The organism is Mycobacterium sp. 236(2023), from assembly GCF_029623955.1.
Lineage (GTDB): Bacteria > Actinomycetota > Actinomycetes > Mycobacteriales > Mycobacteriaceae > Mycobacterium.
In genome coordinates this window covers 395914-451058 of the sequence record NZ_JARSBP010000003.1, presented here as the reverse complement: position 1 = coordinate 451058, position 55145 = coordinate 395914, and the positions used below count along the sequence as shown (strand labels likewise).

Annotated in this window: 61 protein-coding genes and 4 tRNA genes (2 of these 65 only partly in view); 29 read left to right on the top strand and 36 right to left on the bottom strand. The window is 66.7% G+C overall.

Annotated elements, in window-relative coordinates:
• Positions 1 to 809: the 5' portion of an amino acid ABC transporter substrate-binding protein gene (locus tag P9A17_RS13375; RefSeq protein ID WP_278039121.1), read on the bottom strand. The gene continues 403 nt to the left of window position 1, outside the view; only the first 809 of its 1212 coding nucleotides appear in the window; it begins with the start codon at positions 807 to 809; the stop codon falls past the left edge of the window.
• A 285-nt stretch (positions 810 to 1094) separates the two neighbouring features.
• On the opposite strand from P9A17_RS13375, the gene P9A17_RS13370 reads away from it, so the two are divergent.
• Complete coding sequence (locus P9A17_RS13370) at positions 1095 to 2222, top strand: MFS transporter (protein WP_278039119.1); 1128 nt, start codon at positions 1095 to 1097, stop codon at positions 2220 to 2222.
• A gap of 12 nt (positions 2223 to 2234) precedes the next feature.
• Here P9A17_RS13370 and P9A17_RS13365 read toward each other — a convergent pair whose 3' ends face one another.
• Positions 2235 to 3128 (bottom strand): hypothetical protein, encoded by an 894-nt coding sequence (locus tag P9A17_RS13365; RefSeq protein WP_278039118.1) that lies wholly within the window; start codon positions 3126 to 3128, stop codon positions 2235 to 2237.
• Between the two features lie 99 nt (positions 3129 to 3227).
• Between P9A17_RS13365 and P9A17_RS13360 the strand changes: the two genes are divergently transcribed.
• Complete coding sequence (locus tag P9A17_RS13360) at positions 3228 to 4397, top strand: pyridoxal phosphate-dependent aminotransferase (protein WP_278039117.1); 1170 nt, start codon at positions 3228 to 3230, stop codon at positions 4395 to 4397.
• Here P9A17_RS13360 and P9A17_RS13355 read toward each other — a convergent pair.
• The 5 genes from P9A17_RS13355 to P9A17_RS13335 are packed head-to-tail and all read right to left on the bottom strand — an operon-like array spanning position 4386 to position 7824.
• Complete coding sequence (locus tag P9A17_RS13355) at positions 4386 to 5297, bottom strand: LLM class F420-dependent oxidoreductase (RefSeq protein WP_278039116.1); 912 nt, start codon at positions 5295 to 5297, stop codon at positions 4386 to 4388. The genes P9A17_RS13360 and P9A17_RS13355 overlap by 12 nt on opposite strands.
• Before the next feature lie 49 nt (positions 5298 to 5346).
• Positions 5347 to 5805, bottom strand: a complete 459-nt coding sequence (locus P9A17_RS13350) for an SRPBCC family protein (protein WP_278039115.1) — start codon at positions 5803 to 5805, stop codon at positions 5347 to 5349.
• A gap of 6 nt (positions 5806 to 5811) precedes the next feature.
• Complete coding sequence (locus P9A17_RS13345; RefSeq protein WP_278039114.1) at positions 5812 to 6252, bottom strand: SRPBCC family protein; 441 nt, start codon at positions 6250 to 6252, stop codon at positions 5812 to 5814.
• Between the two features lie 58 nt (positions 6253 to 6310).
• Positions 6311 to 7387, bottom strand: a complete 1077-nt coding sequence (locus tag P9A17_RS13340) for a CaiB/BaiF CoA-transferase family protein (protein ID WP_278039113.1) — start codon at positions 7385 to 7387, stop codon at positions 6311 to 6313.
• Positions 7384 to 7824: an SRPBCC family protein gene (locus tag P9A17_RS13335; protein ID WP_278039112.1), complete on the bottom strand. Its 441-nt coding sequence runs from the start codon at positions 7822 to 7824 to the stop codon at positions 7384 to 7386. Before P9A17_RS13335 ends, P9A17_RS13340 begins: the two co-directional genes overlap by 4 nt.
• Before the next feature lie 202 nt (positions 7825 to 8026).
• On the opposite strand from P9A17_RS13335, the gene P9A17_RS13330 reads away from it, so the two are divergent.
• The 4 genes from P9A17_RS13330 to P9A17_RS13315 are packed head-to-tail and all read left to right on the top strand — an operon-like array spanning position 8027 to position 10490.
• Complete coding sequence (locus P9A17_RS13330) at positions 8027 to 8707, top strand: hypothetical protein (RefSeq protein WP_278039111.1); 681 nt, start codon at positions 8027 to 8029, stop codon at positions 8705 to 8707.
• On the top strand, positions 8704 to 9927 hold the full coding sequence (locus P9A17_RS13325; RefSeq protein WP_278039110.1) for a DUF445 domain-containing protein: 1224 nt from the start codon (positions 8704 to 8706) through the stop codon (positions 9925 to 9927). Before P9A17_RS13330 ends, P9A17_RS13325 begins: the two co-directional genes overlap by 4 nt.
• Before the next feature lie 24 nt (positions 9928 to 9951).
• Positions 9952 to 10305, top strand: coding sequence for a UBP-type zinc finger domain-containing protein (locus tag P9A17_RS13320; RefSeq protein ID WP_278039109.1), 354 nt, complete (start codon positions 9952 to 9954; stop codon positions 10303 to 10305).
• 32 nt (positions 10306 to 10337) lie between these two features.
• Positions 10338 to 10490 (top strand): hypothetical protein, encoded by a 153-nt coding sequence (locus P9A17_RS13315; protein ID WP_278039108.1) that lies wholly within the window; start codon positions 10338 to 10340, stop codon positions 10488 to 10490.
• Here the strand turns inward: P9A17_RS13315 and P9A17_RS13310 are convergent.
• Both P9A17_RS13310 and P9A17_RS13305 read right to left on the bottom strand, forming a co-directional pair.
• Positions 10487 to 12046, bottom strand: coding sequence for an NAD(P)/FAD-dependent oxidoreductase (locus tag P9A17_RS13310; RefSeq protein WP_278039107.1), 1560 nt, complete (start codon positions 12044 to 12046; stop codon positions 10487 to 10489). The genes P9A17_RS13315 and P9A17_RS13310 overlap by 4 nt on opposite strands.
• A 54-nt stretch (positions 12047 to 12100) precedes the next feature.
• A complete protein-coding gene (locus P9A17_RS13305; RefSeq protein ID WP_278039106.1) occupies positions 12101 to 12706 on the bottom strand; it encodes a TetR/AcrR family transcriptional regulator in 606 nt (201 codons plus the stop codon).
• Between the two features lie 83 nt (positions 12707 to 12789).
• Between P9A17_RS13305 and P9A17_RS13300 the strand changes: the two genes are divergently transcribed.
• On the top strand, positions 12790 to 13593 hold the full coding sequence (locus P9A17_RS13300; protein ID WP_278039844.1) for an MBL fold metallo-hydrolase: 804 nt from the start codon (positions 12790 to 12792) through the stop codon (positions 13591 to 13593).
• Here P9A17_RS13300 and P9A17_RS13295 read toward each other — a convergent pair.
• Positions 13574 to 14158: a TetR/AcrR family transcriptional regulator gene (locus tag P9A17_RS13295; protein ID WP_278039105.1), complete on the bottom strand. Its 585-nt coding sequence runs from the start codon at positions 14156 to 14158 to the stop codon at positions 13574 to 13576. The genes P9A17_RS13300 and P9A17_RS13295 overlap by 20 nt on opposite strands.
• Before the next feature lie 10 nt (positions 14159 to 14168).
• A complete protein-coding gene (locus P9A17_RS13290; protein ID WP_278039104.1) occupies positions 14169 to 14738 on the bottom strand; it encodes a chorismate mutase in 570 nt (189 codons plus the stop codon).
• Between the two features lie 116 nt (positions 14739 to 14854).
• On the opposite strand from P9A17_RS13290, the gene P9A17_RS13285 reads away from it, so the two are divergent.
• A complete protein-coding gene (locus P9A17_RS13285; RefSeq protein WP_278039103.1) occupies positions 14855 to 15241 on the top strand; it encodes a VOC family protein in 387 nt (128 codons plus the stop codon).
• A gap of 43 nt (positions 15242 to 15284) precedes the next feature.
• Here P9A17_RS13285 and P9A17_RS13280 read toward each other — a convergent pair.
• The 3 genes from P9A17_RS13280 to P9A17_RS13270 all read right to left on the bottom strand — a co-directional run bounded on the left by P9A17_RS13280 (position 15285) and on the right by P9A17_RS13270 (position 15586).
• Positions 15285 to 15358, bottom strand: a tRNA-Phe gene (locus P9A17_RS13280).
• A gap of 39 nt (positions 15359 to 15397) precedes the next feature.
• Positions 15398 to 15474, bottom strand: a tRNA-Asp gene (locus P9A17_RS13275).
• A gap of 39 nt (positions 15475 to 15513) precedes the next feature.
• Positions 15514 to 15586: transfer RNA gene (locus tag P9A17_RS13270), tRNA-Glu, on the bottom strand.
• Between the two features lie 130 nt (positions 15587 to 15716).
• Here P9A17_RS13270 and P9A17_RS13265 point away from each other — a divergent pair.
• Positions 15717 to 15789, top strand: a tRNA-Lys gene (locus P9A17_RS13265).
• Between the two features lie 282 nt (positions 15790 to 16071).
• Positions 16072 to 16287 carry a hypothetical protein gene (locus P9A17_RS13260; protein WP_278039843.1) on the top strand — a complete coding sequence of 72 codons (216 nt, stop codon included), beginning with the start codon at positions 16072 to 16074 and terminating at the stop codon, positions 16285 to 16287.
• Positions 16288 to 16290: 3 nt separating this feature from the next.
• Here P9A17_RS13260 and P9A17_RS13255 read toward each other — a convergent pair whose 3' ends face one another.
• From P9A17_RS13255 to P9A17_RS13235, 5 genes are all read right to left on the bottom strand, one after another.
• A complete protein-coding gene (locus P9A17_RS13255) occupies positions 16291 to 17025 on the bottom strand; it encodes a PhnD/SsuA/transferrin family substrate-binding protein (protein ID WP_278039102.1) in 735 nt (244 codons plus the stop codon).
• A gap of 114 nt (positions 17026 to 17139) precedes the next feature.
• Entirely contained in the window at positions 17140 to 17829 is a 690-nt protein-coding gene (locus tag P9A17_RS13250; RefSeq protein ID WP_278039101.1) for a hypothetical protein, read from the bottom strand.
• A gap of 121 nt (positions 17830 to 17950) precedes the next feature.
• Entirely contained in the window at positions 17951 to 18847 is an 897-nt protein-coding gene (locus P9A17_RS13245) for a serine/threonine-protein kinase (RefSeq protein ID WP_278039100.1), read from the bottom strand.
• Positions 18848 to 18911: 64 nt separating this feature from the next.
• Positions 18912 to 19568, bottom strand: a complete 657-nt coding sequence (locus tag P9A17_RS13240; protein ID WP_347403841.1) for a L,D-transpeptidase family protein — start codon at positions 19566 to 19568, stop codon at positions 18912 to 18914.
• Between the two features lie 21 nt (positions 19569 to 19589).
• A complete protein-coding gene (locus P9A17_RS13235) occupies positions 19590 to 20543 on the bottom strand; it encodes an oxygenase MpaB family protein (RefSeq protein ID WP_278039841.1) in 954 nt (317 codons plus the stop codon).
• A gap of 164 nt (positions 20544 to 20707) precedes the next feature.
• On the opposite strand from P9A17_RS13235, the gene P9A17_RS13230 reads away from it, so the two are divergent.
• The 5 genes from P9A17_RS13230 to phoU all read left to right on the top strand — a co-directional run bounded on the left by P9A17_RS13230 (position 20708) and on the right by phoU (position 26532).
• Positions 20708 to 21289, top strand: a complete 582-nt coding sequence (locus P9A17_RS13230; protein ID WP_278039099.1) for a TetR/AcrR family transcriptional regulator — start codon at positions 20708 to 20710, stop codon at positions 21287 to 21289.
• Positions 21290 to 21395: 106 nt separating this feature from the next.
• A complete protein-coding gene (locus tag P9A17_RS13225; protein WP_278039098.1) occupies positions 21396 to 22403 on the top strand; it encodes an acyl-ACP desaturase in 1008 nt (335 codons plus the stop codon).
• The gene (gene dusB / locus P9A17_RS13220) at positions 22391 to 23566 is read left to right on the top strand and encodes a tRNA dihydrouridine synthase DusB (RefSeq protein WP_278039840.1); all 1176 of its coding nucleotides are present in this window, start codon (positions 22391 to 22393) and stop codon (positions 23564 to 23566) included. The genes P9A17_RS13225 and dusB overlap by 13 nt, the downstream gene beginning before the upstream one ends.
• Positions 23567 to 23837: 271 nt before the next feature.
• Positions 23838 to 25775, top strand: coding sequence for an LCP family protein (locus P9A17_RS13215; RefSeq protein WP_278039097.1), 1938 nt, complete (start codon positions 23838 to 23840; stop codon positions 25773 to 25775).
• Positions 25776 to 25860: 85 nt separating this feature from the next.
• A complete protein-coding gene (gene phoU / locus P9A17_RS13210; protein WP_278039096.1) occupies positions 25861 to 26532 on the top strand; it encodes a phosphate signaling complex protein PhoU in 672 nt (223 codons plus the stop codon).
• An 85-nt stretch (positions 26533 to 26617) separates the two neighbouring features.
• Here the strand turns inward: phoU and pstB are convergent, their stop codons facing one another.
• The 6 genes from pstB to P9A17_RS13180 all read right to left on the bottom strand — a co-directional run bounded on the left by pstB (position 26618) and on the right by P9A17_RS13180 (position 32398).
• The gene (pstB, locus tag P9A17_RS13205) at positions 26618 to 27394 is read right to left on the bottom strand and encodes a phosphate ABC transporter ATP-binding protein PstB (protein ID WP_278039095.1); all 777 of its coding nucleotides are present in this window, start codon (positions 27392 to 27394) and stop codon (positions 26618 to 26620) included.
• A 14-nt stretch (positions 27395 to 27408) separates the two neighbouring features.
• Positions 27409 to 28326, bottom strand: a complete 918-nt coding sequence (gene pstA, locus P9A17_RS13200) for a phosphate ABC transporter permease PstA (protein ID WP_278039094.1) — start codon at positions 28324 to 28326, stop codon at positions 27409 to 27411.
• Positions 28323 to 29381, bottom strand: a complete 1059-nt coding sequence (gene pstC / locus P9A17_RS13195; RefSeq protein ID WP_278039093.1) for a phosphate ABC transporter permease subunit PstC — start codon at positions 29379 to 29381, stop codon at positions 28323 to 28325. Before pstC ends, pstA begins: the two co-directional genes overlap by 4 nt.
• A gap of 48 nt (positions 29382 to 29429) precedes the next feature.
• Entirely contained in the window at positions 29430 to 30563 is a 1134-nt protein-coding gene (pstS, locus tag P9A17_RS13190) for a phosphate ABC transporter substrate-binding protein PstS (RefSeq protein ID WP_278039092.1), read from the bottom strand.
• Between the two features lie 114 nt (positions 30564 to 30677).
• Complete coding sequence (mshD, locus tag P9A17_RS13185) at positions 30678 to 31595, bottom strand: mycothiol synthase (RefSeq protein WP_278039091.1); 918 nt, start codon at positions 31593 to 31595, stop codon at positions 30678 to 30680.
• A complete protein-coding gene (locus P9A17_RS13180) occupies positions 31592 to 32398 on the bottom strand; it encodes a response regulator transcription factor (protein WP_278039090.1) in 807 nt (268 codons plus the stop codon). Before P9A17_RS13180 ends, mshD begins: the two co-directional genes overlap by 4 nt.
• A gap of 185 nt (positions 32399 to 32583) precedes the next feature.
• On the opposite strand from P9A17_RS13180, the gene lmeA reads away from it, so the two are divergent.
• From lmeA to P9A17_RS13140, 8 genes are all read left to right on the top strand, one after another.
• Positions 32584 to 33381: a mannan chain length control protein LmeA gene (gene lmeA / locus P9A17_RS13175; RefSeq protein ID WP_278039089.1), complete on the top strand. Its 798-nt coding sequence runs from the start codon at positions 32584 to 32586 to the stop codon at positions 33379 to 33381.
• Positions 33378 to 33809 carry a thioredoxin family protein gene (locus P9A17_RS13170; protein ID WP_278039088.1) on the top strand — a complete coding sequence of 144 codons (432 nt, stop codon included), beginning with the start codon at positions 33378 to 33380 and terminating at the stop codon, positions 33807 to 33809. Before lmeA ends, P9A17_RS13170 begins: the two co-directional genes overlap by 4 nt.
• Before the next feature lie 210 nt (positions 33810 to 34019).
• Positions 34020 to 34481: a DUF4395 domain-containing protein gene (locus P9A17_RS13165; protein WP_278039087.1), complete on the top strand. Its 462-nt coding sequence runs from the start codon at positions 34020 to 34022 to the stop codon at positions 34479 to 34481.
• Between the two features lie 20 nt (positions 34482 to 34501).
• Positions 34502 to 35335 (top strand): sulfurtransferase, encoded by an 834-nt coding sequence (locus P9A17_RS13160; protein WP_278039086.1) that lies wholly within the window; start codon positions 34502 to 34504, stop codon positions 35333 to 35335.
• Position 35336: 1 nt separating this feature from the next.
• Positions 35337 to 35639 carry a DUF1416 domain-containing protein gene (locus tag P9A17_RS13155; RefSeq protein WP_104862358.1) on the top strand — a complete coding sequence of 101 codons (303 nt, stop codon included), beginning with the start codon at positions 35337 to 35339 and terminating at the stop codon, positions 35637 to 35639.
• Positions 35640 to 35808: 169 nt separating this feature from the next.
• Positions 35809 to 36129, top strand: a complete 321-nt coding sequence (locus P9A17_RS13150; protein ID WP_278039085.1) for a DUF732 domain-containing protein — start codon at positions 35809 to 35811, stop codon at positions 36127 to 36129.
• Positions 36130 to 36294: 165 nt separating this feature from the next.
• Positions 36295 to 36924, top strand: coding sequence for an FABP family protein (locus P9A17_RS13145; RefSeq protein WP_278039084.1), 630 nt, complete (start codon positions 36295 to 36297; stop codon positions 36922 to 36924).
• Positions 36924 to 37196 carry a hypothetical protein gene (locus P9A17_RS13140; protein WP_278039083.1) on the top strand — a complete coding sequence of 91 codons (273 nt, stop codon included), beginning with the start codon at positions 36924 to 36926 and terminating at the stop codon, positions 37194 to 37196. Before P9A17_RS13145 ends, P9A17_RS13140 begins: the two co-directional genes overlap by 1 nt.
• Here the strand turns inward: P9A17_RS13140 and P9A17_RS13135 are convergent.
• Positions 37189 to 38073, bottom strand: a complete 885-nt coding sequence (locus P9A17_RS13135; RefSeq protein ID WP_278039082.1) for an ABC transporter substrate-binding protein — start codon at positions 38071 to 38073, stop codon at positions 37189 to 37191. The genes P9A17_RS13140 and P9A17_RS13135 overlap by 8 nt on opposite strands.
• Before the next feature lie 271 nt (positions 38074 to 38344).
• Positions 38345 to 39226 carry an aminodeoxychorismate lyase gene (locus P9A17_RS13130; protein WP_278039081.1) on the bottom strand — a complete coding sequence of 294 codons (882 nt, stop codon included), beginning with the start codon at positions 39224 to 39226 and terminating at the stop codon, positions 38345 to 38347.
• Positions 39227 to 39277: 51 nt separating this feature from the next.
• Between P9A17_RS13130 and P9A17_RS13125 the strand changes: the two genes are divergently transcribed.
• Both P9A17_RS13125 and P9A17_RS13120 read left to right on the top strand, forming a co-directional pair.
• Entirely contained in the window at positions 39278 to 40372 is a 1095-nt protein-coding gene (locus P9A17_RS13125; RefSeq protein ID WP_278039080.1) for a folate-binding protein YgfZ, read from the top strand.
• A 148-nt stretch (positions 40373 to 40520) separates the two neighbouring features.
• Positions 40521 to 40706: a DUF3073 domain-containing protein gene (locus P9A17_RS13120; RefSeq protein WP_278039079.1), complete on the top strand. Its 186-nt coding sequence runs from the start codon at positions 40521 to 40523 to the stop codon at positions 40704 to 40706.
• Between the two features lie 31 nt (positions 40707 to 40737).
• Here the strand turns inward: P9A17_RS13120 and purM are convergent, their stop codons facing one another.
• Complete coding sequence (gene purM, locus P9A17_RS13115) at positions 40738 to 41829, bottom strand: phosphoribosylformylglycinamidine cyclo-ligase (protein WP_278039078.1); 1092 nt, start codon at positions 41827 to 41829, stop codon at positions 40738 to 40740.
• A 210-nt stretch (positions 41830 to 42039) separates the two neighbouring features.
• Between purM and P9A17_RS13110 the strand changes: the two genes are divergently transcribed.
• Positions 42040 to 43017, top strand: a complete 978-nt coding sequence (locus P9A17_RS13110) for an NAD(P)H-binding protein (RefSeq protein ID WP_278039077.1) — start codon at positions 42040 to 42042, stop codon at positions 43015 to 43017.
• A 51-nt stretch (positions 43018 to 43068) separates the two neighbouring features.
• Here P9A17_RS13110 and purF read toward each other — a convergent pair whose 3' ends face one another.
• Entirely contained in the window at positions 43069 to 44610 is a 1542-nt protein-coding gene (gene purF / locus P9A17_RS13105) for an amidophosphoribosyltransferase (protein ID WP_278039076.1), read from the bottom strand.
• Positions 44611 to 44734: 124 nt separating this feature from the next.
• Positions 44735 to 45127, bottom strand: a complete 393-nt coding sequence (locus tag P9A17_RS13100) for a sterol carrier family protein (protein WP_278039075.1) — start codon at positions 45125 to 45127, stop codon at positions 44735 to 44737.
• Positions 45128 to 45208: 81 nt separating this feature from the next.
• Between P9A17_RS13100 and P9A17_RS13095 the strand changes: the two genes are divergently transcribed.
• Positions 45209 to 45613: a PPOX class F420-dependent oxidoreductase gene (locus P9A17_RS13095; RefSeq protein WP_278039074.1), complete on the top strand. Its 405-nt coding sequence runs from the start codon at positions 45209 to 45211 to the stop codon at positions 45611 to 45613.
• An 18-nt stretch (positions 45614 to 45631) separates the two neighbouring features.
• Here P9A17_RS13095 and P9A17_RS13090 read toward each other — a convergent pair whose 3' ends face one another.
• From P9A17_RS13090 to P9A17_RS13070, 5 genes are read right to left on the bottom strand one after another with little or no spacing between them, the layout of a single operon-like run.
• Positions 45632 to 46270, bottom strand: a complete 639-nt coding sequence (locus tag P9A17_RS13090) for a CPBP family intramembrane glutamic endopeptidase (protein WP_278039073.1) — start codon at positions 46268 to 46270, stop codon at positions 45632 to 45634.
• Positions 46270 to 47991, bottom strand: coding sequence for an alpha/beta hydrolase (locus P9A17_RS13085; protein ID WP_278039072.1), 1722 nt, complete (start codon positions 47989 to 47991; stop codon positions 46270 to 46272). The genes P9A17_RS13090 and P9A17_RS13085 overlap by 1 nt, the downstream gene beginning before the upstream one ends.
• 16 nt (positions 47992 to 48007) lie before the next feature.
• Positions 48008 to 50317 carry a phosphoribosylformylglycinamidine synthase subunit PurL gene (gene purL, locus P9A17_RS13080; protein ID WP_278039838.1) on the bottom strand — a complete coding sequence of 770 codons (2310 nt, stop codon included), beginning with the start codon at positions 50315 to 50317 and terminating at the stop codon, positions 48008 to 48010.
• Positions 50318 to 50360: 43 nt separating this feature from the next.
• Positions 50361 to 50702, bottom strand: a complete 342-nt coding sequence (locus P9A17_RS13075; protein ID WP_278039071.1) for a VOC family protein — start codon at positions 50700 to 50702, stop codon at positions 50361 to 50363.
• 14 nt (positions 50703 to 50716) lie between these two features.
• A complete protein-coding gene (locus P9A17_RS13070; RefSeq protein WP_278039070.1) occupies positions 50717 to 51973 on the bottom strand; it encodes a M18 family aminopeptidase in 1257 nt (418 codons plus the stop codon).
• A 50-nt stretch (positions 51974 to 52023) separates the two neighbouring features.
• Here P9A17_RS13070 and P9A17_RS13065 point away from each other — a divergent pair, with 50 nt between their 5' ends.
• Entirely contained in the window at positions 52024 to 53022 is a 999-nt protein-coding gene (locus P9A17_RS13065; RefSeq protein ID WP_278039069.1) for a Dyp-type peroxidase, read from the top strand.
• Positions 53023 to 53026: 4 nt separating this feature from the next.
• Positions 53027 to 53824, top strand: coding sequence for a family 1 encapsulin nanocompartment shell protein (locus P9A17_RS13060; protein ID WP_278039068.1), 798 nt, complete (start codon positions 53027 to 53029; stop codon positions 53822 to 53824).
• Positions 53825 to 53910: 86 nt separating this feature from the next.
• Here the strand turns inward: P9A17_RS13060 and P9A17_RS13055 are convergent, their stop codons facing one another.
• Positions 53911 to 55145, bottom strand: partial view of a hypothetical protein gene (locus P9A17_RS13055; RefSeq protein ID WP_278039067.1) — the 3' portion only. The gene runs 76 nt beyond the window's last position; 1235 of the gene's 1311 nt are visible here — the last part of the coding sequence; its start codon lies off the right edge, out of view — the gene reads right to left on this strand; its stop codon occupies positions 53911 to 53913.

The following is a 55145-nucleotide window of genomic DNA, read 5'->3' as shown; positions in this document are numbered from 1 at the left end:
TGCTGGCCGTAGGTGGGTGAGCTGCTCTGGTAGAGGAAGGCCGGCTGATAGTTGGCGCGGTTCATCGACCGGATCATGTTGACGCCGTCTTCGAACTGCGCGCCCTGGACCACCAATTCGGCTCCGGCGTCGCGCATCGCGTTGACCACCGAGTCGAAGTTCTTGGTGGTGGCCGGGTACTGGTCCTTGTAGACCGTCCGGATCCCGGCGGCCGACAGGATCTTCTCGGCACCCTCGACCACCGGGCCCGCGAACGGGTCGTCGAGCGTCGGGTAGGCGGCGGTCTTCGGCCGCTGCTCCGGCGGCAGGTTCGCGATCCACTCCGCGAACACCTTCGCCTGGTTGGTCGCGATGGCCTGCTGCGAGAAGAAGATGTACTTGAACCCGCGGTTGAACATGTCCGGCGAGCCGCACGAGGGGCACACGAAGAGCATCTTGTTCTTCTCGGCGATCGCCGAGGCGGGGATGTTGAGCAGCGACGACTGGCTGCCCAGCAGCAGGTTGACCTTGTCCTGGGAAATCAGGTTGTTGTAGTTGCTGACCGCGGTTTCCTGTTGTGTCGCATCGTCCTTGACGATGATCTCGACGTTCTTGCCGAGGAGTCCGCCGGCCTCGTTGGTCATTTCGACCCAGACTTCGTAGCCGCGCTGCGTGTCGAGTCCGCCCTGGCTGAACTCGCCGGTCAGGGGCAGCGAAGCGCCGATCGTGATGGTGTCGCTCTCACCGCCGCCGTCGGCCGTACAGCCTGTTGCGGCGAGCGCGACGGCGGCCGTCGCCGCAATCGCGCGGAACACAGTGGTAAAGCGCATGTCCAACCTCTCTGTCAGACCGATTGCATCCAATCGACCCCCTGAAATGTTACCTAGGTCATATGCAATCGATTGCAGTGATGCTTGCACAGGCCCCTGGGAGTGTCAACACCCCTCGACGACGGGTCGCGAAAGACCTCCTGGAGGAAGCTCGCGCCTATGCAAGCTCGGAGTCGACCGACTATTCCCCTGCTCAACAGAGCGTGCTTATAGTGTGAGCCGCAATCGATTGCACACTTCCGATGTTCGGCACTGGAGCACATACGCCGTGGCTGCGCCTTCCTGATGATCCTCATCCTTGCGGCCTTCGTCTCGTTGATCGACCGGTCGGTGATGCCGCCGTTGGTTCCGGTGATCGCCGACGATTTCGACGTGCCGGTCGACGCGGTCGGACAATCGCTGACGGTGTACGCCGTCGCCTACGCGGCGTTCCAACTGTTGTGGAGCACTCTGGCGGCGCGCTACGGCCGGGTCCGCATCCTCGTCGTGTCCACCGCCCTCGGCGGATCTGCCAATTTGGCAACGGCTTTCGCCCAGGACGCGGTGTATTACAGCGTCATCCGCGCGGTCGCCGCCGCGGCATTCGCGGCAACGATCACCACCGTGCTGATCTATTACGGCGAGACGCTGACCCTGACGCAGCGGGCCGTGGCGACCGCCAACCTCGCGGCCGCGATCGCCGTCGGAATGGCGGCGGGAACGGTCGGTGCCGGCGCGATTGCCCAATGGTTGGGCTGGCGATGGACCTATGTGGTCGTGGCCGCGTTCTCTTTCGCGCTGGTGCTCGGGCTCAGAAGGCTCAAGGAGACGGCCGATGCGCCCGTCGAGCGCCTGGGTCCGTCCCTGCGGCGGCTGGCGCGAAACCGCTGGGCCATCGCGATTCTGGTGTTCACGGTCATCGAAGGCGTGCTGTTGATCGGTGTGTTCAACTACTTCGCCGTGGCACTGCAGGAGACCGGCGCCACCGTTCTCGCTGCCGGCGTCGCGACCGCTGCGTTCGGGGCTTCGGTGGTCATCGTCAGCCAGCTGATGAAACTGATCCTCGGTCGCTGGCCCGCCTGGGTGCTCATGCTGCTCGCGGGCGTGGCAATCGTCGGCGCCTACATCGCTGTGGCGCTGGATATCTCGCTGACCACGGTGCTGACGGCGGCAACTCTCCTCGGGCTGGCCTGGGCGCTCGGACACACCACCATGCAGACCTGGATGACCGACGCGGCAGCCGACAGTCGTGCCGTCGGCATGTCGTTCTTCTCGATCGCGTTGTTCGTCGGGGCGTCGATCGGAGCGGCGGTCGGCAATGTGGCTGCGGGAACGCACCGCTTCGATGCCCTGTTCGTGCTCACGCTCGTGGTCGCAACCGTCTACGCGGTGGCCACCAGCGTCGCTCGCGCCAGATACGTGCTCCGGGAATGACAGCGGCGACGGTCAGGAAACCAGCACGGCCGATCGGACGAGCTCACCGAACCGGTCGGTGATTCCGTCCAGTTCCGGTGCGGGCAGGAACCGGCGGCGCAGTCCGACGAGGGTTTCCAGCGCCGCGGTGTCCACCGCTCCATCGTCGATCAGACCCCGGGACGGGTCACGCAGCACCGCGACGTGTTCGGCCGCACTCTCCGCCGTCAGGCCGAGCAGTCGCCCCGCGGATTCGGTTGCGACGTCGTCGAGTTCACCTGCACGGATCTGCCCGGCCGTGTCGACGAGCACCTCTGTCAGCTTGTCGACCTCAGGGCGGCCCGGGGCATCCCGGAAACGCGCCACCACCGTGCCGAGATACGGGCCGAGCCTGGTGACGTCGGCCAGCAGCGCGCAACCCCCCGCACGGGCCGTCAGCTCGTTGCCCGCGTTGAGGACCGTGACATCGCACTCGCCCGCGCGCAACGCGGCGGCCCGCTTCGGGGTCGAGCCGAGCGCGGCGATCTCGAACGCGTCGCGCGAGGATTCGAGCTCCTCCAGCAGCGCGTAGCCGACGAACGCGAAGCCCGAATTTGGGACGTCGACCGCCAGCCGCCCGCCCGACGGAACGGTCACCCCGGGCCGCGCTGCCAGGCACAGCCCGAGTCCCCGGTCCAGACCCGCGACGATCTCGACGTCCAACAGCGCGCCCAGGGGGTTGGCGGGCAGGAAGCGATAGGCCAGCACGTTGTCAGGACTGGTGAACACCGCGTCGAACTCACGGTTGCGCAGCGACGTGAACTGCGCGGGCGACGACGGCACCGGCACGTCGCGGACGTCCAGGCCGGCGGCCGCCAGCCTGCCGGTCGTGCGGACCACATCGAGGAGCACCGACGGACTGAACACTCCGAGCGTTATCTGATCCATGTTCTGCAATCGATTGTAGGGTCGTTGAACTGCAGCATACTCACGCCGGACACCCAGCCGTTCCCGTTCGACGGAGTCCATCCCATAGGCTCGACTGTCGTGACGGTTCGCGGTTTGCAGCCCTATGCGGTGACAATCTTCGCCGAGATGTCGGCCCTGGCCGCGCGCGTCGGCGCGGTCAACCTCGGTCAGGGTTTCCCCGACGAGGACGGCCCCCCGGCGATGCTCAAGGTCGCCGAGAACGCGATCGCCGAGGGCGTCAACCAGTACCCGCCGGGCCTGGGCATCGCGCCGCTGCGCCAGGCAATCGCCGACCAGCGCAGGCGACGCTACGGAAGCGAGTACGACCCCGACACCGAAGTGCTCGTGACCGTCGGTGCCACCGAGGCGATCGCGTCCTCGGTGCTCGGCCTCGTCGAACCCGGGTCCGAGATCCTGCTCATCGAACCGTTCTACGACTCCTACTCCCCCGTCATCGCGATGGCCGGCTGCCACCGTCGCACGGTGCCGCTCCGGCAGGACGGCCGCGGCTTCGCGATCGACATCGAAGCCCTGCGCGCGGCAATCACGCCGAAAACCAAGGCGCTCATCGTCAATACGCCGCACAACCCGACAGGGCTTGTCGCCTCCGACGACGAGCTGCGCGGCCTGGCCGAACTCGCGGTGTCCGCTGATCTGCTCGTGATCACCGACGAGGTCTACGAACACCTGGTCTTTGACGGCAGGCAGCACCGGCCGCTCGCCGACTATCCGGGAATGGCCGAGCGCACCATCACGATCTCGAGTGCGGGCAAGATGTTCAACGCCACCGGCTGGAAGATCGGCTGGGCCTGCGGCCCAAGCGATCTCATTGCCGGCGTGCGTGCTGCAAAGCAATACCTGACCTATGTCGGCGGGTCGCCCTTCCAGCCCGCGGTGGCGCATGCCCTCAACACCGAGGATGCCTGGGTCGACGCCCTGTGCGCGTCGTTCCAGTCCCGCCGCGACCGGCTCGGATCGGCGTTGAGCGACCTCGGATTCGACGTGTTCGACAGCTTCGGAACCTACTTCCTGTGCGTGGATCCGCGACCGCTGGGCTACGACGACAGCACCGCGTTCTGTGCGGAACTTCCCGAGAAGGTCGGTGTCGCCGCGATCCCGATGTCCGCGTTCTGTGATCCCGCAGCGCCACACGCCGATCAGTGGAAGCACCTGGTGCGCTTCGCATTCTGCAAACGCGACGAAACCCTCGACGAGGCGATCCGCCGCCTGCACTCACTACAGCGTTGAGGCCACGCCCCACAGGTTCTCGTCGTAGCGCGTCCGTTCCAACGGGCTGAGCACCACATCCGTCGCACCGGCATCCCGGAATCGGGCCACCGTACGGCGCAGCGCTGCGCCGTCTCCGATCGCGGCGAGGTCCGAGAGATCGTCGATCCCCTCCCGTGCGATGACTTTCTGATACGACGGAATCGTTGCGTAGAAGCTCAGCTGCTCGTTGGCCGCCGCCCGCGCCGTCGCGACGTCGTCGGTCAGCTGCGCGGGCACGAACGCGATGATCCGGGGAGCAGGCCTGCCCGCCTCCGCTGCGGCCTTGGTGATGGTCGGCGCGATGAATTCCTCGATGGTCCGCGGCCCCGCCAGGTAGGGCAGTGTGCCGTCGGCGAGTTCGCCGGTGACTTGTAATGCCTTGGGCCCCATCGCGGCAACGTACACCGGAACCGGAGAGCCACCCGCCAGCGTGACGGGCCAACTCGGCGCCGCGGTGAACTCGGCGCCGTGGAAATCCACCGCGCCGGTGTCGAATACGGATCGCAGCACCGTCAGGTACTCGCGCAGGCGCGCGATCGTGTTGGGCCAGGCGAGCCCGAACGAGGCCCGTTCGATCTCGTGTGCGCCCAACCCCAGTCCGAGGCTGAAGTTCCCGTGCGCGGCGGCCGCAGCGGTCTGCGCCTGCGATGCCAACGTCAGCGGATGGCGCGGATTGAACGGCACCACCGACGTGCCCACCCCGAGGCCGGGCACCGCCGCACCGATCAGCCCCGCGAGCGAGATCGCGTCGTGGTCGAACTGCTGAGCGACCCAGACCCGTCCCACTCCGAGTTCGTGCGCCCGGCGGGCCTGGACCACGTAGTCGTCGACGGCGTTCTCGGCGCCGGCACTTCCGAACAGCACGATGTCAGCGGGCATACGTCGACCAACCCGCGCGCGGTCGCCAGGTATTCCGTCCGGCCGAGATCTACTCCACGTGATGAGAAGTGTTGTTGCGCAGCGCCAGTTGACGTATCCCGATCGTCTGCGCGTCGAGAACGGCGCCGCTGGCCCGTTTGACCAGGAACTCGGGGACCGGCGCCGCAGGCTCGACCGTGATGTCGACCCGCATCCGCGTCGACTCGCCGCTGTTCTCGTCGACCAACCGGTACTCCACATGCTGGGCATACTGCTGCGACGTCGGCAGTGCGTCCCACACCAACCAGTCCGGGCCCCAACGATATTCGAGGATCTCGGTGTCGCTGAGCCCGAGCACGCGCACCTTGACGCGGACGTGGTGCGGACGGCCGTCCGGGTACGCGTCGATCACGTCGACGTGCTTGTGCATCGACGAATACGACGGCCACGCCGTGACATCGGCGAGGGCCTCCATGACGACATCCCGAGGCGCCTCGATGAGGATCTCCCGCGTCGCCCGGATCGCCATGAGGAGCTACCGCGCGACTGCCAGAACGCGTTGGCGCAAATCTTCCAGCGCCACGTCAAGCACCATCTTCTTGGCCCGCCGCACCAGGAACGTCGGATACGGTGTGGCCAGATCGAGGATCAGGTCGAAACGCACCAATGTTCGCTCCTCGCCGACGGCGGTCAGGTTGTACTCGCCGTGCTGGCAGCGCTGCCGCGACGTCTGCTGGGCATCCCACACCACCCAGTCGTCGCCCCAGTGGTACTCCAGCATCTCCTTATCGGCGAGCCCCATGATCTTGACCGTCGCCCTGACGTGGTGCGGCCTGCCGTCGGGATGGCGGTCCACCACCTCGGTGTCCTTGTGTAGCGACGACCACGAGGCCACCGCTTCGATGTCCGCCAAGGCGTCCATGATCGCCTCCGGCGGGGCCTCGATCTCCACTTCGCTGGAAGCTCGCACCGCCATAGGAGCAAATCCTGCCACGCAATCGGCCTTGCGCGAAGGATTTTGCAGCTAATGTCGGTTACCAGTCGACCTGCTCGATCGAGGTTGCCTGCTGCGGTGGTCGGCCCACGTCGGGCGACGGTGTCCGCGAGAAGCGCGGCGCCGGAGCCGCCTGATCGACGCCGTGCGCGGTCACGATCGTCTCGCGCTCTCGCAAGTGTCGGCTGGCAGCCGCCTCTGCCCACGTCAGAACCGGCGTCACACAGGCGTCGGTGCCCGAGAAGACTGCCGTCCACTCGTCCCGCGTCCTGGTCGCGAACCGCTCGGCGAAGAGCTCGTGCATCGCCGGAAAGGACGCCCGGTCGAGTTGCTGCGGCAGCTCGTCGGCGACAAGTTCGAGGCCGGCGAGCAGTTGGGCATAGAACTGCGGCTCGATCGCGCCCACGGCCACGTACCGGCCGTCCGCGGTCTCGTAGGTTCGATAGAACGGGGCCCCGCCGTCGAGCAGGAACGACTCGCGCTCATCGCGCAACGCGCCCGTCGCCTTCATCGTCCATGCCATCTGCGACAGCATGCTGACTCCGTCGACCATCGCGGCATCGATCACCTGCCCCTTGCCGGAGCTCTCGCGCTCGTACAGCGCGGCGACGATGCCGACCAGGACGAGCATCGACCCGCCGCCGAAGTCGGCGACCAGATTCAGCGGGGCGACGGGCGGCCGGTCCCGATATCCGATCGCCGACAGTGCACCCGTCTGCGACAGGTAGTTGATGTCGTGGCCCGCAGACCTCGCCAGCGGGCCGTGCTGCCCCCAGCCGGTGATGCGGGCGAAGATCAAGCGGCCATTGACCGTGTCGCAGTCCTGCGGCCCGATGCCGAGCCGCTCGCACGTACCCGGCCGGAAACCGTCGATCAGCACATCGGCTTTGGCGATCAGATCGAGCAGCTTCTCGCGATCGGCTTTGAGATCGAGGTCGATGACCCGCTTGCCGCGGTGGAGCAGGTCGACGTCCTCAGCGGGCATCTGCAACCCACCGGGCCGACGGACCCGCACCACATCGGCCCCGAGGTCGGCGAGCATCATGCCGGCGTGCGGACCCGGCCCGATCCCGCCGAGTTCGACCACCCTGACCCCGGCGAGAGGGCCCGCGCTCACCCGTTGATGACCTTCAGAACCTGCTTGCGCAGACCGTCTGTCGCCACGTCGACGGCGCCCTTCATCGCGCGCTTCAGGATGAAACCGGGCAGCGGGACCAGCAGTTCTATCTCGATGTCGAAACGCAGCGTCGTCTTGTCGCCGTTCGGGGTGACGGTGTACTTGCCCACCTGCGACTTGAGCGCCTTCGCCGACAGCAGCGTCCAGGTGGCGCTGTTGTCGGTCCACGTGTATTCGACGAGCAGGTCGTCGGTGATGCCCGCCGAGCTGATCTGCATCTTGACCTGCTTCGGGCGCCCGTCGTCGTAGGTGTCGACGATCTCGGCCTTCTTGTACTGCGACGCCCAGGTGGGCGTCGCCTCGACGTCGGCGATGACGTCCAGGATCTGTTCGGGGGTGGCTTCGATGACGATTTCGCGCGAGTCCTTGGTTGCCATGCGGAGACCTTATCGACCGCCACCCGCGCGGTGTGTGCACATTCCGCACATGATTCGCCGGCAACTTGTCCGGACCAATGCCCGATCCGGTATCCCATTGTCCGGACCAACTTTTCGCTTCCGCGCGTTCGGGCTCCCAACAGCATCTTTGCGCCTACTGTGACCTTACCGTTGGGGCGACTAGAGGGGCGGGCGTCGGTCGATGAATCCGGCTCAATGGCTTGGCGACGGGCTGGGTTTCGTCATCAGCTCCGCGCGGCAGCTGCCGGGAGGTACCGAGGTGACCACCTGGCTCGCGGGAGCCGAACGAGAACTCGTACGCGCCGTGCGTGCGCACCTCGACGACATCGACCCGCCGGACCCCGACGATGACGACGTCGCCCTCGAGCCCGGTGACGACGAAACCGTCACGCCCCGAGCGGTGTTCAAGGATCTGATGCGGCGGTCGCTGTCCGACAGCCCTGCCCAGAGCCGGACGGCCGTGCATCTGGCGCTGCTGCAGGCGATCGTGCCCGACGAGGCACGCATCTTCGCCGCGGTGTCCGACGGTTCCACCTATCCCGTCATCCACGTCGGCGAACCCGGTGTCGGCACCGCCGGCCCCCTCGTCTTGAAGAACGCCTCCACGGTGGGACGCGCCGCGGGCGTTGCCGTTCCACAGCGGACCCCGTTGTACGTCACGCACATGCTGCGGCTCGGCCTCGTCGTCCTGGGGCCGCCGGACGCCACGATGCGCGACGACTACGAGATGTTGCTCACCGACAGTGCGGTCCATTCGGCGATCACCTCGGTCAGTCGCGGCATCCGGACCGCCCGCATCGTTCGACGCACCCTCGGAATCTCCGAACTCGGCCGCCAAGTGTGGGAGGAAGCAGCGACATGACAGGCATCTTCACCTATCCGCTGTGGGTATACATCTCGATACCGCTCGGAGCCGCGCTGGTTGGCTGGGCGACCAAGATCCTGGCCGTCAAGATGATGTTCCAGCCGGTCGAATTCAAAGGAATCCCACCGTATCTCGGGTGGCAGGGCCAGATCCCCAAACGCGCGCCGAAGATGGCCGCGGTCGCGGTCGACTCCATCACGTCGAAGATCATCAATCCGCAGCAGCTGTTCGACCGCATCGATCCCGAAGAGCTGGCCGACGAACTTCGTGAACCTCTGCGCGAAGCCGCCGAGGAACTCGTCGAGACGATCATGATGTCGTTCCAGCCGCAGCTGTGGCGCGCAACGCCCGACCAACTGAAGGATCTGGTCGTCGCCAACGTCGAAAGCCGGATCCCGGCGGCCACTCGCAGCATGTTCGATCAGTTCCGCGGACAGATCGACCAGATCTTCGACATCAAGCACATGGTCGTCACCAACCTGGTCCGCGACAAGGCGACCCTGAACTCGATCTTCCAGGACATCGGGCGGCCCGCGTTCGGGTTCCTCATCCGGTCCGGGCTATGGTTCGGCTTCCTCATCGGACTGGTCCAGATGGTCGTATTCGGTTTCACCGGATGGCATCTCGTGCTGCCCCTGTTCGGTCTGCTGACCGGTGGCCTCACCGACTACGTCGCGCTGCAGATGATCTTCCGGCCCGTCGAGCGGCGCACCATCTTCCCCGGCATCAAGTGGCAAGGGGTCTTCCAGGCCAGGCGCGAGGACGTGATCCGCGGCTACTCGGCGCTGCTGGCCAAAGAGATCTTCACCCCGAAGGCCATCATGGAAAGCCTGCTCACCGGCCCGATGTCGGACAGATTCTTCGACATCATCGAGACCGAGATCGCCCGGACCATCGACGAACAACTGGGCTTCGCGGGCCGGGTCATCGACGTCGTCGGCGGCAGCAAGTACCAGACGATGAAAAAGACGCTGGCAACCTCGGTCATCGACCGGATTCCCGAAACCTCGGCCCATATCGAGAAATACGCCGCAGAACGCCTCGATCTGGAGAACACCATGATCGAGAAGATGGCCGAGCTGACGCCCATGGAATACGAGAACTTGCTGCGGCCGGCATTCAAGGACGACGAGTGGATCATCGTGGTCCTCGGCGCCGGGTTGGGCTTTCTCTTCGGCGAGCTGCAATCCCAGGTCATCCTTCTGCTTGCGCATTAGCCGGGCACGGATAGGCTCGCGAACGTGAGCGATGCGGTCGATCCGACGGTTCCCCCCAGCGGTACAGGATGCGTCGAGTGCGACGCCGCAGGCGGATGGTGGGTGCATCTGCGTCGGTGCGCCGCCTGCGGGCACATCGGCTGCTGCGACGACTCCCCGGCCAAGCACGCATCCGCGCACTGGCGCGCCGAGGGCCATCCGATCATCCGGTCGTTCGAGCCCGGCGAGGACTGGTTCTGGAATTACGACACCAACGCCTACTACGACGGGCCCGAACTGGCCGCCCCGGAGAGCAGACCTGCCGACGAAAGCGTGCCCGGTCCGCGGGGTCGGGTGCCCGCCGACTGGATGGAGCAGCTGCAGGCTCGCCGCGGCTGAATGAAAATCCGCTGCTGGGGTAACCCAGCGCCGTGACGAAAGACAAGCCGAAAACCACCGAGACGGACACCGCGCCCGCCAACACGGATGACGATGTGGTCAGTGATCCGTCCAAGGGTGCCGACCGCGAAGGCGGCGACTGGTCCGACGAGGGCGGCGCCACCCCGAGCGGCCCCGCGACCTAGCGATCCGCGAGCGCCTCCTGCGCCGCGTTGTACCCGGGGATGAACGTGATACCCGGACCGCCGTGGCAGCCTGCGCTGGCGAGATAGAGCCCGTCGATCGGGATCGGCTGATCCACATAGCCTTTCGGCCCGGGACGGTTGCGGCCCATCTGCTCGGGGTGAATCAGTCCGTGGCAGTAGTCACCGCCGGGAGCACCGAACATCGTGCCCATGTGCTTGGGCGTGAACGTGGTGTGGCGCAGGATGAGGCTCTCGAAATCCGGTGCCAGCCGGGTGATCTTGTCGATGACGCGCTGCCCCATCTCCGCCTTCAACTCGCCGTAGCTGGACCGGTCCTCCGACAGCGGGAACCACAGCGAGAACGCTGACACTGCGTGCTTACCCGGCGGTGCGAGAGCGGGATCGTTGGCCGAGGGGATCTGCAGTGCGATGGCCGGGTCGGCGGGCACGATTCCCCGCTGAGAGTCCTCCCACTGCTGCTGGAGTTCCTCCGGTGTGGTGAAAATGCCGATGGCCGACTGGTATTCGGGATCATTGAGCATCTCGTACGGCGCAGCGAACGTGGGCGGGCCGTCCAGCGCGAAGTGCATCTGCAGATAGCTGCCACGGTGGTCGATGTGAGCGAAACGTTCCCGGATGTCTGCAGGGACCACGCTGCCGTCGATCAGCGTGCTGACCGTCACGTCCGGAGCGAGGTTGGAGACGACGATCGGCGCGGTAACGGTCGAGCCGTCTTCCAGACGGACACCGGTGACACGCCCGCCCTCGACGAGGATCTCGTCGACCTTGCTGCGCAGGCGCAGTTCACCGCCCGCCGCGGTGAACATCTGCAGCAGGTGTTCGGTGACGGCCCCCATGCCGCCGTGAAATTTCTTGATCAGCGTGGCGTTTTCGTTCGGGACCGCCAACCCGAAAGCCAGCGCCGCCGCGCTACCGGGCGTACACGGTCCGCGATACGTCGTGTTGACGGCGAGGAACGCGAGCATGCCGCGCAGCGCGCCGTGCTTCTCACGATCGGGCAGGTAGCGGTCCAGGACATCGGTGACGGATCCGAACAGAATGTCGCTGATCGCCTGTCGCTCGAATTCATTGGTGGCACAAGCGAACATCTCATCGAGTGTCTTCGGCGGCTGCGCCGCGTCGAACCGTCCCAGAGCTCTCGTCGGCGCCAGACACCACGCCATCAGCCCGGCCATGCCATTGACAGCCTCGGCGCCGTGCACCTCGTTGAGATGGGTCAGCAGCTTCATCGGATCGGTGTAGTAGACCAGCGGATCGTCGCCGATGCCGCGCAACTGCACCGACATGATGTCGAGGTCGACGGTAGGAAGGTCGCCGAGCCCGAGCGCGTCGCTGACCACCGCCGACGTCGGAACCTGCACCGACCCGGCGATCTCGAACCGGAAGCCGTCGAAGAGTTCGACCGTCGACGCCATACCGCCGGCATAGAGCTTGAAATCCAAGCACAGGGTGCGTAACCCAGCCTGTTGCATGAGTGCCGCTGCGGTAAGCCCGTTGTGGCCCGCACCGACGACGATCGCATCGAAGTCCGTCACCGGCTGAGGCTGACACGGCATCCATGTTTTGTCAATAATGACAAAACATGAATCTCACATGCCGCCCTCCATCCCCGTGCGCAGAAGCTCCAACGCATGCCGGCACAAGCGATCCAACTCCGGCAGCGAACGGTCCTCGCCGAGCATCCAGACCTCCATGGCCCCGAACACCGCGGCCGCGATGCAGCGGGCCGTGACGGTGATGCGCATCCGCTCGTCGGTGCCGGGCGGGGCCCCGCCGGTCTTGGTCATGTGCTCTTCGACAGCCTCGGCGAAGTCCGCCTCGACCTGCCGGATGTGACGCACGATCCGGCCGGCGTCGAGCTCCTGGGAGCGCATCGTCGCGATCTTGGCGACCGCCCAGTCGTCATACGGAGAGGCCATGATCGCCGTGTGCACCGCATCGATGATCGGCTCGTCCGGCGAGCGCGCCGCCAGCGCCGAACGAAACCAGTGCAGCCCGGCGTCGTAGTCGGCGAACAGCAGATCGTGCTTGGACGCGAAGTGCCGGTAGAACGTGCGCAGCGACACACCGGCGTCAGCGGCGATCTGCTCTGCGGTCGTCTCGTCCACGCCCTGAGCCAGGAAACGCACCACGGCAGCTTGGCGCAGCGCTTCCCTCGTGCGCTCACTGCGCACCGTCTGAGCAGGCCGGACCATCTGGGTAAGTTACCCCAGCTTGACTTGTCCACCGGCGATTCCGTTGACTGGCACCGATCGAACAACGCCGGGGGGCCGTGTCTGTGAAAGTGCACCATCTGAACTGCGGGACGATGCGACCGATTGGGGTTCCGACTCCTGTCGTATGCCATGTGCTGCTGGTCGAGTCCGATGCGGGACTTGTGCTCGTCGACACGGGATTCGGCACGCGCGACTGCGACAACCCTGGCGAGTTCGGCTTTTTCAGGCGCCAGATCATCCATCCGGACTTCAACCACGCCGAGACGGCGGCCACCCAACTGCCCCAGCTCGGCTTCGCGCTCTCCGACGTCCGCCACATCATCGCCACCCATTTCGACTCCGACCACATCGGCGGCATCGCCGACTTCCCCAACGCCCGGGTGCACGTGTCGGCTGTAGAAGCGTTCAACGCCATGCGATCTCGTACCATCCCCAACCGGATCCGCTACAACGCGGCGCAATGGGCGCACAGGCCCACCATCGTCGAACACGACGTCGACGGCGAAGCGTGGCGCGGATTCGCCGCCGCCAAAGAACTCACCGAGATCGGGCCGGGTTTCGCGCTGGTGTCACTGCCCGGACATACCCGGGGACATGCGTGTGTCGCCGTCGACGCGGGCGACCGCTGGCTGCTGCACGCCGGCGATGCGTTCTTCCACGTCAGCCAGATCGCTGGCGGTCCACCCATGCCGAAATCTCTGGCCGCGTTTGAGATGGCAGTCGGAGAAAATCGAAAAATGGTCAGAGACAACCACTCTCGCCTGACGGAACTGTATCACCGGCAGGACCCGGACCTGATGATCCTGTGCAGCCACGACCGCGAGCTCTTCGAGCGGGCGAAGGCCCTCAGTTCCCCTGGGGACTGAGTAGCGCGATCGACGCGTCGACGGCGTCGTCGGTGACGTCGCCCATCCGGCCACCCTCTTCGACGGTGATGGCGGTCAGTTCCCGCAGACCGCCCAGCAGCATGATGATCCGCTGACGCGACACCGGTCCGATGCCGGCCGCACGGAACTCGTCGGTGGCACCCAGCGCCCCGACCATGTCGATGAAGTTGTCCATCGCATCACGCTGCAGCCCGCGGGCCACGGCACCCATGGACGGCACATCACGAATCCAGCTGAGCATCAACGCAGAACGAGCCTCACCCGACGAAATCCACGCCTCGATCGCCTGGCGAACCTGCTTCTGCCACGGCGCGCTCGGATCGACGGCTTCGGAGATCTGCCGGACCTGATCGGCGTTGGCGTCTGACAGCAGGGCGACGAAACATGCTTCCTTGCTGTCGAAATGCTCGTAGAAAGTGCGGCGCGACGTCTTGGCGCGTCGCACGATGTCGGCGACCGTCGTCTTCGGATAACCGTCCTCGGCGATCGACGCCTCGAGCGCGTCGAGAAGCCGCTGGCGAAAATCGTTCATGTCAGAAGACATGATCCCATGCTCAGCGGCAGTAGTTCCGGGTGGCGAAGTCGATGGCCTGGCGGTAGAGCGGATCGAGGCCACGCTGCTGCACGACAGTGGCCTTGGCCTGATCGAGCTCGGCGCGGCAGCCCGGCGAGTGGAGCTTGCCCCACTCGTCGGCCATCAGCGTGACCATTTCGCGGTTGAGCGCGTCGATGACGCCGCGCGAGGATGCGAGGTCAGGCGAGTCGACGGGCGCGACCGCGGGGTCGAACTTCCACTGCGCCAGCCGGGTGTACTCGATGGCGACCGTCGCATCGATCTGGTCGCGGAACGCCGTCGTCACATAGGCCGGGTCGATGTTCAGCGTCGTCGCCTCGCCGGCCACCGCGTCGAGGACCACCTGCTCGCGCGCAGGGTCTTCGATGAGCCCGCCGGTGTGGAACTTGTTGGCGGCGACGGGCTCGGCGACCTGAAGCCTCCGGGTCGCGGCATCGACAAGGTCGACGAGCGTGCTGTTCGGCTGGGCGGCCGCAGCGGGTGCGACGAGCGTCCCCAGCGCGGACAGGAGGAACACGGAGGCGAGAAGGCGAGTCATCGGGTACATCATGACATCGCAGTCGTGGTGGCCAGGGCAGGTCCGATGAGTTCCCGCGGCGGTCGCGGTCTGACTCTGCGATGGCGCCGAGTCTCGGCCGCCGCGGACCGAACCTCAGGAGACAGCCAATGCACAAGACGATCTTCGTGAACCTGCCCGTCGCCGACGTCGAACGGTCGCGGAAGTTCTTCAGCGATCTCGGCTACGGATTCAACGAGTCGTACTCCGGGCCGACCGCGGCGACCGTGGTGCTCGGCGAGAACTGGTTCGCCATGCTGGTGCAGCGGGACGCGTTCGACGCCCTGCATCCCTTCGAGACGGCCGACGCCACGAAGGTCAAAGAGTGCGTCGTGTGTCTCGGCGTCGACAGCCGCGAGGACGTGGACGCGTTCGTGGACCGTGCTCTCGCAGCGGGCGGCACGGCCGGAGACACCGAGGACCACGGCGACATGTACGGCCGCAGCTTCAACGACCCGGACGGGCACTCCTGGCAGGTGTTCTGGGCGGTGGGCTGACCCGGAACGAGAAAGACCACCCGTTGCCGGATGGTCTTTGTTGTGGCCAGGGCCGGGATCGAACCGGCGACCTTCCGCTTTTCAGGCGGACGCTCGTACCAACTGAGCTACCTGGCCGGACGGCACCGAACACTGAGCCACAATGCCTCGCCGTGCTGGCGACCCTGACGGGACTCGAACCCGCGACCTCCGCCGTGACAGGGCGGCGCGCTAACCAACTGCGCCACAGGGCCTTACTGTGCTGCTCCTCCCACCGAAGTGGTCGTCGCGCGTACCCCCAACGGGATTCGAACCCGTGCTACCGCCGTGAAAGGGCGGCGTCCTAGGCCACTAGACGATGGGGGCCTATTCCGAATTCCTCCGGGGTACTCGCAACGCTCAAGTCGTTGGGAGCTTCGATAGCTTAGGGTACCGACACCCAAATCCTCAAACGGGCTGCGTGCCGTATCCTTTCCGAGTCCACAACAGACACACTGCCCCTATAGCTCAGTCGGTAGAGCTACGGACTTTTAATCCGCAGGTCCCAGGTTCGAGCCCTGGTGGGGGCACAACGCGAAACGTCCAGCCCGTGCCGTTGACAGCCCGCCTCGACAGCCCACAGACGGCTATCCCGCAGTCGCATGTCGACTCCGCAGCGGCCGGGTGCGTTCGCGCAGCCCCAAAGTTCGGGCAGCTGGGGACCGGACACCCAGAAGCGAAAGCCAGTGACCGCGGCAGGCAAATATTCGATGTCGTTATTTTCTTTTTGGAGTTCGGCGGCACCGGCCTGAGTTACTGTGTGCCACATGGGGGCAAGACTCACGATTTTGGCAGCGGCGTTTGCGGCAACGATGGTCGCAGCACCGATAGCGAACGCTGCTCCCTTCAATCCGCTAACACAGTCGTGCGACCCCAATTACTCCGGCTGCGTGCCGGTGGATAGCGACGTCGACTGCGCCGGCGGTAGCGGCAACGGCCCGTCCTACGTGCAGGGGCCGGTGCAAGTGCTTGGTGATGACATCTACGACCTGGACCGCGACGGTAACGGCATCGCCTGCGAGTCCTAGTCGCTAGAAGCCCGCGGGCAGGCGATCCATATCAGCGAAGAACGCCGCAAGGCCGTCGTCGCGGTAGCGCGTGAACGGACCGAACAAAGCATCGGCACGCGGCTGCCACGCCAGCAGCGCCTCGAGCAATCCGGCCCGCACCGAGTCGTCGACACCGTCGCGAATGACGATCACCGCGCCCGTCGCATCGTCGTAGCGGCCTATCACCTTCGTCGCAACAGCGTTCGACGGCGTCGCCCGCCAGATGTCCTCGACCACCATCGTCGCCCGGACCGTCCCGTCGATAACCGCATCGATCTGGCCCTGCCACGGCGCCGTCGGCACGGTGTCGAAGAAGTCCCTGAGCTCCTCGCCGAGTGAGTGCAACACGATCGCCGGGCAGAAGTAGCTCGACGAACACGAGGTATTGATGTAGCCCAGCGTCGCGCCCCGCAGCTCCTCGATGGACTGGGCCGGGTCGTCACTGCGCACGACGAGGACGCTAGGAAGGTTGGTGCTGCCGGTGATCCGTGACGTCACGAGGACGAAGCCGCGGTAGAAGGTGTCGCCGCTCTGGAGCAGCCGGTGAAAATCCGCGATCGGCATGAACACGACATCGGGCTCGTGCCGCTCGACGCGGCGATCCAGGTACTCGAGGTCGTTCGTGAGCGTCGTCGTGATGCCGAGGCCCGCCAGGATGTCGCTCCACGGCTTCTCGTCGACGGGCAGCCCGAGGTTGCTGTCCACGAGAAACTCCATCGGGCTATTGGACAATTCGTCACGTTCGACCGCATCGAAAGCGCGCGATTGCACGCGACACGCCGACTGAGCCCGTGCAGACCCGCGCGCTCGCGGTGCAGGGGCCCCACAGGGTCAGCGGTAGTAGACCTCGTCGCCGTCGGGGTAGCCCCCGCCGGTCGTCGTGACGTGCACGTGGTCGTAGTGGCCGTAGCCGCCCGAATTGGCGCCGCCCGGGGTGTAGTAGACGCCCCGCCAGATCGCGTCCTGGATGCCGAAGCGCTTCGCGTTCTCCAACACGTACGCCACGATCTGGTTGCCCAGCGCGATGCCGGCCTCAGAACTCGGATTCGGGATCATCACGTCGAGCGCGAGACCGTCGGGATGCCACCGCAGCGCATCCTGACGTACCCCGCCGATGTTGTTGATCTCCGGGAAGACCGCGCTGATGCTGCGGGCCGTCAGGATCGTGCGCACCTGCAGACCGCGCTCGGGCGCGACACCGGCGGGAAGGTGCGGGCTGACGACGCGCCACCGCGAGGCCGAAACCAGCGAGGCGGGGGCGACTCCCGCGGGAGCCTGATCGGTCAGCAGAGCGGGCTGGGGCGCCGGGGCGGGCGCGGCGACGACTTCGACGTTCCACGGCGCCGGGTGCCCCTCGGGGGCCGCCGGTGCTGCAATCGGTTCCGCCTCGACGACGGGCATCGGCCCGGTGTCGGACTGCGTGGCCAGGAGAACGGCCGCCGGGGCCAGAGCGGTCAACGCGTACACCGACGGATTTCGCCGCTTCTTCGGTAATGAGTGCCGACCCACGCCCAGCAACATAACTAAAAATCGCGCAAAATACACCATCGAACTTGAGAACTGAACTCGGCGCGCGGATCGTTACCTGACCGCGACCACCCGGTTAGCGAAGCTATATCCCCAGGTCAAATAAGCAATTTCGCTACACCGCGATCAGTAATGCGGCGAACGCCAGAACAAGCAAAATTGCCGCGCCCGCAAGTACCGCTCCGGTGCGCCGGGGCCGCTGTGCCGGCGCGTCGAGACTCGCGCGCATATGTTCCGCCGAAGCGAATCGCCACCGCGGATCGCGTGCCATCGACCGCTCGATCGTCATCGCGAGAGCCGGATCGATGTCGGGTCGCAACGCCGACAACGGGGCCAGTTGTCCCGCACCGATCGCGTCGGCCAGCGCCGTCAAATTTTCCTGCGGATACGCACGGCGCGCGGTCAGCGCCTCATATGCGACGACACCCAGCGCGTACAGGTCGTCACTGGGTGTGGCGGGCCGTCCCGCGATCCGGTCGGCGGGCAGGTACGCCATCGTCCCGAAAACGCGGTTCGTCAGCGTTTGCGGTGTGTCCGGGCTCTTTGCGACACCGAAGTCGGCGATCTTCACGCCGCCGTGCCGGGTGAACAGGATGTTGGCGGGCTTGATGTCGCGGTGCAGGACCCCGCACGAATGCGCAGCGCTGAGCGCCGAGAGCACGTCACGCATGATCGCGCGCACGTGGTCGGGCGCCAGCGGACCGTGGTGGGCCAGCACGTCGGCCAAGTTCTGTCCCGGCAGGCGTTCCAGCACGATGTAGTGCCTGCCGTCCTGAACGCCTGAGTCGTGGACGGCGACGACGTGCGGGTGATTGAGAGCGGCGGCAGCGCGCGCCTCCGTCGTGAAGCGCCGCCGGGTGTCGGGCAGTGCGCTCACTGAGGGATAGAGCAGCTTGACGGCGACAGGACGCCCCAACCGCTTGTCCCAGGCGTCACGAACTTCGGCCATACCGCCGCGGCCGAGGACACGCCCCAACTCGTAGCGGCCGCCAAGAGTCTCCGGCGCCTGCATACCTCCAAGCTAGCCGGAATGAGATGAACGCAAACCTGACGCGCGGAACAGTCGAGCACAGCGCTCAGACCGGCGGCGGACCTTCGAGGCCCACACCGATGGCGATTCGGGGGTGCGCGGCCGGGTCGAGCCATTGCAGCACCGATCGCATCTCGTTCTCGCCGATGGCCACGCAACCCCAGGTGGGCGAGCCGTCGGACACGTGCAAGAAGATGCCCGCCGACTGTCCCGGAATCCGTGCCGGGTTGTGGTCGATGAGGACGGCGTAGTCGTAGATGGGACCGGAGTCGTACAGGTTCTCGGCATCGTCGGAATCGATCTCGTCGGCGTGGACGTGGGTGTTGTAGGTGGGCGAGTCGACGTCCTCGTCCCACCAATCGGCGTCCGTGGCTTGGAAGTACGGCATTCGGGTGCCGGGATTGGGTTGCCGTCCGAACGCCTGCCCGAGCGGGAAAGTGCCCGCGGGGGTGCGGAACACGTCGTCTTCGGCGGCGCCGACACCCAGCGAGCCGAGGTCTGCCGGAGTCGGGCCGAGAGCCGTTCTCCACTGGTCGCCGACGCGATCGAAGGCCGTCAAGGTGGCGGTGGGCGAGTCCGGCGCGGGCGCGCTCACGACGATCATCTGCGACGGGGCCGTCGCCGGATCGGCTGCCGCGGGCGCAGCAGTACCGCCCAAAAGCGCGGTGATCGCGCTCGCACCGGCGGACAGGATTCGTCGCACCCCACGAACGTACCGCCGCGCTCAGACCTTGGGGCTGTAGAAGTGCGGATCGTCGCGGTACTCGACCGGCGGCAGGTTGCGGGCCGGGGTCTCCACCAGCGGCGAGTCGACGGGCAGCCTGCCGTTGGCGCGATCCCATGCGGAGCGCTTGCGCGGGTGCATCATTGCTCGCTTCGGCAGCAGCTTCACCACGCGATACACGACTTTGCCGAAGAGACGGTGCGCCCGCTCCTGCCGCGGCGACCAGGTGTAGCCAAGCAGCTCCCTGACCGCCGGATCGAAGAGGCCGACGGTGGTGAAGTTGAAGAAGCGTTGCATGGCAATCAGATTCAGCCGCCACATCCAGTCGGGCATCCACTCCAGCGACGGGTGCTTCGTCATCGTCGACAGGTCGAGCACCGTGCGGGTCGCCCAGTTGTCCTCAAGCACGTTGCGGCACATGTGATCCCAGTACTCCTGGAAGTCTTCCCAGGTCTTCGGGACCGGCCGCATGCTCATGCCGTACATGCGGTACCAGGTCACGTGCTCGTCGAACAGCTGGCGCTTCTGGGTTTCGGTGAGGCCGCCACCGAGCCACTCCGCGGCCAGCAGCGTCGACTTGAAGAACGTCGCGTGAGCCCAGTAGAAGACGTCGGGGTTGAGCGCGCTGTAACGGCGCCCCTGGTCGTCGGTGCCCTTGATGCCGATGTGGTAATCGCGCACCTGTGCGCCGGTCCGGGGGGCGCGGTGACCGTCGAACACGACTCCCCCGATCGGATACACCGAACGGTAGAGGCGCGGCATGCGCTCGATGAAGAAGATCGAATGCTGCTGCACGGCGGCGCCCAGCTGCGGGTGCATGTTCTGCATCGAGCCCGCCCACGGCCCCTGCAGCATGCCGGTCCACTGGCCGAAGTACCGCCACGTCAGCGAGTCGGGCCCGAGCGGAACCGGCGGGGCGTCATAGCCGCCGCTGATGGGGCAACCGGTCGCCACGCCTTCGGGTTCGGGGGTGGATCCGTCCCCCTTGCCTTCGGCGGCGTGGTGCCCCCAGGACAATGGGCCTGCCGCGGACGTATCTTGAGTCACTGGTGCTCTTCTCGACGATGCATCACAAGAATTTGACTACGCATGTTGTCACTATGGAGCTTAGGAGGGCCGTGCCGTCCGGTCAACGACGCGGCAGATGGTCGGGTGTCCCGCTTGAGGACCGCCAGGCGCTGCGGCGCGACGAACTGATCGCCGCCGGCATCGGTCTGCTGGGCAGCCCCGGCGGTCCGAGCCTCACCGTCCGCGCGGTGTGCCGCGCGACGGGGCTCACCGAGCGCTACTTCTACGAGAGCTTCGCCGACCGCGACGAATACGTCGGCGCGGTCTACGACGACGTCTGCGCCGCGGCCATGTCGACGCTGATGGAGTCCGACGGCATGCGCGATGCGGTCGAACGGTTCGTGGCGCTGATGATCGACGATCCGGCACGGGGACGGGTGCTGCTGCTTGCACCCGAAGCCGAGCCGGTGCTGGCCCGTTCAGGTGCCCGATGGATGCCGAACTTCATCGAGCTCCTGCAGCGCAACCTCACTCAGATCACAGACCCGACAGCCCAGGCGATGGTTGCCACGGGCCTGATCGGGGCACTCACTGCACTGTTCACGGCATACCTCGACGGGAGGCTGGGCGCGACGCGGGAGCAGTTCATCGACCACTGCGCTGAGCTACTGCTCAGCAGAGCTGTTACCTAAAAGAGCCCTCTACCTCGGTGTGAGCCACGGCGCGGCGACTTGAATGTCACCGGAATACACAGATATATTGAGTGCAACCATTAGGTACAGATAACTGGGAGGTGTCGTGTCGAAAGACCTGACCGACCTGCAACTGCTGACCGAGCTGGAGCCCGTCGTCGAGCCGCTCGTCAACCGTCACATGCGGATGAAGAAGGACTGGAATCCGCACGACTACGTCCCGTGGTCCGATGGCAAGAACTACTACGCGCTCGGCGGTCAGGACTGGCACCCCGAGCAGTCGCAGATCTCCGAGACGGCCCGCGTGGCCATGCTCGTCAATCTGCTGACCGAGGACAATCTGCCGTCCTACCACCGCGAGATCGCGATGAACTTCAGCATGGACGGACCGTGGGGGTTCTGGGTGAACCGCTGGACCGCTGAGGAGAACCGCCACGGCATCGCACTGCGCGACTACCTGGTCGTGACCCGCAACGTCGACCCGGTCGAACTCGAGATGCTGCGCATCGAGCAGATGACCCGCGGCTTCAGCCCCGGCCAGAACGACCAGATCGAGGCCGACCTGTTCGCCGACAGCCTGTTCGACTCGGTCATCTACGTGACGTTCCAGGAACTGGCGACGCGCGTCTCGCACCGCAACACCGGTAAGGCCTGTGAAGAGCCGATCGCCGATCAGTTGCTGCAGCGCGTGTCGGCCGACGAGAACCTGCACATGATCTTCTACCGCGACGTCTCCGAAGCGGGTTTCGAGATCGCGCCCGATCAGGCGATGAAGTCGCTGCACAAGGTGCTGCTCAACTTCAAGATGCCCGGATACACCATCCCGGACTTCCGGCGTCGCGCCGTGACGATCGCCTCAGGTGGCGTGTACGACCCGCGGATCCACCTCGAGGACATCGTCATGCCGGTGTTGAAGAAGTGGCGCATCTTCGAGCGCGAGGACTTCAACGGCGAGAGCGCGCGTATGCGCGACGAACTCGGCGCGCATGTCGAGGAGCTGCGGGAGACGGTCCATAAGTTCGAGGTCGCCAAGCAGCGTCGTGAGGAGCGGCTGCGCCAGATGGCCGAGAAGAAGGCTGCCAAGAACCTGCTGGTGGGATCATCAGCCTCGTAACAGACGCGCAGCGACCGGCCCGATCTGCACTGCAGATCGGGCCTTTCGCATTGCGCAGTCCCGTCGTCCTCGCCCCCATGGCGGGCGTCACCAACGTCGCGTTCCGCACGCTGTGCCGCGAACTCGAGCTGGCCCGCGCCGGCACTGTCAGCGGCCTCTATGTCTGCGAGATGGTCACCGCACGCGCCCTCGTCGAACGCCACCCGGTCACGATGCACATGACGACGTTCGCGCCCGAAGAGTCGCCGCGGTCGCTGCAGCTCTACACCGTCGACCCGGTCAACACCTACAAAGCCGCCAAGATGATCGTCGACGAGAACCTCGCCGACCACATCGACATGAACTTCGGCTGCCCGGTGCCCAAGGTCACCCGCCGCGGCGGCGGTGCCGCGCTGCCCTACAAGCGCCGACTGTTCGGGCAGATTGTGGCCGCCGCCGTGCGTGCCACCGAAGGCACCGATGTTCCCGTCACCGTGAAATTCCGCATCGGTATCGACGACGAGCACCACACCCACCTCGACGCCGGGCGCATCGCCGCCGAGGAAGGGGCCGCAGCCGTCGCGCTGCACGCCCGCACCGCGTCACAGCGGTACTCCGGCAGCGCCGACTGGGATCAGATCGCCGCGCTGAAGGCGCACGTCACGAATGTTCCAGTACTGGGTAACGGTGATATCTTCGACGCTCGTGACGCGCTGGCCATGATGGCCGCGACGGGCTGCGACGGAGTGGTGATCGGCCGTGGCTGCCTGGGGCGGCCGTGGCTGTTCGCAGAATTGTCCGCCGCGTTCACCGGGACTGCGCCCGCAACCCCGCCGACTCTCGGCGAGGTAGCGCAGATCATTCGTAGACACGGCGAGCTGCTCGCTGCGCACTTTGGAGAGGACAAGGGCATGCGGGACATCCGCAAGCACGTCGCCTGGTACATGCACGGCTTCCCCGCCGGAGCAGACCTGCGCCGGTCGTTGGCGCTGGTCAAGACGATTTCCGAGCTGGACGACCTGCTCGGCGAGCTGGATCCGGACGTGCCCTTCCCGCCGGCGGCCAACGGCCCGCGCGGCCGCCAGGGTTCGGCAGCTTCTGTGACATTGCCCGAAGGTTGGCTCGACGACCCCGACGACTGCACCGTGCCCGCAGGCGCCGACGTGATGCATTCGGGAGGCTGACCTGGCACGTTGCCTGTCACGAGATCAGTCCGAGACAGGCTCGAGGCGGTTCTGTGAGCGTGCGGTGAGGGATTCGAGATGGAACGGACACCTGGCTGCGGCTGGATGTCTCGCAGGATGTCTCAGTACGATGAGGGATCAAACACCCCGCTCCGGTGGCGGAGCCGGGGCCAGTGCTTTAAGACAGTTATCAGGCACACGGCAGTCTGCGTGCCAGTGCGCAACGACGCGCACGCATCGCTAGCCGTGGAAGCTGGAAGGCCGGTAAGACATGAGTGACGGCGACATGGAGGATGCCGCTGCCACTCCTGGCCGTCCCGATGCGGCAGGCGACAATACCGACGCTGACTGGAATACCCGATCCAGGCGATCGATTCCAGGCGACACGCCGCGGGAACGTGACAGCGACACCGAGCGCTCGGGACCCGTCACCGTTGCGGACCTGATCGCCAAGATCAACGGCGACGCCCCGCTGCCCGAACCGACTCGCCACCGGGCGGTGCCCGAATCCGAGCCTGAGCTCTACCCCGACACCGATGAGCTGGACACGACGATTCTGCCCGCGCTGGCAGGACGCACCTCTGAGCTTCCCGACCTGGCCGCGCCCCGCCCTGCGAAGCACGCCCCGGTCCGGCCACGCCGCCGGCACCGGCGCATTGCCCTTGTCGGCAAGGTCGCCGCGGCCCTGGTGGCCGTCCTGGCCCTGGTGCTCACCGGCGGCGCCTGGCAGTGGCAGTCGGCCAAGAACAACCTGCTGAACCGGGTGTCCGCCCTCGACCCCGATTCGCGCGACATCGTCGACCCCAACGCCCAATTCGGCGACGAGAACTTCCTCATCGTCGGCACCGACAGCCGCCTCGGTGAGAACGCCGGCATCGGCGCGGGCACCACCGACGACGCCGCCGGCGCCCGGTCGGACACCGTGATGCTGGTGAACATCCCCGCCAACCGCAAACGCGTTGTGGCCGTGTCGTTCCCACGCGATCTTGAGATCGACCCGATGCAGTGCGAGCCCTGGAACCCCGAAACCCGGCAGTACGGGCCGATCATGGACGAGGAATCGCCCATGTACGGCAAGGAGACCGTCTACACCGAGTACAAACTGAACTCGGCGTTCGCCGTCGGCGGACCGAAGTGCCTCGTCAAGGTCATCCAGAAGCTGTCCGGCTTGCACATAAACCGTTTCATGGCAGTCGATTTCGTCGGTTTCGCCAAGATGGTCGACGCTCTCGGCGGCGTGGAGGTGTGTAGCAGCACCCCGATCGAGGACTACGAACTCGGCACGGTGCTGCCCGCCGCGGGACGCCAGGTCGTCAACGGCCACACCGCGCTGAACTATGTGCGTGCCCGTCAGGTGACCACCGAGACCAATGGCGACTACGGCCGCATCAAACGCCAGCAGCTGTTCCTGTCGTCACTGCTGCGTTCGCTGATCTCCAAGGAGACCTTCTTCTCCCTGACGAAGCTCAACAACGTCGTCAACATGTTCATCGGCGACAGCTACGTCGACAACGTCGACACCAAGGATCTCGTGGACCTCGGACAGTCCGTGCAGGGCGTCAACGCCGGGCGCATCACGTTCGTCACGGTGCCGACCGTCGGATACGCCGACGAGTGGGGCAACGAGATTCCCCGCACCGAGGACATGCGCGCGCTCTTCGACGCGATCATCAACGACGACCCGCTGCCCGAAGAACGCAACGCCGATAACACCCCGGTGCCGGGCACTCCCGAGTCGCTGACCAGCGCCGCGCCCGGTGAAGACGAGCAGGGCCAGTCCGGCAGCGGCGAGGTCGTCGACGCCATCGTGACCGACCCCGAGACCGTCACCGTCCAGGTGTCGAACTCGACCGCCCAAACCGGCCTCGGGGCGACGGCGTCCAGCTCACTGCAGCAGTACGGGTTCAACGTCACCACCCCCGACGACTACCCCGGCCCGCTGGACCAGACCACGGTGTTCTTCTCCCCCGGCAACGAAGAAGCCGCCGCGACGGTGGCGTCATCGTTTGCCAACGCCACCACCGAGCGCGTGAACGGCATGGGCGACGTCGTCCAGGTCGTCCTCGGCAGCGACTTCGACTCGGTCGCAGCGCCCTCACCGAGCGGATCGCCCTACCAACTGAACGTCATCCGCGGCACCAAGGCCCCGACGACCGAGCTGCCCGAGGACCTCACGGTCACCAACGCGGCGGACACCAGCTGCGAGTAGACCTCGGCGTTTCGGCAGGTGGCATTCACCGTCCGTTCACCGGGCAGCTCGTGACGGTCGGCTCGCCAGCCCGTAGGGTTGGTGCATGCGTACCGCTTATCACGAGCAGTTGGAGGCCCTGTCCAGCAGGCTCGGCGAGATGTGCGGACTTGCGGGTGCTGCCATGGAGCGAGCCACGCAAGCCCTCCTGCAGGCCGATCTCGCCCTCGCCGAACAGGTGATCACCGACCACGACCAGATCACCGCGCTGAGCGTCCGCGCCGAGGAAGAGGCCTTCGTCCTCCTCGCACTCCAGGCGCCCGTCGCCGGCGATCTCCGGGCGATTGTGAGCTCCATCCAGATCGTCGCCGACGTCGACCGGATGGGCGCACTGGCGCTGCATGTCGCAAAGATTGCCCGCCGCCGCCACCCCCAGCACGCGCTGCCCGAAGAGGTCAACGGCTACTTTGCCGAAATGGGCCGTGTCGCCGTGGAACTCGGCAACAGCGCCCAGGAGGTGCTGATCACGCGGGACCCGGAGAAGGCAGCCAGGATCCGCGAGGAAGACGATGCGATGGACGACCTGCATCGCCATCTGTTCACCGTCCTGATGGACCGGGAGTGGAAGCACGGCGTCGCCGCTGCGGTCGACGTGACACTGCTGGGCCGCTTCTACGAGCGCTTCGCCGACCACGCCGTCGAGGTGGCCCGCCGAGTGATCTTCCAGGTCACCGGCCGGACCTCCGAAGAAGACGCAGTCTCCTCCACCCCCCGCTGACGTAGCTCCTGCTGCCGAGCAGACAGAAAATCGCCCCATCTCGGGTGAGATGGGGCGATTTTGTGTCTTGTCGCGCAGAGGGTGTCTAGCCGAAGCGGCCCGAGATGTAGTCCTCGGTCGCCTTCTGCGTCGGGTTGGAAAAGATCTTCTCGGTGTCGTCGATCTCGATGAGCTGGCCCGGCTTGCCGGTCGCCTCGAGGTTGAAGAACGCCGTCTGATCGCTCACACGCGCGGCCTGCTGCATGTTGTGCGTGACGATCACGATGGTGAAGTCCTGCTTCAGCTCCGAGATCAGATCCTCGATCGCCAGCGTCGAGATCGGGTCGAGCGCCGAGCAGGGCTCGTCCATCAGCAGGACGTCCGGTTGTACCGCGATGGCACGGGCGATGCACAGGCGCTGCTGCTGACCACCGGAGAGGCCGCCACCCGGCTTGTCGAGGCGGTCCTTGACCTCGTTCCAGAGGTTGGCGCCCTTGAGTGAACGCTCGGCGACCTCGTCGAGGGTCTTCTTGTTGCGCACGCCCTGCAGCTTCAGCCCCGCGACCACGTTGTCGCGAATCGACATGGTGGGGAAGGGATTCGGCCGCTGGAAGACCATGCCGATGGTCTTGCGGACACCCACCGGATCGACGCCGGCGCCGTAGATGTCGTCACCGTCGAGGAGCACCGACCCTTCGACGCGGGCACCGGGGATCACCTCGTGCATACGGTTGAGCGTGCGCAGCACGGTCGATTTACCGCAGCCCGACGGACCGATGAAGGCGGTGACGCTGCGGGGTTCCACCGACAGTGAAACGCCCTGCACGGCATGGAAACTGCCGTAGTAGATGTTGACGTCTTTGAGATCGAGACGCTTGGCCATGTCAGTGAACTCCTCTAGACCTTTTTCGGGGCAAAGAATTTGGCGATGAATCGCGCGCCGACGTTCAGCACGGCGATGAGCACGACGAGGGTGAGCGCGGCCCCCCACAGCCGGTCGGTCGGGATCGGGTTCGCACCCGCACCGGCCGACGTCTGGTCGAACATCATGCCGGGCAGCGAGCCCATGAATCCGCCGAAGATGTCGAAGTTCATCGCCTGCGAGTAACCCACCAGGATGAGCAGCGGTGCCGTCTCACCCATGACGCGGGCCAGCGAGAGCAGGATGCCGGTGACGATGCCCGACAACGCGGTCGGCACCACGATCGCCGAGATGGTCTTCCACTTCGGCACGCCCAGCGCGTAGCTGGCTTCACGCAGATCCATCGGAACGATGCGCAGCATCTCCTCGGTGGATCGGACGATGACCGGAATCATCAACAGCACCAACGCGAGTGACACAGCGAAACCGGACCGCTCGAAGCCGATGGTGGCCACCCACAGCGCGTAGATGAACAGCGCGGCGACGATCGACGGAACACCGGTCAGGATGTCGACCATGAAGGTCGTCAGCTTGCCCAGTCGCGTGCCGCCGCCGTACTCCACCAGATAGATGCCGACGAAGACGCCGATCGGGATGGAAATGACAGCGCAGATCGCCGCCTGCAGCAGCGACCCGACGATGGCGTGATAGGCGCCGCCGCCGGGCGCGAAGGCCGTCATACCGGCCTGCGAGTTCGTCCACCACGTGCTCGACAAGACGATGCCCAGACCCTTGGCGACCACCGTGTAGAGCACCCACACCAGCGGTACGAGCGCGACCACCACAGAGGCGGTCACCAGCACCGTGGCGAAGTTGTTGGTGAACTTGCGCCGACCACTGACCCCCTGGAAGGTGGGCACCTTGACCGGCTGATCCAGCGTTGTGGAGCTCATGATGCGGACCGATCCTTTCCGGAGACCGCGGCGCGAGCCAGCGAGTTCACCACGAAGGTCAGGATGAACAACACCAGGCCGGCCGCGATGTACGCGCCCGCCTTGTACTGGTCATTGAATTCCGAAGCGGCAGAAGCAATCTTGCTCGCGAACGTGAAGCCACCGTCGAAGAGCGACCATCCGAACGCAGTCTGCGTGCCGCGCAGGATGATCAGAAGCGCGATCGTCTCACCGAGCGCGCGGCCGAGGCCGAGCATCGCGCCGCTGATGTAGCCGGACATGCCGAACGGCAGGACCGTCGTCCGCACGACCTCCCAGCGGGTGGCGCCCAACGCCAGCGCGGCCTCGATCTGGCCGCGCGGCGTCTGGACGAACACCTCGCGTGTCACCGCGGTGATGATCGGCAGGATCATCACCGCGAGCACGATGCCCGCCGTGAAGATCGTGCCGCCACCGGCCACCGACGCATTTCCGGTGGCGAACAGGAAGATCCAGCTCAAATTCTCGTTGAGCCACACCGCGGCAGGCTTGATCGCCGGCGCGAGGACGTACAGCCCCCACACGCCGTAGATGATCGACGGCACCGCCGCCAGCAGGTCGACCATGTAGGCCAACGGCCCGGACACCCGCTTGGTGGCGTAGTTGGTCAGGTAGATCGCGATGCCCAGTGCGATGGGCATCGCGATCACCAGAGCGAACACCGACACGAACACCGTCACCTGGAGCAAATCCAGGATGCCGAAGTGCATCGCCGAAGTGTCGGTCGTGACCCAGTTCCCGCCAAAGAGGAAGAAGTTCTCCTCGTTGCGTGCCAACGCCGGGACGGCGCGCCACAGCAGGAAGATTCCGATCGCGGCGATGATGGCCACGATGAGAATGCCGGACCCCTCGGCCAACCCGCGGAAGATGCGGTCGCCCGCACGGACTTTCGCGTTCTTCGAAGGATCAGTCGAGATCGGGTTCGGTTCCGGGAAGGGGGCGGCCAACGCCTCCCCTGATCCCGACGCCGACGGATTCGGTGTCGTCAATGCAGTTCCATCGAGCTTGTCGGTCATTCGGTCAAGCACCCATCCTCGCCGCGATACGGCAGTTGCGCCAGTGAACTAGGCAGTCGAGCCGATGGCGTCGATCGACGTCAGCAGACGCTCCTTGAACTTCTCGGGCAGCGGGACGTAGCCGGCGGCCGACAGTCCACTCTGGCCGTCATTGGCGGCGACCGTCAGGAACGACTTCACGGCCTGCGCGGTCTCCGCGTCGTATCCGTTCGAGCAGACGATCTCGTAGGTGGCCAGCACCAGCGGGTAGGCGCCGGACTCCTGCGTGCCGTACAGCGACGCGAGATCCAGAGCCAGGTCGTTGCCCTCGGCGGCGAACTTGGCCGCGTCGATGGCCTTACCGGCCGACTCGTCGGTCAGCTCGACCGCGCCGCTGCCGTTGTCGATCTGGGCGTAAGGGATGCCTGCCTGGTCGGCGAAGCCCTTCTCCACGTAGCCGATGGCGCCCGGGGTGGCCTGGACGGCCTGCGCGACACCTGCCGACTTCTGGGCGCCCTCACCGGCGCCGCCCTGGAACTCGCTGCCGTCGCCCTTGGTCCACACGCCACCCGAGGCGGCCTCCAGGTACTTCTGGAAGTTGTCGGTGGTGCCCGAGGAGTCCGAGCGGAAGATCGGGGTGATGGCGACGTCTGGCAGGCTCTTGCCCTCGTTCAGCGCGGCGATGGCCGGGTCGTTCCACTTGCTGATCTGGCCCTGGAAGATCTTGGCCAACGTGTCGCCGTTGAGCACCAGACCCTCGACGCCCTCGACGTTGTAGGCCATCGCGATGGGGCCGAACACCAGGGGGAGGTTCCACGCCGGGTTGCCGCCGCAGCGCTCGGCAGCCTGCTGCGCCTGCTCCTCTTTGATGGCTGAGTCAGATCCGGCGAAGTCGACATTGCCCGCGACGAACTGCTCGCGACCCGCGCCCGAGCCGGTCGGGTTGTAGGACAGGTTCTTGCCCTGGCACTTCTGGCTCCACACCTGGTTGAACAGCGCGATGGCGTTCTGCTGGGCAGTCGAACCCTCGGCGGTGACGGCCGCCTTGCCACCGCAGTCCGCGGCGGACGCGGACGACGAGCCCGACTCCGACGAGCCGGAGGGCGCGTTGTTGTCGCTACCGCAGCCCGCGAGCGTCAGGGCCGCGATTGCTGCGACGGAGACAGTCGTACCGAACGACCTGCCGATGATGTTGAGCTTCACTGATCCCACTTTCCCTTGGCGCCCTTGGCGGCTCGAACTCACCGGCAACGTATGCGTCCGCGGTGGACGGTTCGGGGATGCGGGGTTAACGAAAGGTGAACAGGTTCAGCGACTTCACAGGTGAGCCGCTGCGGCGGCGGTGTAGGCCACATCAGAATTGACCACATCGAAACCGAGTCGTCGATACGTTTTCACCGCAGCGCTGTTGTCCGCTTCGACATAGAGCATCACATCGGCATCCCGGCCGGGACCCGAAAGACGCTCTGCGAGGTGTTGCAGACCCCTCATCGTGAGTGCCGCACCGAGTCCGCGGCCCTGCGCGGAGGGGTCCACTCCGACGACGTAAACCTCGCCCAGATTCGCGGAATGCACCTTGGTCCAATGGAATCCGAGAAGTTCACTGCTGCCCTGGTCGAAGGCGAGGAAGAAGCCGGCCGGGTCGAACCACGGTTCGTCGCGCCGCTCGGCGATGTCGGCATCGGTCCAGCCGCCCTGCTCGGGATGCCACGAGAACGCCGCGTTGTTGACGCGCAGCACCTCGGCGTCGTCCTGGGGTCCGGCGTATGTGGCGAATCGCACACCCTCGGTGGGCGGCACCGGCGGCAGATCGGCGAGCGGCCGCTGCATCTGCAGCAGTTCCCTGACAGCGACGAGACCGAGCCGTGCTGCCGTGGCGCGTGCGGGCTCCAGATTGCCGTGCGCCCAGATCCGGGTCTCAGGTCCGCCCTCCGGGAGCGCGGCGCGGATGACCGCGGCGCCGATCCCGCGGCGCCGCGCGGCGGGATGTACGACGAGCTCGGCCATCGGCGATGCGTCCTCACCGGTCGGCACCAAGTTGAGGTACCCCTGGATGACGCCGTCCTCGACGGCCACCAGGTGGCGGGTGCGGTCGTGCCCGAGCTCACGGAGAACCTGATCGCCCACCGGCGCGACGCCGTCGACCGAGCGCGCCTCCCTGATCACGTCGCGGACGCGTTGTTGGTCGGCGGCCGACAGCTTCTCCCGCCAGCCGACCGAAAAGGCCGGGGTCACTGACTGCGCAGCGCTTGCGCCGACGGACTGCCGAGCGTCTCACCGACGTCGTCGGAGTCGAGCAGCGCGGCGTCGTCGTCGAAGGAATCGTCGTCGAGATCCTCGGTCTCGGCGCCAGGGGCGGGTGGACGGCCGCGGGCGGGCCTGACCGCCTTGTAGCCGACGTTGCGCACCGTGCCGATCAAGGATTCGTATTCGGGCCCAAGCTTGGCGCGCAGGCGACGCACGTGGACGTCGACGGTGCGGGTGCCGCCGAAGAAGTCATAGCCCCACACCTCCTGAAGCAGCTGGGCGCGCGTGAACACCCGCCCGGCATGCTGCGCGAGGTATTTGAGAAGCTCGAACTCCTTGTAGGTGAGATCGAGCGGGCGTCCGCGCAGCCGCGCCGTGTAGGTGCCCTCGTCGATGACGAGTTCGCCGAGACTGATCTTGCCGAGGTTCTCCTGGTTGGCCATCCCGCCCCTGCGGCCCACCAGCAGCCGCAACCGGGCGTCGATCTCGGCGGGCCCGGTGCTCGGCAGCAGGATCTCGTCGAGACCCCATTCCACGTTGACGGCGACCAGACCGCCCTCGTTGACGACTGCGACGACCGGCACCGATGTGCCGGTGGTGCCGAGCAGGCGGCACAGCCCTCGGGCGGCGGCCAGATCGGTGCGGGCGTCGACGATCGCGACGTCGGCGGTGCCCGCCTCCAGCAACGAGGAGACCTCGGTCGGGGCGGTGCGCACATTGTGTGCGAGCAGGGATAACGACGGCAGCACTGACTCCGGGTGCGGGTCAACCGTCAGTAGCAGCAGATCCAACTGACCCTCCAGCCGCCGTGGAGCTCGTTACCGGGACACCGTCAGACGTCTTTGTCGCGTGGTGACTTCCCAGATTCATGTCTGACACACGGCCTTAACCGTGCCGATAGTTTCCTCACCTTAGCGTGCTACCTGCTCTTAAGCCGCGCTGAACGCCGCAGCTGGGGGGCGTCGGCAACAATGTCGTGGTGCGCAAGCTCGTCATCAGTGCCCTCGCGACCCTCACCGTGGTGCTGGTCGGCGCCGTCGGCACCGACTTCGGCGCGGCTATCTACGCTGAATATCGCCTGGCCAGGAGCGTGCGAAGCGCTGCGAACCTGAACTGGGACCCCACTGTGGTGATCCTGGGATTCCCCTTCATCCCGCAGGCGCAGCGCCGCCACTACGACGAAGTGGAGATCAAGGCCAGTGGCGTTGATCACCCCGTGGTCGGCAAGGCGTCGCTGGAAGCGACGATGCATTCAGTCAGTTTCGGCGACTCCTGGCTCATCCCCCCCGACGCCACCCTCACCATCGGAAAGCTCGAAAGCCGCATCATCATCGACTCGACCCACCTCGGCCGGTTCATGGGAATCCCCGATCTGCTCGTCGAGGCGCCGACCGCCGAGACCGAGGACTCGACGGGCGGGGTGACCGAGTCGGGCATCTCCAGCAACACGGGGCTCGTCTTCACCGGCACTCCCGACAAGGCCGGCTTCGACGAGCGGGTCAGCATCGCCGTCGACGTGTCCACCACCGGTCCCGACGCCACCACGCTGGTCATCACCGCCACCGGGGTGCTGACCGAACCGGGGACCGCCGATCAGGCGGTGCCCGAGGACCAGGTGCCTGCCGTGCTCGACGCGTTCACCACGGAACTGCCGGGCCAGAAGCTGCCGTTCGGCATCGCACCCACGACTGCGGGGGCGCGCGGGTCCGACGTCATCATCGAAGGCATCGCCGAGGGAGTAACCGTCGACCTGCCGGAGTTCCGCTTGTCATGAGCACGTCGTGGATCGTCGTCATCGCGGTGTTGATCGCCGCGTTCGGGCTCGCGTTCGTGATCGGGCGGTTGATCACGTCGCGGTCAGGCCGGATCGAGGACTCCGCGGAGCGGCCGGCGCTCGACGGCGCCGATGCCGACAACCTGGGCCTGTCGAGGACGGGTCCGACGCTGCTGCATTTCAGTGCTGTCTGGTGTGGCCCGTGCGCCGGGGTGCGCAGGGTGGTCGACCAGGTGTGTGCCGACCTGCCCGCGGTGGCCCATGTGGAAATCGACATGGACGCCAATCCCGAGGCGGCGCGCAAGCTTTCGGTGCTCTCGCTGCCCACGACGTTCATCTTCGACGCCGAGGGTCGGCAGCGTTACCGGGCGTCCGGGGTGCCCACCGCCGCTGACCTGCGGTCGGCGCTGCAGACGCTGTTGGCTTGATCACCCCCTCTTTAGGTAGGCTGTCAGCCGTGTCAGCCCGCCTCGAGCTTGTGCTCACCAAGCGCCGCGCAGTCGATCTGTGCCGCGTTGCGGGTTGTTGCTGTTGTTGTTGCAGCTGCTGAGTAGCCGCGTTCTCTTCGCGCCGCACTCTGCGACTGGCCTCAAATGGCCTGCCGCGCCCAGCCATAACGGACAACAGGAAGCACAGCCATGTCGAACACCACGCAAGACCGCGCCCCCGCGCAGGTCGACGTGCGCGGTCCACGCTTCGTCGCCTGGGTCTCCACCGCGGTTCTGACTGTCGCGGTCCTGGCGTCGGTCGAGGCGCCCGCCGCCGCGGCGGCGATTCTCGCCGCGCAGGCCGCCGTCTTCGCGATCGGTGCCACGCTGGGACCGCGGCAGCATCCTTACGGCCTGATCTTCGCCAAGTTCATCGCGCCTCGGCTCGGCCCCGTCACCGAACGTGAACCGGTCGCACCCCTGAAGTTCGCGCAACTCGTCGGCTTCATCTTCGCCGTCGTCGGCGCCATCGGTTTCGCCGGCGGTCTGGCACCGCTCGGCCTGGCTGCCACGGGTCTCGCGCTCGTGGCGGCTTTTCTCAACGCAGCCTTCGGTATCTGCCTCGGCTGTCAGATCTATCCGCTCGTCGCACGCTTGACCCCCACCCGTTAGCAATCGAAAGGATCTCCCACATGGCACGCTCCGACGTCCTGGTCACAGCTGACTGGGCCGAGAGCAATCTCGACGCGCCGAAGACCGTCTTCGTCGAGGTCGATGAGGACACCAGCGCCTACGACACCGGGCACATCCCCGGCGCGATCAAGCTGGACTGGAAGACCGATCTTCAGGATCAGGTCAAGCGCGACTTCGTCGACGCCGAGCAGTTCTCGAAGCTGCTGTCGGATCGCGGCATCGGCAACGACGACACCGTTGTCCTCTACGGCGGCAACAACAACTGGTTCGCCGCCTACGCCTATTGGTACTTCAAGCTGTACGGCCACCAGGACGTCAAGCTGCTCGACGGCGGTCGCAAGAAGTGGGAGCTCGACGCCCGCCCGCTGTCGAAGGACGCCGTGACGCGCCCGGGAACCAGCTACACCGCCAAGGATCCCGACAACACCATCCGCGCGTTCCGCGACGAGGTCATCGCCGCGATCGGCACCAAGAACCTCGTCGACGTGCGCTCCCCTGACGAGTTCTCCGGCAAGATCCTCGCGCCTGCCCACCTGCCGCAGGAGCAGAGCCAGCGTCCCGGGCATATCCCCAGCGCCATCAACGTTCCGTGGAGCAAGGCAGCCAACGACGACGGCACCTTCAAATCCGACGACGACCTGGCCAAGCTGTACGCCGAGGCCGGCCTGGACGGCGAGAAGGAGACCATCGCCTACTGCCGCATCGGTGAGCGCTCGTCGCACACCTGGTTCGTGCTGCAGGAGCTGCTGGGACACAAGAACGTCAAGAACTACGACGGCAGTTGGACGGAATACGGCTCCCTGGTGGGTGCCCCGATCGAGTTGGGAAGTTGATATGTGCTCTGCACCTAAGCAAGGACTGACGTTGCCCGCGAGCGTCGACCTCGAGAAGGAGACGGTCATCACCGGCCGCGTCGTCGACGGCTCGGGGCAGGCTGTGGGAGGCGCATTCGTGCGTCTGCTCGACAGCTCGGACGAGTTCACCGCCGAGGTCGTCGCGTCGGCCACCGGTGACTTCCGTTTCTTCGCCGCGCCGGGATCGTGGACGCTGCGCGCGCTGTCTCCGGCCGGTAACGGCGACGCCAGCGTGGCACCGTCGGGTGCGGGAATTCACGAGGTCGACGTCAAGGTCGCGTAGGGCACCGAATTTCACGTTCCGGTCACGGAGCGTTGCGCTGATCATGCTGTGAAAACGCTGCAGGATTAGCTGTTGTCGGCGACTATATGGGTGAACCCGAGCTTCAGGGCTCGGGTTCACCCCGACACCTTCGCGGCTTGCCGCGATACCGAACACCTAGGACCCGACAATGAAGATCACGATCGCGTGCGCCGCTTCTGCGGCCTTTGCTGCAGCTGCTCTTTTCAGTGCTCCCGCGGCCTTCGCGGCGCCGGAGGACGATTTCCTCACTGTGATCACCAACGGTGGCATCACGTGGCCGCCGGACAAGACCGCGCAGGTCGTCGAGACCGGACAGGCCGTGTGCACCGACTGGTCCAACGGCGCCTCGTTCGAGCAGGAAGTCGCTGATCTGACCAGCGTCACCTCGTGGTCGGACTACCAGGCGGGCTACTTCATCGGGGCCGCCACCGGTGCGTTCTGCCCCGAATTCGAGTGGAAAGTCAGCTGACACCAGCGTTTTTCACGATCGTCGACGGCCGCCGGGAGAGTTGATCGCCCGGCGGTTAGACTTTGCACCCGTGGTGCTGTTTTTCGAGATCCTGCTGGTCGCGGCCGTCGTGGTGATCACGTGGTTCGCGCTGTACGCGCTGTACCGCCTCGTCACTGACGAGTCGTGAGTTCGGGCGACGAGGCGGTCGCCGCAGCTGCCGAACGAGCCAGGGAGACCGCCGCGCGCAACATCCCGGTTTTCGGCGATCTGCCCCTGCCTTCGGACACCGCCAATCTGCGTGAGGGCGCGCATTTCGACGACGCGCTGCTGGCGCTGCTCCCGCTGGTCGGTGTGTGGCGCGGTGAGGGCGAGGGCCGCGACACCGACGGCGACTACCGATTCGGTCAGCAGATCGTGGTGTCCCACGACGGGCGCGACTACCTCAATTGGGAAGCCCGCTCGTGGCGGTTGGACGCCGACGGCGCCTATGACAGCCCAGACCTGCGCGAGACGGGGTTCTGGCGGTTCGTCGCCGACCCGGGCGACCCGTCGGAATCCCAGGCCATCGAGCTTCTGCTGGCGCACTCCGCCGGCTATGTCGAGTTGTTCTACGGACAACCGCTGAACCAGTCGTCGTGGGAGCTGGTGACCGACGCGCTGGCCCGCAGCAAGTCCGGTGTGCTCGTCGGCGGCGCCAAGCGGCTCTACGGAATCATCGAGGGCGGCGATCTGGCATACGTCGAGGAGCGCGTCGACGCCGATGGCGGCCTGGTTCCGCACCTGTCGGCCCGTCTGTCGAGGTTCGTCGGCTAGTGCGTCTTCTAGGACTCCTCACGGCACTCGCCGCCGCCGCAGTGGTGGCGGGCTGCTCCGCGCCGCCCGAACCCGCCGAGAAGCCGACCCCGAGCTCGGCGGTACCCAGCGTCGGTCACGGCGCCTTCGCCTACTGCCTGAGTCAGCACGGCGTGCCCGCACCTCCCGGCCCGTCGACGGAGCCGCCCGCGGGCGTCGACCGCAAGGCCTGGGAGGCCGCGATGTCGGAATGCGCGTCGCTGGCACCCGGCCCGGGTCCGGGACCTAGCTGAGCAGGGGCGCGCGGCCGGCGTCGGCGAGCCAGCGCTTCTGGAGCGCCGCCAACGTGCCGTCGGTGCGCAACGAGTCGACCGCCCAGGACACGCAGCGGGTCAGCGAGCTGCCGTGGTCGAGCACGATGCCGAATTGTTCGACACCGGACTGATCGGCACCGCCGGGTCCCGGCAGTTGTCCGACCATGACGCCGCCGCTCAGTTCGTTGGCCACCGAGAACGCCGTCGGCAGGTCGGCGACGACCGCGTCGATCTCGCCGTCGACCAACGCCATCTTGGCATCGACGTTGGTGTTGAACGCCGCGACGGGGATGGTGCCGCTCAGCGCCGCCGCAGCGCTGTAACTCGTCGAGCCCACCTGCGCACCGAGCCTGACTCCTCGAAGGTCGTCGAGCGTCCGCGCATTCGCCGCGGGTGAGCTGCGCACGGTCACCACCGCCTGCGTCACGTCGAAGTACGGCGTCGAAAAGTCGACCGCCGCGCGCCGCTGATCGGTGATGGAGAACTGGGAGAGATTGACGTCGAACGCTTTGGCCCCCGGCTCGAGCGCGGCGTTGAACGGGACGCGGACCCAGCGGACGTCGTCAGGCTTGAACCGCAGTTCGGCGGCAATGGCGTAGGCCAGCGCAGCCTCGAATCCTTCGCCGTTGGCGGGGTCGTCGCCCATGTACCACGGCGGGTAGACGGGCTGGTCCGCACCGAAGGTCAGGATTCCGGGGTAGATGGTGCCGAGGGCTTCCTTGCTGCACTTGCTGCCGTCGAGCGCCGGCGTCGTCACGGCGGTAGGCGAGGCGCATCCCCCGACGACGAGCGCGGCGACACAGGCAGGCAGCGAGACAGCCCGAGCCGTCCATCCTGCGACGGACGACGGGGGCATGCTCGAATCATTGCAGATTCTCAAGTTTGTGCAGGTCCACATGGAGCGGCCCCCGAGCCGTAATCCTGGTCGGACAAGACCAAGAGGCTCGGGGGCCGGGTGACTGCGGGGAATTCGCCAGCGCGCACAGGTGCGTCAAGCGCTCTCCCGGCGCTGCTAGCTCGCAGCCACCTCACATGTCCATAAGTCAATCAATTTCTCGGACCACCTCCTTCCCTGTGTACACGCGACCGTACTCCCGCTTCGACAGGGCGACAAGCGATTTACGCGCTCAGCGATCGCAGATGATCGCGGCATCGACCAGCGCCGCGATGTCGTCGGCGAACGGAGTGTCCGCGAGCCGATTCCCGTCCAGCGTGTGCACCCGGGCAGCCAGAGTGATGCTCGACACCAGCCAAACACCTTGGGCGGCAAGCAAATCAGCGGGCGTGAGGGCCTGGTAGTCACAGTCGTAGCCCTTGTTGCGGGCCACTTCGAACAGCGCCTGCTGCGTGGTGCCGCGCAGGATCGGATACCACGGCGGCGGGGTCAGCAGGCAGGTGCGGCCGTCTGGCGAGGTCGTGGCGATGACGACGGTGGAGCGCGGGCCCTCGAGGATGTGGCCGTCGGTGCTGACGAAGACGACGTCGCCGGCCCCGTGCCGTTCGGCGTGCCGCAGTGCGGCCATGTTCACCGCATAGGACAGGGTTTTCGCGCCGGCCAGCAGCCACGGCATTGCGTCGATGCCGTCGGAGGACATACCGCGCTCCAGTGTCATCGCGGCGAGGCCGTTGCGACGAACATCGGCGACCCGGGCCGGTACCGGGGCGATGTTCGCGTACGCGGTCGGGGTGGAGCCGTGTTCGCGGCCGCGGGAGTACACCAGCCGCAGCACCCCGTCGTCGCCTCCACCGGCCAGCCAGGCTTCGACGGCGACGTCGACGGCCGCGCGCCACCGCGCCGTATCCGGCTCCGGCAGATCCACGAGGTGCGCCGAGTGGGAAAGCCGCGACAGGTGCGCTTCGATCAGGCAGGGGCGTCCGTCTCGGACGAGCAGCGTTTCGAAGATGCCGTCACCGCGCACGGCGGCGAGATCGTCGGCGTGCAGCAGCGGCAACTGCGGATCGCGCAGCCCTCCGTCGAGGGTGACGAGGACACCCGGATGGTCGGCCATGGAGCATCAGCGTAGCCGCGGCCACTTGGCGCCGAATCGTAGAGTTGAGCTATGGCTTTGACGTCTGCTGTTCCCGCCCCCGACGACGGGCCCGACGCCGGCTCCGTCTGGCACTACGGCGACCCGCTCGGCGAACAACGTGCTGCGGCCGACGGCGCGGTGGTCGTCGACCGTTCGCATCGAGCGGTGCTCAAGTTGACGGGTGCCGAGCGCAAGTCGTGGCTGCACACCATCTCCAGCCAACACGTCAGCGATCTCGCCGACGGTGTGGTGACCGAGAATCTGAGCCTCGATGGACAGGGCCGTGTCGAAGATCACTGGGTACAGACTCAGCTCGACGGGCGCACAGTCATCGACACCGAATCGTGGCGCGGCGACGCCTTGCTGACGTTTCTGCGCAAGATGGTGTTCTGGGCCGATGTGGTCGTCGAGCCCGCCGAGCTCGCCGTGTTGTCGCTGCTCGGGCCGGCCGTCGCCGACGAGAGGGTGTTGGAGGCATTGGGGGTGGCCGAGCTGCCCGGCGAAGGCACCGCGGTGGAGGTGGGCGGCGGTGGTTTCGTGCGTCGGCTGCCCGGCTCCGGCATCGAGGTCGACCTCGTGGCTCCGCGGGAGGACGCCGCCGCGCGGCGCGACAAGCTGTTGGCTGCCGGTGTCCGACCGGCGGGCATCTGGGCCTACGAGGCGCACCGGGTGGCGGCGCAGCGTCCCAGGCTCGGCGTCGACACCGATGAGCGCACCATCCCCCACGAGGTGGGTTGGATTGGCGGACCCGGCGTCGGTGCGGTGCACCTGGAAAAGGGCTGCTATCGCGGCCAGGAGACCGTCGCGCGGGTCCACAACCTGGGCAAACCACCCCGCATGCTCGTGATCCTCCACCTCGATGGTTCGACCGACAGGCCGTCTCCCGGTGATCCGCTTTTGGCAGGCGGGCGCGCCGTCGGCAGGTTGGGCACTGTGGTCGACCACGTCGATGAGGGCGTGATCGCGTTGGCTCTGGTCAAACGCGGCCTGCCGGCCGACACGGAGCTCAGCACCGGCGGTGAGGTGCAGGTGAACGCCGCGATCGACCCGGATTCGGTACCGCCCGCCGACGTGGTGGGTGCGGGACGGCTGGCGGTGGAGCGCTTGCGCGGCGGCTCCGGTTAGTTCGGACGGCACGAAAAACGGCGGTTCATCAGGGCCTGCCAGCGTGACGGCGCGAGGCACGGTAAAGTGTTGGCAGGACAATAAACACACTCAGATCGGAGCCGCCTAGAAATTGGGCCGCTCCGTTATTGCGCGAGGGGGTTCCCCCATGGGCCGCGGCCGGGCAAAGGCAAAGCAGACCAAGGTTGCACGCGAGCTTAAGTACAGCTCGCCGCAGACGGATTTCACGCAACTCCAGCGTGAACTGGCGGGCTCGTCGGATGACGACGTCCGCAACGGCAGCGAAGCGCCGTCCGACGACGGCTGGGCGGACGAGGACGACTGGCGGCGCTGAGTCCGCCTCCTCGCAGTCCTGAGGAGCTTCTCTAGAACCTGGGATGCTGGCCCACGAGCACTGCTCGTGAACTGTCCTTGCTGCCCTTCTTGATGGTTCCGAGGGTCCAGCAGTTCAGGTGGCGGGCGGTCAGCACGGCCAACGCGCGATCGGTGTCCTCCGGCGCGACGACGGCCACCATGCCGACGCCCATATTGAACGTTTTGTCCATCTCGGCGCGGTCGATGCGGCCGCGCTGGGCGATCATCCCGAACACCGGCGCGGGCGTCCACGTCCCGCGGTCGAGTTCGGCGACCAGCCCGTGCGGGACGACGCGTTCGAGGTTTCCTGCGAGCCCACCGCCGGTGACGTGGCAGAACGTGCGCACCTGGGTTTCTGCGGCCAGCGCCAGGCAGTCCTTGGCGTAGATGCGGGTCGGTTCGAGCAGTTCTTCGCCGAGGGTACGGCCGAACTCTTCGACGTGGCCGGCCAGGTTCATGTGGTCGATCTCAAGCAGCACGTGCCTGGCCAGTGAGTAGCCGTTGGAGTGCAGGCCGGTCGACGCCATCGCGATGACCACGTCGCCGGGCCGCACACGGTCAGGTCCGAGCACGTTGTCGGCCTCGACGACGCCGACCCCGGTGGCGGAGATGTCGTAGTGGTCGGGGGCCATCAGGCCGGGGTGCTCGGCCGTCTCCCCGCCGAGCAGCGCGCAGCCGGCCTGGACGCAGCCGTCGGCGATACCCGAGACGAGCTGCGCGACGCGTTCAGGGACGGTCCGCCCGACGGCGATGTAGTCCTGCAGGAAGAGCGGTTCGGCGCCGCACACCACGAGGTCGTCGACGACCATCGCGACGAGGTCGATGCCGACGGTGTCGTGCTTGTCCATCGCTTGGGCGACGGCCAGTTTGGTGCCGACTCCGTCGGTCGACGATGCCAGCAGTGGCTCGCGGTAGTCGCCGCGCAGCGCGAACAGCCCGGCGAAGCCGCCGAGGCCGCCCCTCACCTCCGGCCGGGTGGCTTTCTTGGCGAGTGGCTTGAAGAGTTCGACGGCGCGGTCACCGGCCTCGATGTCCACCCCTGCCGACGCATAGGAAATGCCGTGCGGTTCGGCGATGCCATGTCGTTCAACACCCTTTGTCATCGAGAGCAAGGCTACCCGCGCATTGCCCGCTGATCGCCGTCAGGATCGGTTGTGATGTGACGACCTGCCCTGCACGAATGCGGAGCACGCACCGCGAGCGCGCGGGTCTGCACACCGGCGCGCCACGATCTTCGGCTTTCGACGCGCGCCCGTCGCCCGCGACGGCGGGTTACGGGTTTGCCTGAGGCCTGAAACGGACATCCCGCCGCCATGCCTGCTGAGGATGTTCGCTGCCTGGTGACCGGTGCCACGGGTTACATCGGGGGTCATCTGGTGCCCGTGTTGCTCGATCGGGGTCTGAAGGTGCGGGCGATGGCGCGTACCCCGGCGAAGCTCGACGACGCTCCGTGGCGCGACCAGGTCGAGGTGGCGCAAGGCGACCTGACGGACGCCGCATCGCTGACCGCGGCGTTCGACGGCATGGACGTCGTCTACTACCTCGTTCACTCGATGGGGACGTCGAAGGACTTCGTCGATGAAGAGAAGCGTTCGGCGCGCAATGTGGTCGAGGCTGCCAAGACCGTGGGTGTCCGCCGGATCGTCTATCTCGGCGGTCTGCACCCTGACGGCACCGACCTGTCCCGCCATCTCGCGTCCCGAGTCGAGGTCGGCGAGATCCTGTTGGAGTCGGGGATCGAGACCGTGGTGCTGCAGGCGGGCATCGTCATCGGCTCCGGTTCGGCGTCGTTCGAGATGGTCCGCCATCTGACGGACCGGCTTCCCGTGATGACGACACCGAAGTGGGTGCACAACAAAATCCAGCCGATCGCGATCGACGACGTGCTGCACTACCTCGCCGAGGCGGCGACCGCTGAGGTCGGCGAGTCACGGACCTGGGACGTCGGTGGGCCCGACGTGATGGAGTACGGCGACGCGATGCAGGGCTACGCGGAGGTCGCCGGGTTGAGTCGCCGGGTCATGGTGGTGCTGCCGTTCCTGACGCCGACCATCGCGAGTTGGTGGGTAGGTCTGGTGACGCCAATTCCGTCGGGACTGGCCCGGCCGCTCGTGGAATCGCTGGAGTGCGACGCGGTGTGCCGCGAACGCGACATCGACGCGGTTATCGCGCCGCCGGCCGGCGGGCTGACGGGTTACCGCGACGCGGTGACACGGGCCCTGCGTTCGGAAGGCAATGTCGGTGGTGGACGCCGACATCTGCTGCGGTTCAGTTCCACTGAGCCGCAATAAGTTTCAGGGCTGCCGACGGCGAGCCGTCACGGGCGCCACGACGGCGAGCCGTCAAGGCCTGCGCAGTGCGGAGGCGTTGTCGTTCTCGTTCTGCAGCGGGATGCCGGTGCGGGCCGCCGTCGCGAGCATATGCTCGATGACGTTCTTGCCCAGCGCGGTCTCCCCGGGCAGCTCGATCGGGTAATTGCCGTCGAAACATGCCGAACAGAGCCGCGTCGCAGGCTGTTCGGTGGCCGCGATCATGCCGTCGCGGCTGATGTAGCCCAGCGTGTCGGCGCCGATCGCGCGGCGAACCCCGTCGAGCATCTCGAACTCGTCGGCGGAGTTGCTCGCCGCGTTGGCGATCAGCTCGGCCGGGGTGGCGAAGTCGATGCCGTAGAAGCATGGCCACTTCACCGGCGGCGAGGCGATGCGCACGTGCACCTCGACCGCGCCGGCCTCGCGCAGCATCCGGATCAGCGCGCGCTGGGTGTTGCCGCGCACGATCGAGTCGTCGACGACGATCAGCCGCTTGCCGCGGATGACCTCCCGGAGCGGGTTGAGCTTGAGCCGGATACCGAGCTGGCGGATGGTCTGCGACGGCTGGATGAAGGTGCGGCCGACGTAGGCGTTCTTCATCAGGCCTTGACCGAAGGGGATGCCCGATTCCTGCGCGTAGCCGACGGCGGCCGGGGTGCCGGATTCAGGGACGCCGATCACGAGGTCGGCGTCGATGGGCTTCTCGCGTGCCAGCCGGCGGCCGATGTCGACGCGGGTGGCGTGCACCGAGCGACCACCGATGACACTGTCCGGGCGCGCCAGGTAGACGTACTCGAAGACGCACCCCTTGGGCGTGGGGTTGGCGAAGCGGGTGGAGCGGACGCCGTCGGCATCGATGGCGAGCAGCTCGCCGGGCTCGATGTCGCGGACGAAGGAGGCGCCGACGATGTCGAGCGCGGCGGTTTCGGAGGCGACGACCCACCCCCGGTCGAGCCGACCGAGTGACAGCGGGCGGACCCCGTACGGGTCCCGCGCCGCGTAGAGGGTGTTCTCGTCCATGAAGGTGAGGCAGAAGGCGCCCCGGACGGTGGGAAGCAGTTCGAGCGCGGCCTGCTCCAGTGAGGAGTCGGCGGCGCCGTGGGCCAGCAGGGCACCGAGGATGTCGGAGTCGGTGGTGGCGGTCGCGGCGCCGCGGTTGCCCATCAGGCCTTCGTCGCGCGCGCGGGCCGCGAGTTCGGCGGTGTTGACGAGGTTGCCGTTGTGACCGAGGGCCACGCCCGTCCCGGCGGCGGTGTTGCGGAACACCGGCTGGGCGTTCTCCCACGTGGTGGAGCCGGTGGTGGAGTAGCGGCAGTGCCCGACTGCGACGTGACCCGGCATGGCTGCCAGCGTCTGCTCGTCGAACACCTGGCTGACGAGCCCGAGGTCCTTGAAGACGAGGACCTGCGATCCGTCGGCGACGGCGATGCCCGCGGCTTCCTGTCCTCTGTGCTGTAGGGCATAGAGGCCGTAGTACGTGAGCTTCGCCACCTCCTCGCCGGGCGCCCAGACCCCGAAAACTCCGCACTCTTCTTTAGGTTCGTTCTCGTCCTGAAAAGGCTGCTCGGCGGTCACGATCAGGCTGCTCCCTGGGGGCTGTGGGTGACGTCGCCCAGTCTACGGTGAACGACTGCAAAACGCGGAATCAGGCGACGGTGTGGTGAAGGGAACAACCAGGTTTCATCGTCTGGGCATTCCGTCAGCCGGCAAGTGTGACGAGAGGCAGCGCGCCTGCGACCTCGGTGGCCCGCGAACCCGACATCTGCAGCGCCCCGGCGGCAGCCGCGTCCGCGATCGTCAGGAGACCGGTGGCCAGCAACAGCCAGGTTCGCGGGTCGGTTTCGACGACGTTCGGGGGGTTGCCGCGCGTGTGCGTGGGGCCTTCGATGCACTGGACGGCGACGAACGGCGGCACCCGGACTTCGACGGCGGCGCCGGGGGCGATCGCGGCGAGGGTCCGTGCGGTCATGCGCACTGCCTCGGCGAGTGCGGCGCGGCCCGGCGCGGCGATGGTGTCGTCGCGGAGCCAATCGGCGACCGCTTCGACGGCGGCGCGGGTCTTCGCCGGGTCGGCGGTGCGACGTGAGGCCATGATCTAGGTTCTCAAAGCCTGTGGCGTCACCGGAGAGCAACCCTTGACCTCAACGGTTCTTGAGGTTTTACGGTCAGCCGCATGACCTTCACCGCGTTCGAGATCGACTTCATGAAGCAGGCGGACCTCGGCCGGCTGGCCACCATCCAGCCCGACGGCACTCCGCAGAACAGCCCGGTCGGGTTCTCGTACAACGAGGAACTCGGGACCATCGATATCGGCGGCTACGAGATGGCGAAGAGCCGCAAGTACCGCAACCTCGCCGCCAACGACCGGGTGGCGTTCGTCGTCGACGACATCACGTCGCGTGACCCGTGGCGCGTCCGATGCCTCGAGATCCGCGGTACCGCAGCGCAAGCCGAGGTCGACGGCGCATCCATCATTCGCGTCACGCCGCACAAGGTGATCAGCTTCGGGATCGACGACCAGAAGACCGAGCCGCACGACCTCGTCGTGCACGTCCGCAACGTCGCCGGCGCGAGCTAGCGATTTCGGCGTACTTTGTCACGCTGGCGTTGTCGAAGTACGCCGAAGTCGCCGGGAAACCACAAGGGCTGCAATAGCTCCCGCCTCATTGGCGGCCAGGTGAGCCAGCATCGGGGCGGCCAGGCTCGCGGACTTCGCATGCAACCACGAGAACACCCAGCCGGCCGCGCCGGTGACCAGGACGGTGCCGAGCACCGGTTCGTTGTTGGCTCGGGCGTCGGGGATGTGTGACATCCCGAAGACCGCAGCGGTGAACAGCCGGCCCGCAGCGTCGCCGAATGCCCGGCCGGACACCGTTCCCAGGGCACCCCGGTAGGTCACCTCCTCCGGCCACACCGTGCCGAACGGGATGCCTAACAGCAGCCATCGGCCGGGTGGAGCGGTTGGGCGCCTGTCCCCCATGCCTTCTCGCACCATCGGGACTGCGATGCTCGTGCCGACGGCCAGCAGGACGGGCGCTGCGGCAGCGCTCCCCCATGTCAACCCGCGCCACAGCTGCGGTGGCCGCAAGCCGAGCGGCGGCCGCTCCAGTCCCACGACGGCCAGGCCGAACAGCATCTGCGGCAAAGGGTTCCAGCGTTGCGGCAATCTCGGCGCGATGAAGCTCCAACCGACCAGCACCGCGGCGAGCGCCGCCGCCCGGACGCTGTCGCGCACTAGTAGTCGCCGTCCTCGGATTCGGTCTCGGCCAGCGCAGTGCGGATCCGCTCGGTGTCGTCGCGCGTCCAGCCGTCGGGTGGCGCGGTGCCGGCCCAGCCGTCGAGGATGAAGTCGCCGTAATTGTGTCCGTGCCCGCCGGGCACCGACGCGGCGTTGGTCATGTCGGCGGCCACCTGCCAGAACGTGATGATCGGGTACCAGCGCATCGACGTGGTGCGGTCACGGCCCGGCGGCTCGGAGAGCCAGTCGGGCCGAGTGAACAGCAGATCCTGCGACCACCACACGATCGGATCCGAAGAGTGTTGCAGGAAAAGCACTCTGGGGCTGTCCCACGGCGAGGCCGAATCATCGGCGATCTGTGCCGCGTCGTTGCCCTGGGAGAACCGGACGGTGCGGCCGTCATCGTAGCGCGGTTCCACCTCCGGGGTGCCGGGGTCGCGGCGCACGGTGATGCCATGCCAGAGCGGACTCGCGTTCGGCGGGCCCACCCACAGCACCGAGGAGAATCCCATCCGGGCGATGTCGGGCAGCCAGTCGAAGGCGCCCTGGCCCGCCATTGATCCCAGGCTCTCGCCGTAGAGCACCAAGCGGGGACGCCGGTCGGGCGGCAGTTGCTCCCAGCGCTGGTGGACGGCGTCGATCATCATCCGTCCCGACTCCATCGACTTCTGCTGGTCGCCGAGGAACGAGATCCAGCTCGGCAGATAGGAGTACTGGGAGCCGACGATCGCGGTGTCGCCGTTGTACATCATCTCCAGCGACCGCGCTGCGATCGGGTTGATCCAGCCCGTGCCCGTCGTGGGGGCGATGACAAGAACTTCGCGGTCGAAGGCGCCGGTGCGTTCGAGTTCGCTGAGCAGCACGGCCATTCGCGCTTCGTCGGTGTCGGCGGTCTGAAGGCCGACGTAGGCGCGGATCGGTTCCCTGGCGGGCCTGCCGTTGATGCGGGCCAGTTCGTCGGCATGGGGCCCGGAGCCGACGAAGTTGCGCCCCTGGAATCCGAGGGTGTCCCATGCCGCGAAAGACTCTGGGCTGCCCGATCTTTCGGGCTCCTCCGGTTGGACGACACCATCCCTGGTGGTGGCGTTCTGCGGTTGGAAGACCCGGTTGGCGCCTGCGAGGAAGCCACGCAGGAGAACGCCGTTGACCAATGTGATGACGAGGACGACGACAACGGCGGTGCCGATGAACAGCGCCATCTCGTCGGAGAGGCGCCATTTTCTGATGAGGAAGCGGGCCATCGTCTTGATGAGGTCGATCAGCACCCGCGCGGTCGCGATGCACAGCCCCGCGACGACAATGGCGATGATCAGAAGCCGCAGATAACTCGCCGTACCCGGCCCCTCCATTCCCATCAGGGCCGACACCTGGCGCTGCCAGGCTGCCGCCGGGATCACCATCAGCACGCAGGCTCCCGCGGAGATGACCACGGTGGCCGTCTTGAGTGCGTAGAGCACCTTCGGGGGTGGTGGCCACCGCGCGCTGTGTCTGAGCACGAATCGGCGTGCCATGCGTTCGACGAAGACGCCGATGCCGTAGCCGATCGCGGCGTTGATCCCGCCGATCAGTCCCTGGAACAGCCAGTCGCGCGGCAGCAGCGACGGGGTCAGGGACAGGCAGAAGAACAACGCGCCGACAGCGACACCGGTGAAGTCCAGGCGGAGCAGTCGCCACGCCCAGACGTAGAGGGGGTGTTTCTCGGTGTCGCTGTTGTTCACCTTGAAAACCCGGGCGTCACCCGAACAGACCGGGCAGCACACCCTCCGACGTGCGCCGCAACTCCTCCAGCGTGACCGTGAACTGGCCCTGCACCTCGATCGCGGGTTCGCCGCCTTCGGGGCCCTGGTCGACGACTCCGACGCGGGTCGCGGGCAGCCCCCGCGCCTCGCACATGGCGGTGAACCGGCTCTCCTCGGTGCGCGGCACCGCGACCAGCACCCGGCCCGCGGACTCCGAGAAGAGGAAGACGAAAGGCGCCGTGCCTTCTTGGAAACCTTCGGGAAGCACGATGCGGCAACCGGTTTCGCCGGCCAGCGCCGCCTCGACGACGGCCTGGATGAGACCGCCCTCGGACAGGTCGTGCGCCGCTGAGACAAGGCCGTCGCGAGACGCGGCGGTCAGCACTTCGGCGAGCAGCTGTTCGCGTTCCAGGTCCACCTTGGGCGGTACCCCGCCGAGGTGTCCGGCGCTGACCTGCGCCCAGATCGAGCCGTCGAACTCGTCATGCGTGTCGCCGAGCAGGATCAGCGTCTCGCCGGGCTCGTTGCCGACGCCGGTGCCGATCCGCCGCTTCACATCGTCGATGACGCCCAGCACTCCGACCACGGGGGTCGGCAGGATCGCGGTGGTGCCGGTCTGGTTGTAGAAGCTGACGTTGCCGCCGGTGACCGGAATGCCCAGTGCCGCAGCACCGTCAGCGAGGCCGCGGACAGCCTGGGAGAACTGCCACATGACGCCGGGGTCTTCGGGCGAGCCGAAGTTCAGGCAGTTGGTGACCGCTACGGGCGTGGCTCCGGTGACCGCGACGTTGCGGTACGCCTCGGCGAGCGCGAGCTGAGCGCCGGTGTACGGATCGAGCGCGGTGTATCGCCCGGAGGCGTCGGTGGAGATCGCGATGCCGCGGCCGGTCGCCTCGTCGACGCGCAGCACGCCTCCGTCGGCGTGCTCGGCGAGCACGGTGTTGCCGCGGACGTAGCGGTCGTACTGCTCGGTGATGAAAGCTCGGCTGCACAGGTGCGGGCTGCCGATCAGCTCGAGCAGCGTGGCGCGCAGCTCGTCACCCGTCGTGGGCCGCTTCAGCGACGCAGTGGTGTCGGCGACCAGCGCATCCTGGCTGTCGGGGCGCTGAACGGGACGCTCGTAGACGGGACCTTCGTGAGCGACGGTGCGCGGGGGCACGTCGACGACGGTCTCGCCGTGCCAGGTGATCTCGAGGCGGTCGCCGTCGGTGACCTCGCCGATCACCGTGGCCAGGACGTCCCACTTGCGGCAGACGGCCATGAACGCGTCGACGTTGTCGGGGGTGACGACGGCGCACATCCGTTCCTGCGATTCGCTCGACAGGATCTCCGCGGGGGTCATGTTGGCCGCGCGCAGCGGCACCGTCTCCAGCTCCACCTTCATGCCGCCGTCGCCTGCCGACGCGAGTTCGGATGTGGCACAGGACAATCCGGCACCGCCGAGATCCTGGATGCCGACCACGAGATCGCCCGCATAGAGCTCGAGGCAGCACTCGATGAGCACCTTCTCGGTGAACGGGTCGCCGACCTGCACGCTGGGGAGCTTCTTGCGTCCCGATGACCCGCCCTCGTCGCCACCGAACGTCTCCGACGCCAGCACGGACACGCCGCCGATGCCGTCGAGACCGGTGCGCGCCCCGAACAGGATGATCTTGTTGCCTGCGCCCGAGGCAAAGGCCAGCTTGAGGTCTTCCTTGCGCAGCACGCCGACGCACAGCGCATTGACGAGCGGGTTGCCGGCGTAGCTGGCGTCGAAGATCGTCTCGCCGCCGATGTTGGGCAGGCCCAGCGAGTTTCCGTACCCTCCGACGCCGCGGACGACACCGTCGAGCACGCGGCGGGTGTCGGGTGCGTCGGCGGCGCCGAACCGCAACTGGTCCATCACGGCCACCGGGCGCGCGCCCATCGCCATGATGTCGCGCACGATGCCGCCGACACCGGTCGCCGCGCCCTGGTAGGGCTCGATGTAGGACGGGTGGTTGTGGGACTCGACCTTGAAGGTGGCGGCCCAGCCGTCGCCGATGTCGACGACGCCGGCGTTCTCGCCGATGCCCGCGAGCATGGTCTCGCGCATCTTCGCGGTGGTGGTCTCACCGAAATAGCGCAGATGCACCTTCGAGGACTTGTAGGAGCAGTGCTCGCTCCACATCACCGAGTACATCGCCAGCTCGGCGTCGGTGGGACGGCGACCGAGGATCTCACGGATCCTGTCGTACTCGTCGTCCTTGAGCCCGAGCTCCCGGAAGGGCTGCGGATGATCGGGGGTGGCGGCGGCCCGCTCGACGGTGTCTACCTCTTGGGTCAACCCAGACGTCACCGCGCCAGTCTAGCCAGCGCGGCGGTGCGACTCAGGCCACACAGAACGCGTTGCCCTCCGGGTCGGCCATCACCACCCATTCGAACTCGGGGCCGAAGTTGTTCCGCCCGGTTTCCTTCGCGCCGAGACCGACGAGGCGCGCGACCTCGGCTTCGCGGTCCTCGGCGTGGAAATCGAGGTGCACCTTGTTCTTGCCGGGCGTCGGATCGGGCACGCGCTGGAACCCCAGCGTCGGGCGTCCCTCACTGGCGACCATCACGAATTCGCCTGGCGCAACGGCGTTCACGTCCCCACCCGCGGCGTTGGCCCACCAGTCGGCGAGCCCGTCGGGATCCACACAATCGAAGGTGATCATCTCCACTTTCATTGCCATGCCCCGACCCTAGGTCAGGCCGGTGACAAGAAAGCCGCAAGTGCGGCGGAATAGCTGGCGACATCGGCGGCGCCCATGACCTCGCGCGCGGAGTGCATCGCCAGCTGGGCTGCGCCGACATCCACGGTGGGGATTCCGGTGTTGGCCGCGGTCATCGGACCGATCGTCGACCCGCAGGGCAGGTCGGCCCGGTGCTCGTACCGCTGCAGCGGCACCCCGGCCTGCCGGCACGCCAGCGCGAAGGCCGCCGCGGTGCGACCGTCCGTGGCGTACCGCAGGTTGGGCTGCACCTTGAGCACCGGGCCGGCGTTGACCTCGATGAGGTGACCGGGCTCGTGGCGTTCCGGATAGTTCGGGTGCGTGGCGTGGGCCATGTCGCCGGAGGCGACGATCGAGGTGGGCAGTCGCCGCAGGAAGTCCTCCCGGCTGCCGCCCGCGGCCAGCGTGATGCGTTCGAGCACGGTCAGCAGGAGGTCGGACTGGGCTCCGTGGTCGGACTGCGAACCGACCTCCTCATGGTCGAAGAGCACCAGCACCGGCGTCACGCCGTCGGATTCGGCGATCAGGAACGCCTCCAGACCGGCGTAGCAGGTGGCCTGGTTGTCCAGCCGCGGCGCGCTGACCAGGTCACTGTCGGCGCCGACCAGCCGTGACGGGTTGATGTCGTGGGTCATCAGGTCGAAACCCAGAACATCGGCTGCGGCGACCTCGGCGTGCGCGGCGACGTAGTCGAGGAAGGACCGGGTGCCGCTGCCAACCCCCCAGACCGCGTTGACGTGCCGCTGCGGGTTGAGCTCCACCCCCTTGCGGTCTTCGGACAGGTGGATCGCCAGCTGCGGCACGCGCAACACCGGGTCGTCGATCCGCACGAGCGTGTGCCGGATGGAGGTGCCCTCGCGCACCGAGAGTCGTCCGCTGATCCCGAGATCGCGGTCGAGCCACGAGTTCAGCCAGGCTCCGCCGTAGGGCTGCAGCGCGACGATCTGCCAGCCGGCCAGAAATCGGTCCGGGTGCTGTTTGACCCGCAGGTTGGGGCTGTCGGTGTGGGCGCCGACGATACGAAAAGGAGCGGCGGGAGAACTGGCCGATCGCCACGCGATCAGCGATCCGGCACGCACCACGAAATAATCACCGGCGGCAGGCCACGCATCGCTTTCGGACAATTCGGTGAAACCCGCCGCCAGCAGCCGATCCGCGGCGGTGCGGCACGCGTGAAACGGCGACGGCGAGGCGTCGATGAACTTGCAGAGACCCTGGGGGCTAGCTGGCATCTTTCCATCTTGGCCGGTGATTCCGTTGATCTTGACGCTAGGGTCCATTTGTGCCACGCCCACAGCCCATCCTGACGCCGCTGACTCCGGCGGCGATCTTCCTGGTGGCAACCATCGACGAGGGTGGCGAGTCGGTCGTCTACGACGCGCTCTCGGGGTTCGGCGGGCTCGTCAAAGCGGTCGGGTTCCGCGTGCCCGACGCGAAGCTGACGCTCGTGGCCGGCATCGGGTCCGACGCGTGGGACCGGTTGTTCTCCGGGCCGCGGCCCGCGAAGCTGCACGAGTTCATCGAGCTCGAAGGCGAGCGGCATCGCGCACCGGCGACCGAAGGCGACCTACTGCTCCACATCCGGGGCGGGTCCCTCGATGTGTGCTTCGAGCTCGGCGGAAGGCTGCTGGCGTCGATGAGCGGCGCCATCTCTGTCGTCGACGAAGTCCACGGCTTCAAGTTCTTCGAGCAGCGCGACCTGCTCGGGTTCGTCGACGGGACGGAAAACCCGGACGGGCCCGACGCGGTGACCGCGGTGCAGATCTCCGACGATCCCGACTTCGTGGGCGCCAGCTATGTGCACGTGCAGCGCTACACACACGACATGGATGCGTGGAATGCGTTGAGCGTCAACGAACAAGAGCTCGTGATCGGCCGCACCAAGCTGGAGGACATCGAGCTCGACGACGACGTGAAGCCGGCCAACTCGCATGTCGCGCTCAACACCATCGAGGACGAGGACGGCAACGAGCTCGCGATCATGCGGGCCAACATGCCGTTCGGCACGTTGGGTACCGGGGAGTCCGGGACCTACTACATCGCCTACGCCGCAGATCCGGCGGTCACAGAGCGGATGCTGACGAACATGTTCATCGGCGATCCACCCGGCAACACCGACCGGATCCTCGATTTCTCGACAGCGAAGACGGGCACGATGTTCTTCGTCCCGACGATCGACTTCCTCGACGATCCGCCCCCGCCTGCGGTCGCCGAGCCTGAGGAACCTTCTGTCCCAACCGTTTACACCGGATCTTTGGAGATCGGCAGCCTGAAAGGATGAAGCAATGAACAACCTCTATCGGGAGCTGGCACCGATCACCGATTCCGCGTGGGCGGAGATCGAGCAGGAGGCCACCCGCACGTTCAAGCGGCACATCGCCGGGCGCCGGGTGGTCGACGTGAGCGAGCCGGGCGGCCCGGTGACGGCGGCGGTCAGCACCGGTCATCTGCTCGATGTCCTGCCGCCGGGAGACGGTGTGGTCGCGCATCTGCGTGACGCGCGTCCGCTGGTGCGGTTGCGGGTTCCGTTCACCGTGAACCGGGTCGACATCGACGACGTCGAACGCGGATCGCAGGACTCGGACTGGGATCCGGTAAAGGAGGCCGCCAAGAAGCTCGCGTTCGCCGAGGACCGCGCGATCTTCGAGGGCTATGAAGCTGCCCACATCACGGGCATCCGAAAGTCGAGCTCATGCCCCAACCTGGCGCTGCCCGAGGACCCCCGCGAGATCCCCGACGTCATCAGCCAGGCCCTGTCGGAGCTGCGGCTTGCCGGCGTGGACGGCCCGTACAGCGTGCTGCTGTCGGCCGATGTCTACACGAAGGTCAGCGAGACCACCGCGCACGGCTATCCGATCCGCGAACACCTCAACAGGCTCGTCGACGGTGACATCATCTGGGCGCCCGCGATCGACGGCGCGTTCGTGTTGTCCACGCGCGGAGGCGATTTCGATCTTCAGCTGGGCACCGACGTGTGCATCGGCTACCTGTCGCACGACGCCGACACCGTGCAGTTGTACCTGCAGGAGACGCTGACGTTCCTGTGCTACACGGCCGAAGCCGTGGTCGCCCTCAGCGCCTGAAGCCCTGCACCGCGAGTGTGCGTGTCTGCACAGCGACGCGCCGCGGATCACGCGAGTTCACGCACGCTCGTCGCGCACGAGCACGCTCAGCGTGGCGCGACGAGAGAGAACAGCGTGTCGTTCGTTCGTTGAATCAACGCCGTACCAATCTTCCACACCTCGATGCCTTCGTCTGGCCCCGACGTGGGCATCGCCCACAGTTCCTCACATGTCGTGAGATCGACGGCTCGGGCCGGCGTTTCGTCATTCAAAGCGATGGCGACCTCTCCGTCGGACGCGATGTAGTAGAAGCCGAGCGCGTCGGTCTCGCAGGCGGCGCCGGGCTCGCCTGTCTGCAGATCGAACTGCTGCCACGTCGTGTGCTCGGGGTCGTTGGCGAGAAACAGTCGCGACCGGATCAAGCGCGCCTCGACCTCCGGGACCGTTGCCGGTAACTCGACGAGCACGCGGCCGTCGAGTGTTGTCACGCGATCATTCGACACGGTGGCCACCGCGGGCAAGTCCGCGGACCGCGTCTCCAGCGTCCCACGCTGCTGAAGATCACTGACCATCGCGCCCGAGTCGTCGAAGAACATCACACCACGCTGTCCATCGGCGGCCGTGTACTCGTACCCGAAACCCTGCGGATAGACCATGGCGCGCTCCAACGAAAGACCCTGCGGAGCAGAAGTTTTGACGACTTCACCATTAGCGGCGGAGAACACCACGTCGGCTACCGACCCGCTGTTCTGCACACCGAGATCGGACGGGACGGTGTCACGATTCCAGCTGGCGAACTGCGCGGAGAGAATTCCGTTTCCTGCGACGAACCACGTCAGGTCGCCGCGCGGCCCGATGCCATAAATTCCTGTGCCCTTGACCGTTGCCACCGCGTGATCACCGATCTGTTCCAGCCTCGGCCGGCCTTCACTTCCGGCAACCCGCACATCGGTCACGCCTTCGAAAGTCACAGCGCCGGAGTTCATATCGAGCACCCACGCGGTCGACGGCATCGTGGAATCGCGGGACTGTCCGATGCAAATCATCATCGGGGGGCCGTTGAGCACACAATCGATGGCATCCACCTGGCTCGACGGACCGAGGAGTAGCGGTCCGAAGGTCTTCTCTCCGTTGACCGCATCGAGTCCAAGGAGCCAGCGTTGACCGTCGCCGATGCCGAGAAAGACGCCACGGTTGCCGATGTTGGCGATGGGTTTCACGATCGCCGCCTGCGGAAGCCCGAGTTCGGCTGACGTTGTCGTCCACCCTGGGACTGGCTGTTCGCGCATGGACTCCGCCAGCAGAACCTGCTGCGGCAGTGGCGGAGGTTCCGGCTCAGGTT

What these genes read in the sequence shown, in the direction of transcription:
- P9A17_RS13370 (WP_278039119.1), top strand. Translation starts at nt 1,095, where the DNA reads ATGATCCTCATCCTTGCGGCCTTCGTCTCGTTGATCGACCGGTCGGTG.
- P9A17_RS13365 (WP_278039118.1), bottom strand. Translation starts at nt 3,128, where the DNA reads ATGGATCAGATAACGCTCGGAGTGTTCAGTCCGTCGGTGCTCCTCGAT.
- P9A17_RS13355 (WP_278039116.1), bottom strand. Translation starts at nt 5,297, where the DNA reads ATGCCCGCTGACATCGTGCTGTTCGGAAGTGCCGGCGCCGAGAACGCC.
- P9A17_RS13350 (WP_278039115.1), bottom strand. Translation starts at nt 5,805, where the DNA reads ATGGCGATCCGGGCGACGCGGGAGATCCTCATCGAGGCGCCTCGGGAT.
- P9A17_RS13345 (WP_278039114.1), bottom strand. Translation starts at nt 6,252, where the DNA reads ATGGCGGTGCGAGCTTCCAGCGAAGTGGAGATCGAGGCCCCGCCGGAG.
- P9A17_RS13335 (WP_278039112.1), bottom strand. Translation starts at nt 7,824, where the DNA reads ATGGCAACCAAGGACTCGCGCGAAATCGTCATCGAAGCCACCCCCGAA.
- P9A17_RS13330 (WP_278039111.1), top strand. Translation starts at nt 8,027, where the DNA reads ATGAATCCGGCTCAATGGCTTGGCGACGGGCTGGGTTTCGTCATCAGC.
- P9A17_RS13325 (WP_278039110.1), top strand. Translation starts at nt 8,704, where the DNA reads ATGACAGGCATCTTCACCTATCCGCTGTGGGTATACATCTCGATACCG.
- P9A17_RS13305 (WP_278039106.1), bottom strand. Translation starts at nt 12,706, where the DNA reads ATGGTCCGGCCTGCTCAGACGGTGCGCAGTGAGCGCACGAGGGAAGCG.
- P9A17_RS13295 (WP_278039105.1), bottom strand. Translation starts at nt 14,158, where the DNA reads ATGTCTTCTGACATGAACGATTTTCGCCAGCGGCTTCTCGACGCGCTC.
- P9A17_RS13290 (WP_278039104.1), bottom strand. Translation starts at nt 14,738, where the DNA reads ATGATGTACCCGATGACTCGCCTTCTCGCCTCCGTGTTCCTCCTGTCC.
- P9A17_RS13285 (WP_278039103.1), top strand. Translation starts at nt 14,855, where the DNA reads ATGCACAAGACGATCTTCGTGAACCTGCCCGTCGCCGACGTCGAACGG.
- P9A17_RS13260 (WP_278039843.1), top strand. Translation starts at nt 16,072, where the DNA reads ATGGTCGCAGCACCGATAGCGAACGCTGCTCCCTTCAATCCGCTAACA.
- P9A17_RS13255 (WP_278039102.1), bottom strand. Translation starts at nt 17,025, where the DNA reads ATGGAGTTTCTCGTGGACAGCAACCTCGGGCTGCCCGTCGACGAGAAG.
- P9A17_RS13250 (WP_278039101.1), bottom strand. Translation starts at nt 17,829, where the DNA reads ATGTTGCTGGGCGTGGGTCGGCACTCATTACCGAAGAAGCGGCGAAAT.
- P9A17_RS13245 (WP_278039100.1), bottom strand. Translation starts at nt 18,847, where the DNA reads ATGCAGGCGCCGGAGACTCTTGGCGGCCGCTACGAGTTGGGGCGTGTC.
- P9A17_RS13215 (WP_278039097.1), top strand. Translation starts at nt 23,838, where the DNA reads ATGAGTGACGGCGACATGGAGGATGCCGCTGCCACTCCTGGCCGTCCC.
- phoU (WP_278039096.1), top strand. Translation starts at nt 25,861, where the DNA reads ATGCGTACCGCTTATCACGAGCAGTTGGAGGCCCTGTCCAGCAGGCTC.
- pstB (WP_278039095.1), bottom strand. Translation starts at nt 27,394, where the DNA reads ATGGCCAAGCGTCTCGATCTCAAAGACGTCAACATCTACTACGGCAGT.
- pstA (WP_278039094.1), bottom strand. Translation starts at nt 28,326, where the DNA reads ATGAGCTCCACAACGCTGGATCAGCCGGTCAAGGTGCCCACCTTCCAG.
- pstC (WP_278039093.1), bottom strand. Translation starts at nt 29,381, where the DNA reads ATGACCGACAAGCTCGATGGAACTGCATTGACGACACCGAATCCGTCG.
- P9A17_RS13170 (WP_278039088.1), top strand. Translation starts at nt 33,378, where the DNA reads ATGAGCACGTCGTGGATCGTCGTCATCGCGGTGTTGATCGCCGCGTTC.
- P9A17_RS13165 (WP_278039087.1), top strand. Translation starts at nt 34,020, where the DNA reads ATGTCGAACACCACGCAAGACCGCGCCCCCGCGCAGGTCGACGTGCGC.
- P9A17_RS13160 (WP_278039086.1), top strand. Translation starts at nt 34,502, where the DNA reads ATGGCACGCTCCGACGTCCTGGTCACAGCTGACTGGGCCGAGAGCAAT.
- P9A17_RS13155 (WP_104862358.1), top strand. Translation starts at nt 35,337, where the DNA reads ATGTGCTCTGCACCTAAGCAAGGACTGACGTTGCCCGCGAGCGTCGAC.
- P9A17_RS13150 (WP_278039085.1), top strand. Translation starts at nt 35,809, where the DNA reads ATGAAGATCACGATCGCGTGCGCCGCTTCTGCGGCCTTTGCTGCAGCT.
- P9A17_RS13135 (WP_278039082.1), bottom strand. Translation starts at nt 38,073, where the DNA reads ATGCCCCCGTCGTCCGTCGCAGGATGGACGGCTCGGGCTGTCTCGCTG.
- P9A17_RS13130 (WP_278039081.1), bottom strand. Translation starts at nt 39,226, where the DNA reads ATGGCCGACCATCCGGGTGTCCTCGTCACCCTCGACGGAGGGCTGCGC.
- P9A17_RS13125 (WP_278039080.1), top strand. Translation starts at nt 39,278, where the DNA reads ATGGCTTTGACGTCTGCTGTTCCCGCCCCCGACGACGGGCCCGACGCC.
- P9A17_RS13120 (WP_278039079.1), top strand. Translation starts at nt 40,521, where the DNA reads ATGGGCCGCGGCCGGGCAAAGGCAAAGCAGACCAAGGTTGCACGCGAG.
- purM (WP_278039078.1), bottom strand. Translation starts at nt 41,829, where the DNA reads ATGACAAAGGGTGTTGAACGACATGGCATCGCCGAACCGCACGGCATT.
- P9A17_RS13110 (WP_278039077.1), top strand. Translation starts at nt 42,040, where the DNA reads ATGCCTGCTGAGGATGTTCGCTGCCTGGTGACCGGTGCCACGGGTTAC.
- P9A17_RS13100 (WP_278039075.1), bottom strand. Translation starts at nt 45,127, where the DNA reads ATGGCCTCACGTCGCACCGCCGACCCGGCGAAGACCCGCGCCGCCGTC.
- P9A17_RS13095 (WP_278039074.1), top strand. Translation starts at nt 45,209, where the DNA reads ATGACCTTCACCGCGTTCGAGATCGACTTCATGAAGCAGGCGGACCTC.
- P9A17_RS13075 (WP_278039071.1), bottom strand. Translation starts at nt 50,702, where the DNA reads ATGGCAATGAAAGTGGAGATGATCACCTTCGATTGTGTGGATCCCGAC.
- P9A17_RS13070 (WP_278039070.1), bottom strand. Translation starts at nt 51,973, where the DNA reads ATGCCAGCTAGCCCCCAGGGTCTCTGCAAGTTCATCGACGCCTCGCCG.
- P9A17_RS13060 (WP_278039068.1), top strand. Translation starts at nt 53,027, where the DNA reads ATGAACAACCTCTATCGGGAGCTGGCACCGATCACCGATTCCGCGTGG.